Genomic DNA, 57671 nt, shown 5'->3' on the forward strand with positions numbered 1-57671 from the left:
GTCTAACTGCTTGGGTTCTTCCATTTGCAGCCATTGGTGGCGCTGGTACTGGCATCTTCTTCATTATTCGTAAATGGGTAAAGAAAAATGGTAATAGTGAAGAAATGGTAGCAGACGACCAAGAGAAGGATGAAATCGAAGAAGAGATTTTATCAAGCATAATTGAAGAAGAACGAAAAAAGTATTTGTAGGATGTGAACAGTATGGAGATTTCGATCATCTCAATGGTTTTAACGGCCATTCTTGCATTAAGCTGCTTCTTTCTTGTATTGGCCCCGTTTTTTAATTGGAACCTATTTTCAATTAACGAAGGCTATAAGCTAGAAAAAACATCAGATAAAGAAGCCTTATTAACAACGCTGAATGAAATAGAATTTGAGCATAAGATGGGTAAATTATCTGAGTCTGATTATAAAAATTTAAAAAAGCAATATGAAACAGAAGTATCTAAAATTTTGAAATCGGAAGAAACAAATTTCAAAACGAATGTGAACGCAAGTGTAATGGCAGACGTAGAGCGCGAAATAGAAGCAGCGCTTAACCGTAATCGTCAAAAGAAGGAGGAAGGGAAATGATGAAAAAAATCATTATCCCTCTCCTAGGGTTATTATTGATTCCGTTTTTTACCGTTTATGCTGCTACTGATGCTAAGATCCAAATCGACATGGAGTATATTGTCATATCGCCAAGTCAAGACGGTTCCACTCAAGTAATGGATATGGTTAACTATAAAAACCTAACGGATGAAGAATACAAGGGAGACGGACAGTCAGAAGGTGTTATTTCAGTACCATTACCAGAAGGTGCCACCAATCTGCAAATGCTTGAGGAAACCGTAAAGTATAAAGAGACGGAAACTGGATTTGTTACGACTGACCCTATTCCTGCAAGTGGTTCGGTAACATTGCCATATACTTATCAGGTGAAGTCAGGACAAGATATAGCGATTAAATTTAATCTTCCAATTGCAATGTATCAGGTATTGGTTCCTGAAGGATCTGGGAGTATTGAATTTAAAGATGCAAAGGTTGCAAGCCAAGAGTCTCTTAGCATCGATGAGAAAAATTATACAACCTATACAATCCAGAATATCCAAGCAAATCAAACTGTTACACTTACTTATAATAAAGACAAACAACCAAGTGCAAGTGGTACAACTCAATCGCAAACTGGTGGAACAGATACAACTAGTGATACGGGTGTAGGGAATGTAACGAAATCGGCTCCAGATTTCCATAACCCTGGTCATCTTCGTATGTGGAATCAGTCGGCTCTGAATAAATTCAATCCCCATTATTTAATGATTGTTTTAGGTGCGATCTTACTTGCTGGAATTGGTTACGTCTCTTATTTTTCTTGGAAAAATAAGGTGAAGAATCAGAACAGAAACGCAGATAAGGAAGAACAGGCATTTAAACATCTTATGGCCAAGCAAAAGGCCATTTTGGATAAAATTTTAGAATTAGAAGAAGCACTAGATAAAGGGCAAATATCTGAAAGTGACTATCATGCCAAGTTGGAGGCCTACAAACAGCATCTTGTCCAGGTGAAGTTAAGTCTGAATCAATTTGTTGAATAACAACTGGTGTGGGGAGGGCCTCTAAGTGATTCAAATAAAGAAACTAATAAAACAAGCAGATACGAAATTGATTTTAAGAGGCATTAATTTGTCTATTGAAAAAGGTGAAACAGTTGCCATATTAGGTCCTAATGGAGCTGGGAAAAGTACCTTGTTAAAGGTCATTGCAACCCTTATTAAACCTTCTAGCGGAGAAGTGAAAATTAACGGGCTTGACTTAAAGAAAAACGGAAATGATATAAAAAAGCTAATGGGGTATCTACCCCATTCTAGCCTATTATATGAACACTATTCTCCGCTTGATAATCTTGTTTTCTTTGGGAATCTATACGGGGTAAAAGATGTAGAGGAAAAAGCGGTAAAACTTATAAAAGATGTTGGTCTATCTTTCTTTTTAAAAGAGCCAGTAAAAAATTTCTCCCGTGGGATGATTCAGCGGACTGCCATTGCAAGAGCCATTATCCATGAACCAGAATTATTGCTGTTAGATGAACCGCATACAGGTTTAGATCAAGGTGCAATTAGCATTTTGAATGATGTAATTATTTCGATGAAACAAAAGGGCGCCACCACTTTAATGGTCACCCATGATTTTAAACAAGCAGCAGAAATTTGTGATCGGATTATCATAATTAAAGATGGAAAAGTAGCCGATGATTTTAAAATTAGCGAAAATCAAATTGATTTTGTCACAGAAAAATATTTACAACATACGGAGGGAGTATAATGAACTTCTTTAAAACTGCCCTCTTGATTGCTCAAAAAGATTTGTATTCAGAACTGAAGACAAAGCAAGTGTTAGCGACGATGATCATTTTTGCAGGGCTAGTCATTTTAGTTTTTAGTTTTGCGTTTGATCCATCCAATAACATGACGAAAGCGGTAATTCCAGGTGTGATTTGGGTTATCATCGTGTTCTCAGGAATACTAGGCTTAAACCGCTCATTTCTCTCAGAACAAAAAAATGATACAATGCAAGGTCTTCTCATCGCACCGATGGAACCGGCAAGTATTTATTTAGGAAAACTGATAGCTAATTTTACGATGATGATCATTGTGGAGTTAGTTGCAATCCCATTTTTGTTCTTACTATTTGATTTTAGACTACTCGGAAGTTTGCCATACTTTATTCTTGTTCTTTTTATTGGAAGTTTTGGCTTTGTCAGTATCGGAACCTTCTTGGCATCGCTTGCTTCAAACTCGAAGAGCAGTGAAATGCTGTTACCGTTACTATTATTTCCGATTACGGCTCCTATCTTAATCGGTGCTGTACAAGCTACAAGAAATATCCTTACTAATCTAGAGAAGCTCCAGATGCGATTGCTTGGATGCAGTTAATTGCTGCATATGATGTTATCTTCTTTGTTCTTTGCTTCTTGTTAATTGAATACGTTCTGGAGGTATAAATATGAGTGTAAGTGTAAAAAAGGAGCGAAACGCTTCAATGCCTGCTCCCCCAACCATTGAAAAAGCATCAATGCTTCAAAAAATACTAGGATGGGCATCACTGATTCTGGCTATTGTCGGTCTATCTTTAGTCTTTTTCTATGCACCAATTGAAAAGACAATGGGGGTTGTGTATCAGATATTCTACGTGCATGTTCCAATTGCGTGGATCGGTTTCGCAGCTTTCTTTGTTACTTTTGTCTTTAGTATTCTTTTTCTAGTAAAAAGAAAGCGGATTTATGATACGTATGCCTATGTTTCAGCAGAAATTGGAGTTGTATTTTTAACACTTACGTTAATTACTGGATCCATTTGGGCAAGATCATCTTGGAACACTTGGTGGTCATGGGAACCACGTTTAACTACGGCTCTTATACTTTGGTTTATCTATGTTGCATACTTAATGGTTCGTCAAATGGATGGAGTTTGGGAGAAGAAAGCCAGATTAGCAGCTGTTTTTGGAATTATTGGATTCGTCGATGTTCCGATCGTATTTATGGCTATTCGTTGGTGGAATACAAAATTCCATCCTGTTGTGTTTGGAGAAGGGAAGAACCAATCAGGCGGAGGAATTGAGCCTGAAATGCTGACAGCTTTACTTACGATGATTGCCTTTACAACAGTTTTATATATTTTCCTTCTTGTTCGAGGAGTAGGTTTTGAGAAATTGAAACATAAGTTTGAGCAATATAAAGAGCAAGTAAGAGAAGCGATTAAATAAGGAGGCTAAAAAGATGAATTACGTGATAGCTGCCTACGCAATTTCGAGTGTAACGATTATAGCATATGTATTTCTTCATGGTTTACGTCAAGCAAAACTCCAGAAAGAAATCGAATTTCTAAAGCAATTAGATTAATAATATGAAATATAAGAGTTCTGTTGGTAACAGGCTCTGTCCTGGTAAAAACCTAACTTTTGATTGGGAATTATAAAGAAAGATCCAGGGAGAAATACTGATGAAAAAACCTAGTATCAAAATCCTCGTTTTAGCTGGTGTAATTGGCCTGTTTGTTTATTTTGGGATCTCCCTTGCGACAAAAGGTGAACATACAGATGTTGGTGAGGCTGCATACAACTTTGAATTAGAGGACATTAACGGAAAAGTAACGAAGCTGTCTGATTACAAGGGGCAGATGGTCGTTGTTAACTATTTTGCCACCTGGTGCGGACCCTGTGTGGATGAGGCTCCAGAGCTTCAAGCGTTTGAAACGGAATACGGTGATAAGTATAAATTGCTTATTTTGGATCTTGGGGAAACACAAGACCGAGTGAAAAAATTTGTAAAAAAGCATAAAACGACTTCTACCTATTTATTTGACTTCAACAGAAAAGTTTCTAAGCAATACAATGTTACTGGTCAACCTGAAACCTTCATCATCGATAAGCAAGGGATTATCCGGGAACACTATATCGGACCCATTACAAAAGATGAACTATATGATTTAACGACAAAATATGAATAAGCAAGTGGGCACAATGCGATGAGCATTGTGCCTTTTTTTTGCCTATCTAACATGAAATGAAAGTTCTAGTTTGGTCAAGCAGGCATACATTTTAAATAATGAGAGGTAGACCATGAGGAGGAGAGATTGTGGAAACCGTTCTAGCCTTTTTACCGAAAAACATTTCAGACCTTTTTTCTTCTGTTCCTCCAACGATTAAAAGCAGGATTGAGGAAATAAGAGTTCGCATTAATCGACCAATCGAAATAACAAGTGGCGGAATGCCTCATTTTTTATCCTATAATGCCACAGCCGAGGATGCTGTTCAACTGCTAAGCAAAATTAGTCATTTTTCCATTTATACAATAGAAGAAGAGCTAAAACGTGGATATGTAACGATAGCAGGTGGACACGGGTTGGGCTTGCGGGCAAAGTTATTTTAGAAAATGGCCAAGTTAAAGCGATCCAGAATATTTCATCCTTTAATATTCGTATTGCTAAGGAGAAAATTGGGATCGCTGAACCGTTGATCCCATATTTGTGTGAAGAGCAATGGCTTCATACCATGATCATTGGTCCGCCGCAAACGGGGAAAACCACCCTCCTTCGGGATATTGCCAGAATCGTTTCGACAGGTAATCCTTCACGTGGGATCGTTCCAAAAAAAATTGGAATCGTCGATGAGCGTTCAGAAATAGCTGGATCCGTAAATGGAATCCCACAACTCACCTTTGGACCTCGTGTTGATGTGCTTGATGCCTGTCCAAAGGCTGAAGGAATGATGATGATGATTAGGTCGATGAGTCCTGATGTATTAATTGTTGATGAAATTGGGCGCAAGGAGGATACCGAAGCGATATTAGAGGCTGTCCATGCAGGTATCATTTTAATCATGACGACTCATGGAAACACTCTGGCCGAAATTCAACAGCGTCCATCGCTTCAGGCCATTCTCAAGCAAGGGGTATTTCAGCGCTTTATTGAACTTAATCGGAACAGTGGACCTGGAACGATAGCCTATATAAAAAATGGTTCAGGAAAAGAGATTTTTCAAAAAGCGAGAGTGAACTAGCATGATGAAACTAATTGGTGCGGTGTTCATCATAGTAGCAACGACTTGGACAGGTTTTGAGGCGTCGAGACATTTAAGTGAGAGGCCACGCCAGCTGCGAATGTTAAAATCAGCACTACAATCCTTGGATGCAGAAATTATGTATGGACATACACCGTTACATGAAGCTGCCAGAAGATTAACAACCCAAATAGCAAAACCGCTTTCATGGTTTTTTGAAAGCTTTGCAGCAAGATTAACTAGTGCTGAGACAACTGTTAAGATCGCCTGGGAGGAGAGTCTTAATGAAATCTGGAAGCTAACGGCATTAAAACAGGGAGAATATGAAATCATGAAGCAGTTTGGAGAAACGCTTGGACGGCATGATCGTGTTTCACAGCAGAAACAAATTTTACTGGCGTTGGCACATTTAGAAAGAGAAGAGCATGATGCCTATGAAAGGCAAGCAAAATACGAAAAAATGGTGAAGAGCTTGGGGTTCCTATCAGGGTTATTATTAATCATCCTTCTATTGTAGGAGGCTGTCTGTATGAATTGTAATTCTGTACATTAGTAAATCACGTTAAGCAGATTGTTGTACTTAGGAGGAGAAACGATGGGGTTAGAAGTGGATGTGATTTTTAAAATTGCTGGAGTCGGAATCGTTGTAGCCTTCTTGCATACGATACTGGATCAAGTAGGGAAGAAGGAATATGCACAATGGGTTACCCTATTTGGATTTATTTATATTCTGTTTATGGTTGCATCCATTGTTGATGATTTGTTTCAAAAAATCAAATCGGTGTTTCTATTTCAGGGATAGGGGGGATGAACGATTGAAATTCTACAAATTGTTGGAATTGCCTTAGTTTCTACCTTCCTTGCGTTGATTTTAAAAGAACAAAAACCAAACTTCGCGTTCCTGTTAATCGTTTTTGTTGGCTGCGCCATATTTTTATTTCTTGTTGATCAAATCTATGGAATCATCCAAATGATTGAAAAAATAGCGATTAATGCGAATGTAAACATCATCTATGTTGAGACCATTTTGAAAATAATTGGAATTGCGTATATTGCAGAATTTGCTGCACAGATCACAAAGGATGCAGGCCAGGGGGCGATTGCCTCGAAAATTGAGTTGGCAGGGAAAATCTTAATTTTAGCAATGGCGATCCCGATTTTAACGGTGATGATTGAAACCATTATTAAGCTGATTCCTAATTAATCCAGGCTAATCCCTTTGTTAAAAGAGGTGAAATGATGAAGCAACGGTTGCAGAAAATATCGATCTCGCTCCTGCCAATGATTTTAGTCTTTTGCCTTTTTTCGCTAAATGTACAAGCTGTTGAAGGCAATGAACCACTAGCAGAAGAAACCGTCACGACAGAAGATATAGTTGATTCGCAATTGAAGGGCTTAGAAATGGATGAGCTAAAACACTTTTGGGATGATATTGTTCATCAATATGGAGGATTTTTGCCAGAGAGCCAAAAGGGTAGCCTGTACGATTTTATCAAGGGAAGCAAGGATTTTTCGTTAAAGGAATGGTCAGCAGGACTATTTAAATTTGCGTTCCACGAATTAATTTCAAATGGAAAGCTGCTAGGGTCACTTATCATGTTAACTGTTTTTAGTATGTTTTTACAGTCGCTACAAAATGCTTTTGAAAAAGGAACAGTCAGCAAAGTCGCTTATGCCATCGTGTTTATGGTGTTGATGATCATCGCCTTAAACAGCTTCCATATAGCGATGAATTATACGAATCAAGCTATTGGTTCCATGGTTGATTTTATCTTAGCCTTAATCCCCTTACTACTTGCCTTAATCGCTTCCTCTGGAGGGGTCATTTCAGCAGCCTTCTTTCATCCAGTTATTCTGTTCTTAATGAATGTTAGCGGAGTATTCATCCAAAATGTTATCCTACCAATGCTGTTTTTAGCGACCTTATTAAGTATTGTCAGCATATTAACTGAGCATTATAAAGTAACTCAATTGGCTGCGTTATTACGAAATTGGAGCATTGGATTACTAGGGATGTTTTTAACCATTTTTCTTGGGGTTATATCAGTACAGGGAGCATCGACCGCTGTAACAGATGGTGTGGCGCTGAAAACAGCAAAATTTATTACGGGTAACTTTATACCTGTTATTGGAAGAATGTTTTCTGATGCTACAGATACGGTAATTAGCGCGTCAGTGGTGCTAAAGAATACGGTAGGGATTGCAGGGGTTGGAATCCTCCTTTTAATTGTCGCCTTTCCTGCACTCAAAATCTTAATTATTGCTTTTATATATAAGTTTGCTGCAGCGATTCTACAACCTTTAGGTGGGGGACCGATTATATCGTGTCTCGACATCATCTCAAAAAGTGTGATTTATGTGTTTGCTGCGTTAGCAATTGTATCATTGATGTTTTTTTTAAGCATAACAGTCATTATCGCAGCTGGAAATTTAACGATGATGGTTAGGTAGGTGGGGAGTTAATGGAATTTATTAAAGAATGGATAACCAATATTATCTTGTTTGTATTATTGGCTACTGTCATCGATATGCTACTTCCAAACTCTAACCTGCAAAAATACACAAAAATGGTAACGGGCTTATTACTAATAGCCGTCATACTAACCCCAATCTTTAAATTAATTTCCAATGATTTTGAGGAAAGTATGGCAAAAATTTCGATTTGGGACAGTAACAAATCTGGAAACATAGAAAATTTAATAGAAAACAAGAAAACAGAAATACAATCAACACAACAAGCATATATTTTAGAAACAATGGCTGTCCAACTAGAAAAGGATGCAAAAGAGGAGTTGATGGATCAATACGGACTAACGATTGCTAAAATAGATTTTCTTTTGAATGAAGACGACCAGCAAGCTTTCCCGGAAAACTTAAAGAAAGTCATTGTGAAACTGGAGCAGCCTGAAAGCACAGCTGAAGCTGTAGCGGTAGTAGAACCAGTTGATATTAGTACAAGCAATCCTCTTCCATCGAAGCGAGCAAATGAAAATGAATATGCGGACATCGCTTCACTTCTCTCGCAAAAATGGGATATAAAAGAGCAAACCATTGAGATAGAAATGGTAGAAGGGGGAAAACAGAGCAGAATGGATAATGATAAAGGGCCGATATCAAGGTTAAAAAAGCTCCTTTCAAATAATCATGATCCCACTGGGAAAAAACCAGGGAAATATCAATATTTAGTCCTTGTATTAATCATTGGAGCTGCGATTATGTTGATAAGTAATCTATTTATGAATAATACAGCTAGTAATGAGTTACCCGTCTTCAACAATGAAAAAGATAAACAGGTCAGTGAAGATGTACCAGCATTTGGCCAAAAAAGCACGAAACAAAATGATATTATCAAGACTTATGAGGATGCTTACGAAAATCAACTAAAAGAAGCACTTGAAGGAATACAAGGAGTGGGGGATGTAACTGTTGTCGTTAATGTCGATGCAACAGAAAAACAGGTATTGGAGAAAAATTCCAAAACACAAACACAAACAACAGATGAAACAGATCGCGAGGGTGGGAAGAGAAATGTAGAAGATTCCTCAAAGGAAGATTCCCTCGTTATCATTCGTGAAGGTGAAAATGAAGTACCAATCGTTGTAGAAACGAAGAAACCGGAAATACGCGGTGTTCTCATTGTGGCAAAGGGTGCAGACAATATCCAGGTGAAAAAATGGATTGTAGAAGCCGTCACACGTGCTTTAGATGTACCAAGTCATCGGGTGGCAGTCATGCCTAAAAAAGGTTAAGGGGGAGTTATAAAATGTTATTGAAAAAGCAAACTGTATGGCTATTAACAATGCTTAGCTTAGTGGTTGTATTATCTGTCTATTACATTACATCGCCTGAACAAAAAGTGACCAACATGGCTAATGTTCAAGAAAAAACTTCAGAAAAAAAATCAGCATCTGAATCTACCACAAAATCCGAGGATGGTAAAACAGTTATCTCTGGAGTGGCAAGTGATGAGGTGTTTGAGGCATTACGCCTAGAAGTAGAGGATCAACGAAATGAAGTCAAGGAACAATTAAATGAAATCATTGCGTCAACAGATCTTCCTGCAGAAAAACGAAGCGAAGCTTATGATCAAATGAAACAGCTTGATGAATTAGCAACAAAGGAAAATGTGTTGGAGACCTTAATCAAAACAATGGGATATGATGATGCACTCGTTCGTGCCGATGGGGAAAAGGTACGAATTACAGTGAAAGCAAAGGATCATTCTCCTGCAGCAGCAAATGACATAATTCAACTTGTTCGGACAGAAATCGGGGAAATGCAAAATGTTGTTGTTGATTTTCAACCAACTAAGTAATGTCGAAAAATAATCAAGTAGGTAAATAATAATTTTTTGAACAATAATAGCCAAAAAAATCGGGATAATGATTGGGATGTTAATTAAAATGGGAAAAGCCAGGGCCGGCTTTTTCCTTTTATTATGGGGTTTTTTAACATGATTAGAAATTTTTTTATAAATTTGGAATAAAATAAATTCACTTTCTTTTCAGAAAAGTTTATTATATTATTGTAATTTGATTAGCGACAAATACTCGAAGATGAATCCTATATTGTGCTTTTATGGAGAAATATCGTATGATATTAGTAGCTAGTCATAATAAAAATAATATAATTAGTGGGACAAGGAGTGTCAAAAAATGTTGAAAGTACAAGAAATTCGCGAATTAATTAAGTTGGTGGACCAGTCTAGCATCAATGAGTTTGTTTATGAGCACGATGACTACAAAATCAAAATGAAAAAAAATGCTGAGAAGATTGTTGTAGCTGAAGCAGTACCAGCACCAGCACCAGCACCAGTTGTAGCTGCAGTAGCACCTGCTGCACAACCAGTTGCACCAAAAGTAGTTGAAACAGCTGCTGTTAGTCAGCCAGTAGTTGAAGCACCAAAAGCTGCACCTGCAGATGTAGAAAATCTACATAAGATTACTTCACCAATGGTTGGAACATTCTACGCAGCTCCATCACCAGACTCTGATGCATATGTAAAAGTAGGTCAAAAGGTTTCTAACGATTCAATCGTTTGTATCGTTGAGGCTATGAAACTATTCAATGAAATCGAAGCGGAAATTAACGGAGAGATCGTTGAAGTATTAGCTAAAGATGGACAACTTGTAGAATATGGCCAACCTTTATTCTTGGTTAAGCCTGAATAAGGAGCGTTTCTAAAAATGATAAAAAAATTACTTGTTGCAAACCGAGGAGAAATTGCTGTCCGTGTCATTCGGGCATGTCGTGAGCTTGGAATCGAATCCGTCGCAGTTTATTCTGAAGCGGATAAAGATGCGCTTCATGTTCAAATTGCTGATGAAGCATATTGTATCGGACCTACACTTTCAAAAGATAGTTATTTAAATTTCACAAACATTATTAGCGTAGCGAAAAAAGCTGAGTGTGACGCGATTCACCCAGGTTATGGTTTCTTAGCTGAAAATGCTGACTTTGCTGAACTTTGCCGTGACGTGAACGTGATCTGGGTTGGTCCATCTCCAGAGGCCATTAACCAAATGGGAACAAAAGACGTTGCTCGTCGTACAATGGAAGCAGCTGGTGTACCAATCGTTCCTGGTTCAAAAGGAATCATTAAAGATGCAGAAGAAGCGATTGCTTTAGCAAATGATATGGGCTATCCAGTTATTATTAAAGCTACTGCCGGTGGTGGTGGTAAGGGAATCCGCGTGGCGCGTGACGAAGAGGAGCTTGTGAAGGGGATTAATATGACCCAACAAGAAGCTGCCGCTGCTTTCGGCAATCCAGGCGTATACATTGAAAAGTACATTGAAGATTTCCGTCATGTTGAAATCCAAGTGCTTGGGGATTCTCATGGTAAAGTACTTCACCTTGGAGAACGCGATTGCACGATCCAAAGACGCTTGCAAAAGCTTCTAGAAGAGTCTCCATCACCAGCTTTAGATGGCGAACTTCGCAAAGAAATGGGTGAAGCTGCAGTAAAAGCTGCAAAAGCAGTTGATTATACAGGTGCAGGCACGATAGAATTTATATATGATTATCGCAATCGTAAATTCTATTTCATGGAAATGAATACTCGTATTCAAGTTGAGCATCCTGTTACTGAAATGGTAACTGGAATCGACTTAATTAAAGAGCAAATTAAAGTTGCTAACGGGGAACATCTCCAATATGAACAAGAAGACATTACATTTAACGGTTGGGCTATTGAGTGCCGGATTAATGCTGAAAACCCTGCGAAGAACTTTATGCCTTCACCAGGGAAAATCAATATGTACCTAGCGCCAGGTGGTTATGGTGTACGTATGGATTCAGCTGCTTATCCAGGTTATTCAATTCCGCCATTTTATGATTCCATGATTGCGAAGGTCATAACACACGGTAATACTCGTGAAGAAGCCATTGCAAAAATGAAACGAGCGTTGAGTGAATTTGTAATTGAAGGTGTTCACACAACGATTCCATTCCATTTGAAGCTTCTTAACAACGAAACATTTGTGGAAGGGCAATTCAATACGAAATTTTTAGAATTGCATGATGTGATGAAGGAAGATTAATTTGGAGGTGCTTTTTTGATGAGTGAAAATATCTTGGAGATGAATCAAGAAAACAATGGGCATGGGAAGGTTGAGATTGCTCCTGAGGTGATTGAAGTAATTGCTGGAATCGCCGCAAGCGAAGTTGAAGGCGTATCACAAATGCGTGGGAATTTCGCTACTGGCGTAGTAGAACGATTAGGGAAAAAAAATCATGGTAAAGGGGTAAAGGTCGAACTTTCGGAAGAAGGTATAAAGGTCGATGTTTATTGTATCCTGAAATTTGGTGTCTCGATTCCGACTGTTGCCCAAAAAATCCAAGACAATATTCGCCAAGCACTTCTGAATATGACGGCGTTAGAGCCAGTTGAAGTCAATATTCACATTGTCGGTATCCAATTCGAAAACCAAAAGGTTGAAAACGATTTCGAGCAAGAGATTTAATCCAAAACCAAAGACACTGCACTTGTGTCTTTGGTTTTTTTCTCTTTTATCTTCTTTTGTGCTATTATCTTAATAGGAAATTGGATATTAAGCCGCAAAGGAGTATTATTTTTATGAAAAGAAGAACAGCGAGAGAAAAGGCCCTGCAAGCATTATTTCAAATTGATATGAGTCAGTCTGAACCCAATGCTGCAATTGAACACGTTTTAGAAGACCAACCAAACGATGATTACTTAACGACACTAGTGACCGGCGTTGTCTTACATAAACAGGAAATAGACGAACTGATTAAAATGCACTTAGAAAAGTGGACGTTAGAACGATTAGCACCAGTTGACCGCAACCTGTTGAGATTGGCTATTTTTGAATTGCTCCATTGCAAGGAAAATGTACCGGCAAATGTTGTTCTTGACGAAGCAATTGAAATTGCTAAATTGTACGGAGACGATCAATCAAGTCGCTTTATTAACGGAGTATTATCTAAAGTAAAAGAACAAATGTTATAGTCAGGAAAACAATTCAGAACAGAGGGGGAGATGGAATGAGTGCAAAACTCATTAGTGGGAAAGAAATTGCCACAAAGAAAAAGAATGAGATAGCCCAAGAGGTCGAAAACTTAAAAAAAGCTGGCATTACCCCAGGCTTAGCGGTCATCCTTGTAGGGAATAATCCAGCATCAAGAACATATGTAACGAGTAAAGAAAAGACTTGTAAAGAATTAGGAATGCATTCTGTATTAATCGAGCTTCCAGAGACAATTTCTGAGCAGGAGTTATTACAAAAAATTGATGAATTAAATCATGATGACAAAATTCATGGTATTCTTGTCCAGCTACCTGTTCCTGACCATATTAATGAAACAAGCATTATCGAAGCTATTTCGCCTGAAAAGGATGTAGATGGGTTTCATCCAATTAATATCGGCAGAATGATGACTGGACAAGATGCATTTTTACCTTGTACGCCTTATGGTGTCATGGTTATGCTGAAAGAAACTGGAATTGAGATTGCTGGTAAGCATGTTGTGGTTGTCGGTCGTAGCAACATTGTAGGAAAACCACAGGGACAATTATTTTTAAATGAACATGCAACAGTAACTTATTGTCACTCTAAAACGGTTGATATTAAATCGATAACGAATCAGGCGGATATACTTGTGGCAGCAGTTGGAAAACCATATTTTATTACGGAAGATTTTGTAAAACCAGGTGCAGTTGTCATTGATGTTGGGATTAATCGGAATAGTGAAGGCAAGTTGTGCGGCGATGTAGATTTTGCTGGAGTGAAAGAAAAAGCTGGATACATTACCCCTGTTCCTGGTGGAGTAGGGCCAATGACGATTACCATGTTGATGTTCAATACATTAAAATCTGCTAAAAAAATTCAACAAAAACTACAAAGTTTTAACGAAGTGCGATAATGTAACAGGCCTGTTTCATTTTTAAAAATTGATTATCGATGATTGTAACGATAATCAATTTTTTATAGAAATGGAATGGGTTTTGTTTGTTTGGTGTGTAAATTTCTAAATGACAGATTGGACGTCAGTTACCTCCTACTTCTGGAAAGGAGTACGATTAATGGAACATCGTTATTTAACCGTGACGGCTTTAACAAAATACATAAAAAGAAAATTTGATGCAGACCCACATTTGCAAGATTGTTATGTAAAGGGTGAAATTTCTAATTTCAAACAACATTCCAGTGGGCATATGTATTTTACTCTAAAAGACGATAAAGCAAGACTTCTTGCCGTCATGTTTGCTAGAGATAATCGAGGGATGAAGTTTAAACCAGAGAACGGGATGCAGGTTTTAATTCGGGGAGATTTGTCCGTTTATGAGCAAAGTGGACAATACCAAATTTATATCAAGGAAATGTCTCCAGATGGTGTAGGCGAGCTTTATCTTGCATTTGAACAGCTAAAAGAGAAATTAAATAAAGAGGGTTTATTTAACCCGCAATTTAAAAAAGTTCTACCAAAATATCCGAAAACAATTGGAGTGATTACTTCACCTACTGGTGCGGCGATTCGTGATATTGTTTCGACGATTAAAAGACGTTATCCGGTCGCTAATATCTTGCTGTTGCCTGCCCTCGTTCAGGGTGACCAAGCTGCCTCGTCTGTCGCAAAGGCAATTGCACAGGCCAACACAATCGATCAAATCGATGTGCTAATTGTTGGTCGAGGCGGAGGATCAATTGAGGAGCTTTGGGCCTTTAACGAAGAAATCGTGGCACGTGCCATCTTTGCTTCCCAAATTCCAATTATTTCTGCTGTTGGGCATGAAACGGACTTTACGATTGCTGACTTTGTAGCGGATTTACGGGCACCGACACCAACTGCTGCAGCCGAATTAGCCGTTCCACATATAGATGAGGTAGTCGAAAGAATAATGAATCGAAAAATGCGTATGCTCCGAGCAATGAAAGAAAAGATCAACTCTCATCAGCTTCGCTTAAATCGCTTAAGTCGTTCATATGCATTCCGCTACCCTCACAAGCTCTATGAGCAAAAGCTTGAACAACTTGACCGGCGAACAGAACAGCTTGTACGAAATAGCAAAAAAATGCTTGAGTTGAAAACGATTCACCATCAGAACTTACATAATCGCCTTATCCGAAATGATCCAAATAAAAAAATCAGTGAAGCGAAAGAGTCACAGTTACGATTGAAAAAATCCTTGAACCGAGCTATGCAAATCCTTTTGGACAAAAAACAAAAAGATTTCGGTCATCAAATTGCAAAACTCGAAGCATTAAGTCCACTAAAGATCATGGAGCGGGGCTATAGTCTTACGTTTAATCAAGAACAAAAATTAATTAGTAAAATATCACAAATTTCGCAAGATGAGCAATTAACTGTAAGGTTGTCTGATGGAAGCCTACAATGTCAGGTCATAGAGATAAAAGGAGAGTAGAAAATGCCAGAACAACAATCCGTATCGTTTGAAGAAGCGATGGAAAAGCTCGAGGTCCTTGTTGAAAAGCTTGAAGAAGGGGATGTACCTCTTGAAGAAGCCATCTCAATTTACAAAGAAGGGATGGAGCTTTCAAAGCTTTGTCATGATAAATTAAAAACGGTCGAAGAACAGCTTACGCAAATTTTAACGGATGATGGTCAAATCGAAAGTTTCACCATCAATGAGGAGGAATAATTGTGACAAATCTATCCTTATCCTCTTTTTCGAACGAACATAAACTCCTGCTAGAGGAGCAAATGGAGTCTTTCATCAATTGTATTCAGGCTCCAGCAAATTTAAAACAATCGATGCTGTATTCCTTAAAGGCTGGCGGAAAAGAATTCGACCTTTGCTTCTTTTCGCAACCCTTAAGGCCTTTGGTTTAGATACAAAATCAGGACTTTATCCTGCAGCAGCGATAGAAATGATCCATACGTACTCTTTGATTCATGATGATCTACCCAGCATGGATGATGACGATTTGCGCCGAGGAAAGCCAACCAATCATAAGGTGTTTGGTGAGGCAATGGCGATTTTGGCTGGGGATGGATTGTTGACCTATAGTTTTCAAGTTTTAGCTCAAATGCCCGAAGGAGATGCTGATCCTGAAACCAAGCTTGCCCTGATTCAATTGTTGGCGCAGTCTGCGGGTGCTGAAGGAATGGTTGGCGGGCAGGTTGCAGATATCGAGGGCGAAGGGAAACAATTATCGCTTGAGGAGCTTGAATACATTCATTTACATAAAACAGGAAAGCTGTTAGTTTGCAGCGTGATGTCTGCTGTGAAAATCGCGAAAGCAAATGAACAACAAGCAGAACACTTTGAGTCATTTGCCAAGCATTTAGGAATGGCTTTTCAAATTCGTGATGATATCCTCGATGTAGAAGGGGATCAGGAATTAATCGGTAAGCCACTTGGAAGTGACACGGAAAATTCAAAAAGCACTTATCCTTCATTGCTAACAATGGCAGGTGCAAAAGAAGCGATGCGGAAGCATTACGAGGCGGCAAAATATCATCTAAACCGTACTAATTTAGAGATTGATTTATTAGCAGAAATCACGGATCTTGTGGTCGTAAGAGAATTTTAATATTTGGTCAATTTAGAAGAAGGTTTGAGAGGCCTATTTATTTATGATATAATACAGCCGAAGTGTGTATTATTCATTGTATTAATACATATGAACCAATATATTGTAGGCGATAGTTACGATTTTTTTGTTCTGTTAGTGGACATTACGGATGCCGTTATCACATTTGTGTTAGCGGCTCTTTTTTCAAAATAAACGATTATGTACTAATAATTTCATTGTCTCTTTCGTAACACCATTAATCTATCGTCAGAACTTAGAAACGAAAGTGAGTGATCCGTTTTATGGATCTATTATCGATTAAAGACCCTTCATTTCTTAAAACGCTTAAGAATGATGAATTGGAAGTCCTAAGCCAAGAGATTCGTAAATTTTTGATTGAAAAGCTTTCCAAAACTGGTGGTCATATTGGTCCGAATTTAGGTGTAGTAGAATTAACCATTGCACTCCATAAATGCTTTGACAGTCCGAAGGATAAAATCATCTGGGATGTCGGACATCAGGCTTATGTTCATAAAATTTTAACCTGGGCGTGCCAGTGAGTTTGATAGCTTGCGTCAATTTCATGGATTAAGCGGCTTTCCTAAACGAATGGAAAGTGAGCATGATGTGTGGGAAACTGGGCACAGTTCAACATCATTATCAGCGGCAATGGGAATGGCGATTGCAAGAGATTTAAAGGGAGAAGAATCCTATATTCTTCCTGTTATCGGTGATGGCGCCTTAACTGGTGGGATGGCATTAGAAGCATTAAACCATATCGGTCATGAAAAAAAGAATATGATTGTTATCTTAAATGATAATGAAATGTCTATAGCTCCAAATGTAGGTGCGCTGCATAGTGTACTCGGTAGATTACGAACAGCAGGAAAGTATAATATGGTAAAAGATGAGCTTGAATACCTGCTTAAAAAAGTACCAGCTGTTGGAGGGAAACTTGCAGCAACCGCGGAGAGAATTAAAGACAGTCTTAAATATTTATTTGTTTCAGGCATGTTTTTTGAAGAGCTCGGTTTTACGTATTTAGGCCCAGTTGATGGGCATAATTACGAAGAGCTATTTGAAAATTTTAGCTATGCTAAAAAGACTGAAGGGCCAGTTTTATTACATGTTATCACGAAAAAGGGAAGGGCTATCAACCAGCTGAATCGGACAAAACCGGAACATGGCATGGAACAGGCCCTTATAAAATTGAAACAGGTGCCTTTGTCAAACCTGAGCATGCTCCACCTGCATGGAGCTCGTTAGTAAGTGAAACGGTTAGAAAATTAGCACGAACGGACTCCCGTATTGTTGCGATTACACCAGCCATGCCGGTAGGATCGAAGCTTGAAGGATTTGCGAGTGAGTTTCCTGAACGAATGTATGATGTCGGGATTGCTGAACAACATGCCGCAACCGTTGCAGCAGGTCTTGCAACACAGGAGATGAAACCGTTCTTAGCAATTTATTCAACCTTCCTACAAAGAGCTTATGACCAGGTTGTGCATGATATATGTCGCCAAAATCTAAATGTTTTTATTGGCATTGATCGAGCAGGTCTAGTAGGGGCAGATGGAGAAACGCATCAAGGTGTATTCGATATTGCCTTCCTACGTCATATACCAAACTTAGTCTTAATGATGCCTAAGGATGAAAACGAAGGACAGCATATGGTTAATACCGCTATTCAATATAATGACGGTCCAATTGCCATGCGTTATCCACGTGGAAATGGACTCGGAGTTTCAATGGATCAAGAATTAAAGATCATTGACATTGGTACGTGGGAGGTTCTTAAAGAAGGTACGGACGCGGTCATCTTAACCTTTGGAACAACCATACCAATGGCACTCGAAGCAGCCATTATATTAGAGGAAATTGGATATTCAGTTAAAGTGGTAAATGCGCGATTCATTAAACCTTTTGATGAAAATATGTTGAATGCTATTTTATCCGAAGGTATTCCTATTTTAACCATCGAAGAAGCCATTCTTCAAGGAGGGTTTGGGAGTGCGGTGCTTGAATATGCACACAATCGCGGATATTATCAGGCTAAGATCGATCGTATCGGTATCCCAGATCAGTTTATTGAACATGGGGATGTGGATAAATTATTAACTGAAATCGACTTTACCACTGAAAGTGTTGTTATGAAGCTACAGTTGCTGGTCGGAAAAAATAGTAAAGGGCATGCGTTGTAAATGAAAATAAAAAAAGAACGTATTGATGTTTTGCTTGTCGAAAGAGGTCTTTGCGAGACAAGAGAAAAAGCAAAGCGCGCCATCATGGCAGGGCTAGTATATAGCAATGAAACAAGATTAGACAAACCAGGTGAAAAAGTTGGGGAAGATATTCCGTTAACGGTTAAAGGGAATGTTTCACCTTATGTTAGCCGAGGTGGATATAAACTGGAGAAGGCTCTTAGTGAATTTTCGATCGAGGTAGCCGATAAAATTCTCCTTGATATTGGTTCCTCAACGGGTGGTTTTACTGACTGTGCCTTGCAAAATGGTGCCAAAATGTCATATGCCGTTGATGTGGGCTATAATCAACTCGCTTGGAAGCTTCGTCAGGATGAACGTGTTGTAGTCATGGAAAGAACGAATTTTCGTTATATGACTCCAAGTGACCTTGAAAACGGAATGCCAAACCTGGCTTCGATTGATGTTTCATTTATTTCGTTAAAGCTTATCCTCCCGGTGCTCAAAACTCTTCTTGTTCCAGGAAGTGATGTGGTTGCTTTAGTAAAGCCGCAATTTGAAGCAGGCCGTGAGCAAGTCGGTAAAAAAGGAATTGTCCGTGACCCATCGGTACATGAAAGTGTATTAGAGCAAATTATTGATTTTTCAAAAGGCATTGGTTATAAAGTGAAAAACTTATCCTATTCACCGATCACAGGTGGTGATGGGAACATCGAATTCTTACTCCATCTTCGTTGGAATGGTGAACAAGACAACATTGGTGAAGTAGAACTTCCGCAATCGCCTGCGGCAATTGTTACTGAAGCACACCGCGCATTAAAATCAAAGAAAACAAACGAGGAATAAGCAGCTACTGCTTATTCCTTTTTGGGTTGAATGGGGTATACATCTAAGCTGAAATCGGCTACCATATGTATATAAAATAATACATAAAACGTGAAAAAAAGAGAAATTTCGAGGTGGAAATTGAATGAATAAAGGGCAACGCCATATAAAAATACGCGATATTATTGTAAATAATGACATTGAAACACAAGACGAGCTTGTCGACCGGTTAAAGCGTGACGGATATAACGTAACACAAGCAACTGTATCAAGAGATATTAAAGAACTCCACTTAGTAAAGGTTCCTCTATTAGATGGGAGATATAAATATAGTCTACCAGCGGATCAGCGGTTTAACCCACTTCAAAAATTAAAACGCGCATTATTAGATGCTTTTGTTAAAATCGATTCAGCCAGTCATTTGATTGTTATGAAAACATTACCAGGGAATGCAATGGCGATTGGTGCTTTAATTGATAACTTGGATTGGGATGAAATAATGGGCACGATATGTGGTGATGATACAATCTTAATCATTTGCCGAACATCAGAAAATACAGAGGTTATATCAAAACGCTTTCTAGATATGCTTTAAGGTTGAGGTGAAATTTTATGCTAAGTGAATTATCGATTCAAAATTTCGCAATTATTGATGCTATATCGATTTCGTTTGAAAAGGGATTAACAGTTCTCACCGGTGAAACTGGGGCAGGAAAATCGATTATTATCGATGCCATCCATTTACTTGCTGGTGGCAGAGGCTCATCTGAATTTATTCGTCATGGAGAAGATAAAGCAGAAATAGAAGGATTATTTCTTATCGATGATTCTGAGCATCGTATTTTTGATAAAGCGAAAGAATTTGGGATTGAGATTGAAGAAGGAATGGTTGTTTTACGACGTGAAATGACGAAAAGTGGAAAAAGTGTCTGCCGTGTAAATGGTAAACTTGTAACCATTGCTGTGTTACGGGAATTTGGTTCAACACTAATCGATATTCATGGTCAGCATGAGCATCAAGAACTAATGAATGAAACGAAGCATTTATCTTTACTGGATCAATTTAGCGCAGATCAGTTGACGGTGGCACTTTCAGAATATCAGCGCGTGTATAAGCGTTATGATGAGACACTTAATCGTTTAAAGGCGTTAAATGAAAATGAACAGAAAATGGCTCATCGCCTTGATTTAATCCAATTTCAATTAGATGAAATTCAAAATGCAAATTTAAAAATAAATGAAGATGAAGAGCTATTAGAAGAAAAGGGAAAGCTGGCTAATTTTGAACGGATTTTTGCTGCCTTACAGTCAAGTTATACCGCGCTCCAAGGTGAACAGGCTGGCTTGGACTGGATTGGGATGGCAATGGGTCACCTAGAGGATGCAGCGGAGTTAGATTCAGAATACAAAGAGCTGAGTGAGCACGTTACCAACAGCTTCTATTTGTTAGAGGATACAGTTCGTTCCTTGCGAAATAAGCTTGAAGTTATGGAATATGACCCTGGCAGAATCAATGAAATTGAGGAAAGATTAACAGAAATCAATCAACTTAAGCGAAAATATGGGAAAACAATTCCTGATATTCTTGAGTATGCAGCGAAAATTGAAGAGGAAATCGAAACCATCCAAAACAAAGAAACACATATCCACCAATTGGAGCTAGAGCTTGCTTCACTTACAAAGGATTTAACTCTAGAGGCAAAGCAGGTTAGTGACTTGCGAAAAAAATCAGCCAAACATCTTTCAAAATTAATCCATCGTGAGCTTAAAGAGCTTTATATGGAGAAGACAGTTTTTGAAGTGGTCTTTAAAAAATTAGATCATTTTCAACGAAACGGGATTGATTTCGTTGAGTTTTTCCTTTCGACTAATCCTGGAGAGCCGTTAAAGCCTTTAGCGAAAATAGCTTCCGGTGGAGAAATGTCGCGTATCATGTTAGCGATTAAAAGTATTTTTTCATCCCACCAAGGTGTAACTTCCATTATTTTTGATGAAGTTGATACAGGAGTTAGTGGCCGAGTTGCCCAGGCGATTGGTGAGAAAATCCATAAAATATCCATTAATTCTCAGGTATTATGTATCTCTCATCTTCCTCAGGTTGCTGCAATGGCTGATACCCATTTGTATATTGCCAAAAAAATAAAGGACGGCAGAACAACGACATCTGTTACGCCACTGTCTGAAAAAGAAAAAATTAGTGAAATTGGCAGAATGATTTCTGGAGCGGAAATGACTGACTTAACAAAGAGACATGCAGAGGAATTACTGCAATTAGCAGACAAATTAAAGCCGGTAACTTGAAAAGCTATCCAACTCGGGTAGCTTTTTTATATTGTTGGCAGTTATAAATGATTCTAATGGAGGCAAAATTAAAGATGTAGCCAATCTTAGTGTGTAGACTAGAAGCGAGGAGAGTGAAGGATTTGAATTTTGAACAACTTAGAAAATTAATTGGTGGAATTCTCCTTGTTTCATTAATTGCTCTAGGGTTTAATAAACCCTTTCAAGAATATATTTCAGTCCCTAATAAGATAACCCTATTTGAGGGTCAACATTATGACATTCCAAAGGCTGCGCGAGTTTCGGCAACGTTAACTGAAAATGCTCAAGCAGTAATGAAAATGGATGAAGATCAGAATGTCTTATCCCTTCGTGCTAATCATGAAGGACATGAAGAAATGGTCTTAAACCTCGCAGGAATCCCAATAAAGAAAGTGGATGTAAATGTTCTAAAAAATTTCAGGGTGATCCCTGGTGGACAATCAATTGGTGTAAAATTAAACACAGTTGGGGTCCTAGTGGTTGGGCATCATCAAGTGGACACAGAAACGGGAAAAGTTTCACCAGGTGAATTGGCCGGTATAAAAATTGGAGATATTATTACAAAAATTAACGGTAAATCGATTGAAAAAATGACAGATGTTGCACCATTCGTTCAGGATTCTGGAAAGACAGGTGTGCCACTTGATATTGTCGTGAGTCGCGAAAATGAAAAAATTAAAGCCCAGCTTAAGCCGATGAAGGATAAAGATGAACAAACCTATAAATTAGGCTTATATATTCGTGATTCTGCAGCAGGAATCGGAACGATGACCTTTTACCATCCAGAATCAAGCAAGTATGGAGCGCTGGGTCATGTTATTTCTGATATGGATACAAAAAAACCAATCGTCGTTGAGGATGGACAAATTGTTCGATCGACAGTTACATCGATTGAAAAAGGAAGCAATGGTGATCCAGGAGAAAAACTGGCTCGATTTTCGACTGATCGGGAAGTGATTGGCGATATTAAGCGGAATAGTCCATTCGGAATATTCGGTGTGTTAAATAAAGAAATAAAAAATGGTTTGATGGATAAACCATTGCCGATCGCCTTATCGCATCAAGTAAAAGAAGGGCCTGCAAAAATTTTGACAGTCGTTGAGGATGACAAAGTAGATTTGTTTGATATAGAGATAGTCAGTACGATTCCCCAAAAGTTTCCGGCCACAAAAGGGATGGTCATTAAGGTAACAGATCCAAAATTATTAGAAAAAACCAGGTGGAATTGTTCAAGGGATGAGCGGAAGCCCAATTATTCAAGATGGCAAGGTGATTGGTGCCGTTACCCATGTTTTTGTGAATGATCCGACGAGCGGATATGGAGTTCATATTGAGTGGATGCTAAATGAAGCGGGCATCGATATTTATGAAAAAGGAAAAGGAAAAGCTTCCTAGAAAAACGAAGCGTGAATATAGATAAAAAATAGGCGTTTTGGCGCCTATTTTTTATGGGTAAAATATGTTAAAATCAAAAAAAAAGAGATTTTTCGACATAACTACACATCAGTTTTTGTCAACTGCCGAAATCAGTCGAATCAATGAGAAAAAGAAAGAAAAACTTAGATATCGTGGATTTTTTAGAAAATTTTAAAAAAATAAAAGGAATTTTTGTTGCATTGTCGAATTTCTCCATTAGAATAGAATTAGGTGGAATGGACTTATAAAGGGACTGAGGAGGAAAACAATTGGTGAAAAAGATAAAAGTGTGTGTGGTTGATGACAATAGAGAATTAGTTGGACTTCTCGAAGAGTACATATCTTCACAAGAGGATATGGAGATTGTTGGGGTAGCTCATAATGGTCAAGAATGTCTTGATATTTTAGCGGAAACAACTCCAGACGTTCTTGTTTTAGATATCATTATGCCGCATTTAGATGGCCTTGCGGTATTAGAAAAGTTGCGGGAAACAAGCAGAAGCACGTTTCCAAATGTTATTATGCTCACTGCTTTTGGACAGGAAGATGTTACGAAGAAAGCAGTGGATCTTGGAGCATCCTACTTTATTTTAAAACCATTTGATATGGAAAATTTAGCAAATCATATTCGTCAGGTTAGCGGAAAAAGCAATTCCGTTTTACGAAAACCAACTCAATCGAGTTATCGACCTGCACAAGCAGAACAAAAACCTAAGAACCTTGATGCAAGCATTACAAGCATTATTCATGAAATTGGTGTTCCAGCCCACATTAAAGGGTATATGTATTTAAGAGAAGCCATTTCAATGGTGTATAATGACATTGAACTTTTAGGCTCTATTACAAAGGTTCTATATCCAGACATTGCGAAGAAATACAATACGACTGCTAGCCGAGTCGAGCGGGCAATCCGCCATGCAATTGAAGTGGCTTGGAGCCGCGGCAATATCGATTCAATTTCATCTTTATTTGGCTACACTGTCAGCATGACAAAAGCAAAGCCAACAAATTCGGAATTTATTGCGATGGTCGCGGATAAACTTAGATTAGAGCATAAAGCATCATAATATAAATTGAACCTTAGGAGCCCACTCCTGTAATCAACTATATTTAGACACCCAATGTTAAATTTGGTTTCGGATATTGATTGCAGCGGGGCTCTTTTTATTTTAGGCTGTGTTTAAGCTCAATGTTGTTTCGGAACATGTTGATTGGAGCGGAAATCAACACTCTAATTTAACACAGCCTTATTTTTAACGAAGGGGGAGAGTGCGCTATGACCTTAATCTTTGCACATCGTGGATATTCTGCCTTAAACCCTGAAAATACGATGCAAGCGTTTATGGAAGCAGAACGCGTAGGTGCCGATGGCATAGAATTAGATGTCCAAATGACAAGGGACGGGGTATTAGTCGTTATCCATGATGAAAAACTTGACCGTACGACGGATGGCTCAGGGTATATTAAAAATTTAACCTACAAAGAAATCTCAAAATTCAATGCCAATTATAAATTTAAAAAATGGTTTCAAAAAACACCTGTACCTCGTCTTGAAGAAGTGTTTGAATGGATGCGTTCGAATCAAATCATTTGTAACATCGAACTTAAAAACAATGTATTTCCCTATCCAGGGATGGAAGAGAAAGTGATTGCATTGATCAATCAGTATCAGCTTAATAATCGCATCATTATTTCGTCCTTTAATCACTATAGCGTTGTGTATTCCTATCGCCTTGCACCTGGATATTGAAACAGCACCATTGCTATCGGTGTCACTATATATGCCATGGATTTATGCAAAATCAATTGGAGCACGAGGAATTCATCCAAAATATTATCGAGGCTTAGAGGACGTGTTTCAAAACTCAATTGATAATGGCATCGCTGTTAGGCCCTATACCGTCAATAAAGTTACTTCGTTAAGACGGTTGTTTGCAATGGGGTGCAGCGCAGTTATAACAGATGATCCTGCCAAAGCAGTTGAACTTAAAAAACAATACTAAAAAAGAAAGACCATTAAGGTCTTTCTTTTTTTTGAAATCTGACCTGCACTTTGTTTCGTTTGCGGTCACGGTGAAGAACAAAGCCGGCAATAAATCCTAACCCCACTACAAAGAATAATGCTCCGACTAAAAATTGTAACCATAACCACGGCAAGGGTGGTTGTAAAATCCCAAACACCATATCACGCATAAGCTTTACCCCTAAGGCAGCAATAAAACCAGGTATAACCATAATGATTAATGCAATAATTCGATCCATAACCTGTATCCCTTCACAAGTTTTCCTTTACAGAAATCATAATTCATATTGAATATTTGTCAAGGATTCTGCATCTTGTATAATGAGAACTATACTATGAAAAAAATTGCACAATAAATATGAAAATCATTTCAAGTGTTGAGGAGGATTCAAATGCAATCAGAAATACAGAGCATGCTTGAAGCCATTATTCAGTGTAGTGAGGAAGCGATTTCCGTTGTAGATGAGCATGGCAGAGGGCTGATTATTAATCCTGCTTATACGAAAATTACCGGCTTAACAGAGGATAAGGTCATAGGCCAACCAGCAACGGCGGATATATCCGAGGGTGAAAGCGTTCATATGAAGGTGTTAAAGACGAGAAGGCCTGTCCGCGGAGTGAGCATGCGCGTAGGCCCGAAAAATCGAGAGGTTATTGTCAATGTTGCACCCATTATTGTTAACGGAATTCTAAAAGGTAGTGTGGGAATTATTCATGATGTTTCGGAAATACGTAGTTTAACACAAGAGCTAAATCGTGCACGCCAAATTATACGAACGTTAGAAGCAAAGTATACGTTTGAGGATATTGTTGCCCAATCTGATGAAATGAATCTAGCGATTGAGCAGGCAAAATTAGGCGCAAAAACACCGGCAACTGTCCTTTTACGGGGGAATCTGGAACTGGAAAAGAGCTGTTTGCCCATGCAATACATAATGCGAGTGATCGAAAATATAATAAATTCTTACGAGTAAATTGTGCGGCTCTTGCAGAATCCTTACTTGAAAGCGAACTATTTGGTTACGATGAGGGTGCGTTTTCTGGTGCGAGGCGTGGCGGGAAAAGAGGATTATTTGAGGAAGCGAACAATGGTAGCATTTTTTTAGATGAAATCGGTGAATTAACACTTAGCACACAAGCAAAGCTGTTGAGAGTTTTACAAGAGAAGGAAATCGTAAGAGTTGGTGGTACAAAACCGATTTCCATTAATGTTCGAATCATTGCGGCCACTAATGTTAATTTGGAAAAAGGCATTGCCACTGGGACTTTTAGGGAAGACTTATATTACCGCTTAAATCGAATGCCAATTCACATTCCTCCGTTACGGAAACGGAAAGAGGATATACCTGCATTATGCAGCTTATTGATTTCAAAGAACCAGGATTATGGGCGTCATATCGAAGGTGTATCAGATACGGTACTAAAGAGATTATACCAATACGATTGGCCAGGTAATGTGCGTGAACTTGAAAATGTTTTGGGCAGAGCAATAATTTTTATGAAAAAAAATGAGACGTTGATTGATGTCAATCATTTACCGGATATTGATGGCATTGCACTGGCAAAGGAAAGTGGGAAGAATGTCATTGGCCAAGAGATAAAACCATTATCGGAAATGATAGATTCCTATGAGGAAGCTGTCATTAAACAATCCTTAGAACTTTACAATGGAAATAAAACGCACACAGCCAAAGCGTTAGGTGTTTCAGTTCGGAATTTGTATTATAAGCTTAAAAAATACAACCTTGAATAATATTGCGTGCAATAAATTTCAGGGTATGCAAAAAAATGCGCGTTTTGCAAACGAGATGTTCATGATATCGCCACATTTTAATTTGGCATAATTATTGCAAATAAAAGAATAGAACGATGATGAATGATTTTGGGCAGCGATTTTATTCACACAGTTAAACAAAGGAATTTCTTTTCAAGGAGGAACTTATGAAACACGAGAAAGAATATCGAATTCTGGTAATCAATCCGGGCTATACTTCAACCAAAATTGGCGTTTTCGATAATGAAATCCCTTTGTTTGAAAAATCGATCCAACATCATTCAGATTTTATTCAATCCTTTGGATCTGTCTTTAATCATCAGTATGAATTCCGAAAACAGACGATCCTTGAAACTTTAGATTATGAGGGAATCAATCTTTCGAAGCTAGATGGTGTATGTGGACGTGGCGGTTTGCTTCGACCGATTGAAGGCGGAACCTATCATGTTAATGCAGCGATGCTTGACGATTTGAAAAATGGCTATGCTGGGCAGCACGCTTCGAATCTTGGTGGAATCCTTGCATATGAAATTGCATCAGGTCTTAATATTCCATCGTTCATTGTCGATCCTGTTGTAGTTGATGAGTTGGAGCCGATCTCGCGAATTTCAGGCCTACCCTTCATCCAACGAAAAAGCATCTTTCATGCTTTGAATCAAAAAGCCGTCGCCCGAAGGATTGCTAAAAGCTTAAATAGAAAATATGAGGACTTAAACCTTATTGTTGCTCATTTAGGTAGTGGGATTACGGTAGGAGCACACAAAAAGGGCCGCGTTGTTGATGTAAACAATGGTCTTCATGGTGATGGACCATTTAGTCCGGAGCGTGCAGGGACGATTCCCATTGGTGATTTAGTAGCGTTATGTTATTCTGGTCAATTCCAATACAATGAACTAATGAATAAAATTGTGAACGAAAGTGGTTTAACAGGATATTTAGGAACGAATGATGCATTAAAAGTTGAAAAAATGATTATGAATGGTAATGAACAAGCTAAAATCATTTACTCTGCGATGGCCTACCAAGTCGCGAAGGAAATTGGAGCGGCAAGTGTGGCATTGTCAGGAAAGGTCGATGGTATTATCCTAACTGGCGGTTTAGCCTATGGGAACATCCTTGTTGCCGAAATAATGGAACGAATTAATTGGATTGCAGATGTGATGGTTGAACCAGGAGAAAATGAACTTCAATCCCTTGCAGAAGGTGCATTACGCATTTTGCGTGGGGAAGAAGAAGCGAAGAAGTATCCTCAAGAAAGAATAGATAACGTTCAGTTCCAATAGAGGAGGAAGAATTTTGGCTCAAGAATATGATTTGGTGATCCTTGGTGGAGGGACTGGCGGATATGTTGCTGCTATTCGTGCCTCTCAACTTGGATTAAAAACAGCCATTGTTGAAAAAGCGAAACTTGGTGGAACCTGCCTCCACTTAGGCTGTATCCCAAGCAAGGCTCTGCTACGGAGTGCTGAAGTTTTCGCAACAATGAAACAGAGCGAAGAGTATGGGATAACGGCAAACGATATTAGATTAGATTTTTCAAGGGTACAACATAGAAAAAATTCGATTGTTGAGCGATTATTCAAAGGCGTCCAACAATTAATGAAACAAGGGAAAATCGATGTGTATGAGGGGACAGGTCGAATCTTAGGTCCATCGATTTTCTCACCAATGCCCGGAACGGTTTCAGTAGAAATGAATAATGGTAGCGAAAATGAGATGCTGATCCCTAAAAATGTATTGATTGCAACAGGGTCACGGCCTCGAACCCTACCGGGACTTCAAATTGATGGAACGTTTGTGCTATCCTCTGACGAAGCATTAGGACTAGCACATTTGCCGCAATCGATGATCATTGTTGGCGGTGGGGTAATTGGAATTGAATGGGCATCTATGCTTTCTGATTTTGGTGTCGAGGTAACGGTTATCGAGTATGCAGATACGATTATCCCAACAGAAGATTTGGAAATTTCCAAGGAAATGCAGCGCCTGCTGAAGAAAAAAGGCATCAAACTGATTACAAAGGCCAAAGTACTTCCAGAAACCTTGCAAAAGAACGAAGGAGTTACGATTTCTGCGGAAGTAAATGATCAAATTAAGACCTTTACTGCTGAGAAGCTCCTTGTTTCTGTTGGCAGACAAGCAAATGTCGAAGGGATTGGTCTAGAAAATACCGATATTCAAATTGAAAATGGTACGATTGCTACCAATCAATTTTATCAAACGAAGGAATCACATATTTATGCAATCGGTGATGTAATTGGCGGACTTCAGCTTGCCCATGTTGCATCACATGAAGGAATCATTGCCGTTGAGCACATCGCAGCCGAAAATCCAGACCCATTAGATTACAAGCTTGTTGCTAAATGTATTTATAGTAAGCCGGAGGTTGCAAGTGTTGGGATAACAGAATCAGAAGCAAGAAAACAAGGATACGACGTAAAGGTTGGAAAATTCTCTTTTCGGGCAATTGGTAAAGCGCTCGTTTTTGGGGAATATGATGGTTTCATTAAAATTGTTGCTGATAAACTTACAAATGATATTTTAGGAATTCATATGATTGGACCTCACGTTACGGAATTAATATCTGAAGCTGGACTTGCAATGGTATTAGATGCAACACCTTGGGAAATCTCGAAAACGATTCACCCGCACCCAAGCCTTTCTGAAGCAATGGCAGAAGCGGCATTAGCGGTCGATGGAAATTCTCTTCATTCCTAGTCAGTTACAGAGACAAGATTAAGTAAGAAAATATAGACATGAGTCGTGAAGCGAGGGTATCAAAAGCCTCTCATATTATCGATTTTTGGAGGGTTGAAAATGGTAGAAAATCGCCATAAAGAGTTAGGACTGAGTAATGCTCAAGTTTTGGAAATGTACAAAACGATGCTGCTAGCCCGACGCATCGATGAGCGGATGTGGCTATTAAATCGTGCTGGGAAAATCCCATTTGTCATCTCTTGCCAAGGGCAGGAAGCGGCACAGGTTGGTGCTGCTTTTGCTCTAGATAGAGAGAAGGATTATATACTACCTTACTATCGTGATTTAGGTGTAGTCTTAACGTTCGGGATGACAGCTACAGAAATTATGCTATCTGGTTTTGCAAAGTTAGAGGATCCGAATTCCGGTGGTCGGCAAATGCCTGGACATTTTGGACAAAAGAAAAACAGGATAGTAACAGGTTCTTCTCCTGTTACTACTCAAGTCCCACATGCAGTAGGAGTTGCTTTAGCTGGAAAAATGGAGAAGAAGGATCTGGTCACCTTCGTTACCTTTGGAGAGGGCTCCTCCAATCAAGGTGATTTCCATGAAGGGGCAAACTTTGCAGGTGTGCATAAACTGCCTGTTATTTTTATGTGTGAAAATAATAAATATGCCATCTCAGTCCCATTATCAAAACAACTTGGCTGTGAAAAGGTATCCGATCGAGCAATCGGTTATGGTATGCCTGGGGTTACAGTTGATGGGAATGATCCACTAGAAGTGTATCGAGTAGTGAAAGAAGCTGCTGATCGTGGCCGCCGTGGTGAAGGACCGACCTTGATCGAAGCGATCTCCTATCGCCTAACACCACATTCTTCAGATGACGACGATCGGACCTATCGTACTCAGGATGAAGTGGCCGAAGCAAAAACAAAGGATCCAATCCTTACTTTTAGTGCGTATTTAAAAGGAACCGGAATCCTAACTGACGAGCTTGAAACCCAAATCAATCAACAGATTATGACTTTGGTTAATGAGGCAACAGAATATGCTGAGTCTGCGCCTTATGCTGAACCGGAGCACGCTATGAAATATGTATATGGTAATGAGTAAGGGGGAGCGATAAATGGCAGTCATTTCTTATATTGATGCGGTCACTATGGCTATTCGAGAAGAGATGGAACGTGATTCAAAGGTTTTTGTTCTCGGTGAGGATGTTGGCTTAAAGGGAGGAGTATTCAAGGCAACGCAAGGGCTATATGAGAAGTTCGGTGAAGAACGGGTCATTGATACTCCGCTTGCAGAATCAGCGATTGCGGGAGTGGGAATTGGTGCAGCAATGTACGGGATGCGTCCAATTGCGGAAATGCAATTTGCTGATTTTATCATGCCTGCTGTGAATCAAATTATTTCGGAAGCAGCCAAAATCCGTTATCGTTCCAATAATGATTGGAATTGTCCAATCGTGATTCGAGCTCCTTATGGTGGTGGAATTCATGGTGCACTCTACCATTCCCAATCTGTCGAAGCGGTATTTGCTAATCAGCCTGGTTTGAAAATTGTCATGCCGTCTACACCATATGATGTGAAGGGTTTGCTTAAAGCGGCTATTCGTGATGATGATCCTGTCCTTTTCTTTGAGCACAAACGAGCTTATCGGATGATTAAAGGAGAAGTTCCGATGGATGACTACACATTGCCAATCGGAAAAGCTGATGTGAAGCGCGAGGGAGAGGATATTACCGTTATTACCTATGGATTATGCGTTCACTTTGCATTACAGGCTGCTGAACGACTTGCATCCGATGGAATATCAGCTCATATTTTGGATCTAAGGACCGTTTACCCATTAGACAAAGAAGCGATTATTGAAGCAGCATCTAAAACAGGGAAGGTCTTGCTTGTTACAGAAGATAATAAGGAAGGCAGCATTATTAGTGAGGTGGCAGCGATCATCGCTGAGCATTGCTTATTTGATTTAGATGCGCCAATTAAGCGTTTGGCTGGTCCAGATGTTCCGGCTATGCCATATGCCCCGACAATGGAAAAATTCTTCATGGTTAACCCGGATAAGGTTGAAGCGGCAATGCGGGAACTAGCGGAGTTTTAAAATAGAGCAAGCATTATGGAGAGTAAATTTGTTAAGCTGGCAAGTAAATTCGTTGAGCCGGCAAGTAAATTCGTTGAGCGGGCAAGTAAAATACCGAATCTGGCAAGTAAATTCGTTGAACGGGCAAGTAAAATGCGAAACCGGCAAGTAAATTTACAAAACCGGCAAGAAAACCAACTCGGTTAAAGGTAAAGGAGGGTTAATCCTTGACAATAGAACAAATAAAAATGCCTCAGCTTGGAGAAAGTGTAACGGAAGGCACGATTAGTCGCTGGCTAGTATCAGTTGGCGATACCGTAAATAAATATGACCCATTAGCTGAAGTGATGACGGATAAAGTGAATGCAGAAATTCCATCCTCGTTTGCAGGTGTTATTAAGGAGTTAATTGCTGAGGAAGGTGATACGCTTGCAGTCGGTGAAATTATTTGTACAATCGAAGTAGGGGGTGAAGCTTCTGCACCTGTTGTTCATCATGAACCGAAAGTTGACCCTGTCGTTTCCGCTGCCAAAAATATTGCAGCACGATTAGCAGCAACTCCGTCTAATACTCAATCAGTAGCGGCTCCTGCTGCAAAAGTAGTCAAAGCAGAGGGGAAGGTCCGCTTTTCACCGGCTGTTTTGAAGCTTTCACAAGAGCATGGAATTGACCTTACGCAAGTTCAAGGAACTGGAGCAGAAGGTCGAATCACGCGAAAAGATTTATTAAAGCTAATTGAAGAAGGGACAATTCCAGCACCAGGTATTCATACTGCAGAGGGGGTTCCTTCGGTAAACATAAACGAGATTGAACGTCCTGCGCAGCCTGAACTTCTTACACAAAAACCTGTATCTACCAAACAACCAGTTGCGTCCTCACCAATTAGTAACGCTACGGGAGATATTGAAATTCCTGTAACAGGTGTTCGCAAAGCAATTGCGGCCAATATGGTACGAAGTAAGCAGGAAGTACCACATGCATGGATGATGATTGAAGTAGATGTCACCAACCTAGTACAATACCGTAACGCCATCAAAAACGAATTCAAACAAAAGGAAGGCTATAATCTTACTTTCTTTGCCTTTTTTGTTAAGGCTGTTGCCCAGGCATTAAAAGCTTATCCGCAAATTAATTCGACATGGGCTGGCGATAAAATCATTCAGAAGAAAGATATCAATTTGTCGATTGCAGTGGCAACGGATACTTCATTATTTGTTCCTGTCATTAAAAATGCAGACGAAAAAACAATCAAAGGTATTGCTCGTGAAATTTCCGAATATGCAGCGAAAACCCGTTCTGGAAAATTAACGTCAGAGGATATGAGTGGTGGAACGTTTACCGTTAACAATACAGGCTCCTTCGGTTCGATTCAGTCGATGGGAATCATTAACTATCCACAAGCAGCGATTCTGCAAGTGGAATCGATTGTGAAGCGACCTGTAATTTTAAACGATAACATGATTGCGATTCGGGATATGGTTAATCTTTGCCTATCGCTTGACCATCGTGTTTTAGACGGCCTCGTTTGTGGACGATTCCTGCAGCATTTAAAAGAAACACTTGAAAACATTTCAAAAGATAATACTTCAATTTATTAAAATATAACCGTTGCGCAAAGGCGTAACGGTCTTTTACTGTTCTAAGTAAAGAAAGTATATAATTTTGATGGGTGACTAGCTCCAGCGGCTAGGGGCTCGGGGTCATAAGTTAACCACTTGCGATTTTCTTATAGGCTATGTTAAAGAACGGTGTTGATTTTTGAGCACTCTGTTGATTGGAGCGGAAGGTGCGAGACTCCTGCGGGAGCAGCGGGACAGGTGAGACCCCACAGGCGCAAGTCGCGCCGAGGAGGCTCACTGCCCGCCCCGCGGAAAGGGAGCACCTGTAGCGGAAATCAACAGACAAATTTAACACAGCCTTCTTATAAAAAGAGGCTGACTTTTCCGATAGAAAAGTCAGCCTTCCAAAATGTACCATGAAAGTAATCCTTACCAATGGTGGGCTTTCGCATTACTTCTCGCAATAATCGTGCTTTGAGTTCGCTTCGTTTGTCCGTTTACTTGAGAATTCAAATGTTTTGGCCGGGTCCATGTGTGGTGAAAAAGCTTAGAGTGCGGATCCAAATGATCTTTGTAACTCATACTATCACCTCGTAGGTAGGATACTTGTACATTGATGATATTCAAAAACGAATATCAATTTTAGAATTTGTAAAAAAAATCAAAAGTATTCATTGGAATACTTTTCGGTGAAAATTCCCAGTTATATCTATAGTATCGATATTTAAACTCTACCAATTATTTTACAAGTATAAATAAAATTATCTCTTTCTGAGATTCTCACATTGCCAGTTTTGTCAGGATATACTAAAATAATAAGGGATGCCCGAATAATTAGAATTTTAATACTATTTCGTAACAAGTAATTAATTGGAGGGAGGGGAGGTTGTCCTTGAGACAGCCGGCTTATGAGTATGAATGAAATGTTAAGCGTTGTTTTTCCACCTGGCAACAACGGAAAGCTGGAAACAAAAAGCCGAAGAAACCTTAAAAGGAAAGCCTGTCGATACACTATCTAAGAATACATACGAAGAGATTAGGTTAAAACCGCTTTATACAAAAGAAGATGTTGAAAGCAAAATCGTATCAGAAATACCAGGATTTGAAGATTACCGCCGTGGTATCAATCCATTAGGTTATGCGACAAATGACTGGAAGGTTGCACAAACAATCCCTGCAGAAAATGTCGAGGAAATGAAAGAACTACTCGTGACTTCATTTCAAAAAGGGCAAACAGCTATTTCTTTTGAATTATCCGAAAAGGTATTAGTTGAAATTCCATCTATCTTAGCTGATGTTTTTGCATCACATCCATTTAGTGTAAACGCAAAGCAATATCAAGCAGACCTTTTGACCCTTGTGCAGCAATTGGCAGAGGAAAACGGAAAGTCAGCAGAAGTAACTGGCTATATTGGGTTTGACCCGGTTGCTACCGCTGTTGAAACTGGTGTTGAAATGGATGCTGCCTATGATCAATGGGCTAAAACAATTGGTTATCATGCCGAAAAGCTACCAAATGTAAAAACGATTCTTGTGGACACTACACCTTATCACAATGGTGGAGCGAATGCTATTCAAGAATTAGCAATTAGCTTAGCAACAGGCGTTGAACATATTCAAAGATTGACTGAACGTGGAATAAGTTTGGAAACAGTTCTTGAAAAAATGGTATTTAAATTTGCAATCGGTTCCAACTTCTTTATGGAAATGTCCAAATTACGTGCAGCAAGACTTCTATGGAGCAAGTTAACAGAAGCTTATCAAGTTGTGCCTAGTTTGCGAAAATTGGTGATTTCTGCTGAAACTTCGCAGTTCACGAAAACAAAATATGATCCGTATGTTAACTTATTAAGAGCAGGGAATGAGGCATTTGCTGCCATTCTTGGAGGAATCCAATTCCTGCATGTAAGCCCATTCAATGAACCAGAAGGTCATGTTACGGCGTTCTCTGATCGAATTGCACGTAATACTCAGCTTATTTTAAAAGAAGAAGCACATTTGAAAAATGTTGTTGACCCAGCTGGCGGATCTTGGTATATCGAATCATTAACAAATGAACTTGCTGAAAAAGCATGGGCGTTATTTTTGGAAATAGACGAAAAAGGTGGCCTAGTTTCAACTTTATGTTCGAACTGGCTCCAGGAACAAATTTTAGCAGTGAAAGAAAAGCGTCAAAAAGATATTTTCACTCGTAAACAAAGTATTATTGGAACAAATATTTATGCGAACCTTCAAGACCAACCACTTCAAGTTTCAAAAACGGACGAAGTGACAGGAGAAGGTTCCATTCAAACCATTACACAAGAACGATTAGCACAGCCGTATGAAAGCTTACGTGGCCGTGCAGAAGCATTAAAAGCGGAAGCTTGTGTTGGCTTAATTTGTCTTGGTGAATTAAAACAACATAAAGCCCGTGCTGACTTTATTACTGGTTTCGTTGCACCTGGTGGAATTAAAACAGTAAAAAGTGAAGGTGTTAACTCAATTGAGTCTGCCATGGCTTTTGTTGAAAGCAATTCATTAAGTCATTATTGTGTTTGCGGAAGCAATGATCAATACAACGAATTAGGTTCAGAATTTGTTTCGAAAATCAAAGCTCAGTACCCGAGTTTAACACTCTATATTGCTGGTGCTCCTGAAAATGAATCAGAATGGCGTGAAGCGGGTATTTCTGAGTTTATTACGGTAAAAAGCAATTGCTACCAAACACTAGCACAGCTTTTAGATGAAATGGAGGTGGAATCAAAATGAGTAAACCAGATTTTAAGAAAATAGAAATTTTAAAGGACCAAGAAGTAACGAAGCAAGAATGGCAGGCGAAAGCGGAAGAAGAAGTTTCTAAATCGATTGATGACCTTCTATTCGAAACGAACGAATACATTAAAGTCAAACCTCTTTATACGAATGATGATCTTGCAGGCATGACACATCTTGACGATAAGCCAGGGATTGCTCCGTATACACGTGGACCTTATCCAACTATGTACGTGAACCGTCCATGGACAGTTCGTCAATATGCAGGCTTCTCAACAGCTGAAGAAAGTAATGCATTCTATCGTCGAAACCTCGCAATGGGTCAAAAAGGTTTATCCGTAGCATTTGACCTTGCAACGCACCGTGGCTATGATTCCGACCACCCTCGTGTTGTTGGGGATGTAGGGAAAGCTGGAGTTGCTATCGACTCTATTCTTGATATGAAAATATTATTTGATGGGATTCCACTTGATCAAATGTCAGTATCGATGACGATGAACGGTGCAGTATTACCGGTTTTGGCATTTTATATCGTAACGGCAGAAGAGCAGGGAGTAAGCCAGGAAAAGCTTTCTGGTACCATTCAAAATGATATTTTAAAGGAATACATGGTTCGTAACACATATATTTACCCTCCAGAAATGTCAATGAAAATCATCGCTGACATTTTTGAATATACGTCCAAGTATATGCCTAAATTCAATAGCATTAGTATCTCAGGCTACCATATGCAAGAAGCAGGAGCACCTGCAGATATCGAGCTTGCCTATACATTAGCAGATGGACTTGAATACGTAAGAACAGGCTTAAAAGCTGGTATCCCTATCGATAAGTTTGCTCCGAGACTTTCGTTCTTCTGGGCAATCGGGATGAACTATTTCATGGAAGTGGCAAAAATGCGTGCTGCCCGGATTATTTGGGCAAAAATGATTAAAACATTCTTGCCAGAAAATGAAAAATCACTGGCTTTGCGTACACACTCACAGACTTCAGGCTGGAGTTTAACGGAACAAGACCCATTTAATAACGTTACACGTACGCTAATTGAAGCACATGCTGCAACGATGGGTCATACGCAATCTCTTCACACCAATGCATTGGATGAAGCGATTGCCCTTCCAACTGATTTCTCTGCAAGGATTGCTCGTAATACTCAGCTCTTCCTACAAGAAGAAGCAGGTGTAACGAATGTTATTGATCCATGGGGTGGTTCTTACTATGTAGAGGCACTTACCAATCAATTAGTAGAGCGTGCATGGATGCATATCGAAGAAATCGAAAATCTTGGTGGTATGGCCAAGGCGATTGAAACTGGGCTTCCAAAAATGAGAATCGAAGAAGCTGCTGCTCGTAGACAAGCGAAAATTGACTCTGGTGAAGAAACCATCATTGGTGTGAACAAATATCGCCTTGAAAAAGAAGAAGCAATCGACATTTTAGAAGTTGATAATACAGCAGTTAGAAAATCTCAAATCGAAAGATTAGAGCAATTAAGATCAACTCGTGATGAAAAAGCTGTTAAAGATGCACTTGCAGCTCTTACACGTGCGGCAGAAGCAGGAGAAGGAAATCTTTTAGATCTTGCAGTAAAAGCAGCACGAGCTCGTGCTTCACTTGGAGAAATCTCCGATGCAATTGAAGTGGTGTCTGGTCGTCATAAAGCTGTTATTCGCTCAATAAGCGGAGTTTACAGCACCGCCTTCTCAAATGAGGAAGAGATTGCTACGGTTAAACAAATGTGTGAAGAATTCCTTGAAAACGAAGGAAGAAGACCGCGTATCCTAGTTGCAAAGCTTGGTCAGGATGGACATGACCGAGGAGCTAAAGTTATTTCTACTGCTTTTGCGGATTTAGGCTATGATGTTGATATCGGTCCTTTATTCCAAACACCAGAGGAAACAGCACGCCAAGCGGTTGAGAACGACGTTCATGTTGTTGGTTTTAGTTCACTTGCTGCTGGTCATAAGACATTGTTACCAGCACTTGTTGAGGAATTAAAGAAGCTTGGCCGTGAAGATATTCTTGTCGTGATTGGCGGGGTTATTCCAGCTCAGGACTATGATTATTTATATGAGCATGGTGCTGCTGCTATCTTTGGTCCTGGAACCGTCATTCCTGTTGCAGCTCAAAAGGTAATCGAAACAATCTATCAGCGTTTGGGATACGAGGAAGTGGTTCGATAATGAACGAGAATAAAAATTCGGATAGGCAAGAGCCTTCATTTGCGGAGGGGATACAGTCTAGTTCCATTCCTCCCAAAAAAAGGTTCAAGAAAAAGTCAGCTGGTCAAGATTTAAGTGTTGATGATCTGGCAAAAGGAGTTAAGAGTGGGGATCGAGGGCTGCTCGCCCGAGCCATTACCCTGATAGAAAGTAATGCCGAACACCATTTTCAAAAAGGACAGGAGCTTTTGCAAAAGCTCCTGCCAGAGTCAGGTAAGTCTATCCGTATCGGTATTACCGGTGTTCCTGGGGCTGGAAAAAGTACCTTTATTGAGGCGTTTGGTACGTACTTGTGTGAACAAGGATTTCGTGTTGCAGTATTGGCTGTTGACCCAAGCTCAAGCATTAGCGGTGGGAGTATTCTCGGGGATAAAACGAGAATGGGTGAATTAGCCAATAACCCACGTGCATTTATCCGCCCTTCTCCGTCTGAAGGAAAGCTTGGCGGGGTGCATCGGAAAACACGGGAAACGATGCTAATTTGTGAAGCAGCAGGCTTTGATGTGATCTTGATCGAAACGGTCGGGGTTGGTCAAAGTGAAGTGGTTGTTCGCAACATGGTTGACTTTTTCATGCTTGTTGTTTTAACAGGCGCAGGTGATGAGTTACAAGGAATGAAAAAGGGAATTATGGAGCTTGCGGATGCGATCGTTGTCAATAAGGCAGATGGTGAAAATAAACCATTAGCCGAAAAAACACGTGAAGAATACAAGCGAATTGTCCATTTCCTTCAGCCGTATACAAAAGGGTGGCCAACTCAAGTCACTACTTGTTCTGCTTTGTATTATGAGGGAATCGATGGAGTTTGGAAAATCATTAATGATTTTGAGCAAAAAACGAAGCAAACGGGTGTTTTTGAAGCGAGACGCCGTGTTCAAACGAAAGAATGGATGTATTCGATGATTGTAGACCAGCTCCAAGCTAGCTTTTTCCATCATCCGGACGTGAAATTTTTACTACCAAAGCTTGAAAATGAAGTCATTACGGGTGATCGAACTGTAACTTCGGCAGTTGAAAGCTTATTCAAGGCCTATTTAGGCTAAGCAAAAGCGCGGTTCCAACAGGAATCGCGCTTTTTGTGAAGTCGATTGTTTGAATCATATCGATTGTATTGGTATCATATAAGTATAGTTGTTAACTTACTAATTACAATTCAAGGAGCGATACGATGAATATCGATTTTAACCTTTTCATGAATGATGTTGTTCGCCAAGCACGGCAAGAAATTACAGCTGCTGGTTATAAGGAATTGACATCCTCTGCTGAAGTTGAGGAAGCATTAGCACAAAAAGGAACAACACTTGTTATGATTAATTCTGTATGCGGTTGTGCTGGTGGCGTTGCCCGTCCTGCAGCAGCGCATGCCCTGCATTATGATAAACGCCCGGATCATTTAGTTACTGTTTTCGCAGGTCAAGATAAGGAAGCAACAGAAAAGGCTCGAAGCTATTTTACTGGGTTTCCACCTTCGTCCCCTTCATTTGCTTTGTTAAAGGATGGCAAAATTTGCACGATGGTTGAGCGACATGATATTGAAGGCTTTGCACCAACAGAAGTGGTTCAAAAACTTCAAAGTGTGTTTGAACAATATTGCGAGGAAGTATAAAGATGGGATCTCCCATCTTTTTTTCTGTCTATGGACTGAAATTAAGATTGAATTTTGATAAAATTAGGAAAAAGGGTAGTTTTATAGAGCATTAATAAAAAAATCATTGTTACGGAGAAAAGTATGAAATTTAAAATTGGTTATCGAACCTTAAAAACGGCGATAGGAACGGCACTTTCAATTATGCTCGCTCAAAGCATTGGTCTTGAAAGCTATGTTTCTGCAGGAATTTTAACGATTTTATGTATTCAAGTGACGAGAAAAAAATCATTACGTGCGTCCTGGAATCGATTTTTAGCCTGCTTACTAGCCATGTTGTTTGCCACTATTTTTTTCGAGGGAATTGCCTACCATCCACTCGTAATCGGTTTACTTCTTATTTTCTTTATTCCTGTTGTTGTAAGTTTAAAAGCACAGGAAGGAATTGTCTCAAGCTCAGTTATTCTCCTTCACATCTTCGCAGCTGGTAATGTTTCATTGGCAATTATTACAAATGAATTAGGACTTATTATTATTGGGATTGGTGTCGCATTAATCATGAATCTATATATGCCAAGTGTGGAACCAAAATTGGATGTGTACCAACAGCAAATCGAAATTCGATTTAGAAAAATTTTTATGGAAATTGCTCGTTATTTACGGACAAACGAGCTGGATTGGGATGGAAAGGAATTGACTGAGGTTGCGAAATTGATCGACGACGCAAAAATTTTAGCGTTTCGTGTTGTCGAAAACCAATTGCTAAAACAGGAAAATATTTACTATCATTATTTTAGGATAAGGGAAAAGCAATTTGAAATTATTGAGCGTGTATTGCCTACCATTACCACCATTCAACCAATGGTTATGCAGCGTGAGATCATTGCTCATTTTATCGAGGAATTGGCTGAAGGGATTAACCCAGGTAACCGTGCATATGTGTATTTAGAGAAATTAATGAGTATGAAACAGGAATTTGAAAACATGGATATGCCAAAGACCCGAGAGGAGTTTGAAGCAAGAGCTGCATTATTGCATTTCACCAATGAGATGGAGCGATATTTAATTATTAAAAGTACATTTAAAGGACTTCCTACTAATAAAAGGGAGAATCGAAAGAAGGCTGCTGATACAAACTAAGAAAAAACAAAGATGGTGTTACGATGTTATCTTTCCTATCAGCTTTTATTCTCTCTTTTTCCCTTTCTCCAATATGGCCATTGGGACCGAACCCAATGCCGGGTGATCCCTTTCTAATTGTGAATAAACACAGTAATCAAGTTGCATTTATAGACGATAATCGCATCAGAATCATTGATGATGTAGCAACAGGCATGACGAGTGAACTTACGCCTGAGGGACTTTTTACCGTAACCGTTAAAGCGGTTAACCCCTACTATCGCAGGAAAAATATTAATGGTGGGGATCCTAATAATCCGTTAGGAACAAGATGGATTGGCTTTGATGCGGTAGGAACTGATGGGCGGATATATGGTTTACATGGAACGAATCAGCCGGAATCGATTGGTAAATATGTTTCACAAGGCTGCATACGCATGAAAAAAGAAACGATTGAATTCGTTTATGACATGATTCCACTTGGGTCAAAAATTTGTATTGTGTCCTCAACAAAAACTTTTCGACAATTAGCAATTGAATATGGTGCGATTCAATAAAAAAAGGCTGATTCCTAATATAAAGGGATCAGCCTTTTTAATCGTTTTTATAGAAATTGTGAAATTCCTAATAGGAGGGTAGAAGCAAGCATCGCAAAGAGCATAAGCATGACTATGAATTTTCTAGTTTTTTTATTTTGCATAATTGGATCCTCCTTAAACGTAACTATTCTAGCCCTTCCATTTTAATAAAAAAAACAATTTTCAACAACTGAAAATTTTATGAAGGAATTCTGAAAATTTTGTAGAATATTATAATTATTATACTATTCTGAAGAAGGTATGGTGGGAGAAAATGGTGAAAAAAGTCGATCACATTGGGATCGCAGTCAGATCATTAGAGGAAAGCTTGTCATTTTATACTGATGTTCTTCGGTTGCCTTTAGAAAGCATTGAAGAAGTTGCAAGCCAAAAAGTTAAGGTAGCCTTTATACAAGTTGGGGAGACAAAAATAGAGCTACTAGAACCGACATCTGCTGACAGCCCAATAGCTAAATTTATTGAAAAGCGGGGGGAAGGAATCCATCACGTTGCTCTTGGTGTGGGGTCAATCAAAGAGCGAATTGAGGAAATGAAAGAAAAGGGTATAAAAATGATTGATGATGAACCAAGGCCTGGGGCACACGGTACAAAAGTTGCATTTATGCATCCAAAATCAACTGGAGGGGTATTATATGAGTTCTGTGAAAAGTAAAGAGGCAGTTACGACGCCTGATATGTTTGAAAAAATTTATGAATTGTATGATTTAAAACGCGAAATCGAATTAGGTGGTGGTGATGCCCGGATCGCGAAGCAACATGAAAAGGGAAAGCTAACCGCTAGAGAAAGAATCGAATTATTAGTAGATCCAGGAACATTTGTAGAATTAAACGCATTTATCGAACACCGTAGCAGTGACTTTGGTCTTGAAAATGTTAAGGGGCCTGGTGATGGTGTTGTAACTGGATATGGTAAAGTGAATGGCCGTCCAATCTACTTATTCTCTCAAGATTTTACTGTTTTTGGTGGAGCATTAGGGGAAATGCATGCCATGAAAATTGCGAATGTTATGGATTTGGCTGCGAAAAATGGTGCGCCATTTATTGGTTTAAATGATTCCGGCGGTGCGCGAATTCAGGAAGGCGTAGTTTCTCTAGATGGTTATGGTCAAATTTTCTACCGTAACTCTATTTATTCTGGGGTAATTCCACAAATTTCTGTTATTTTAGGACCTTGTGCTGGTGGTGCGGTGTATTCACCTGCCATTACGGATTTTGTCTTCATGGTTGAAAAAACAAGCCAAATGTTTATCACTGGTCCGAAGGTTATTGAAACCGTTACCGGAGAAAAAATTTCGTCTGAAAACCTTGGTGGTGCGAAAGTACATAGTACGATTAGCGGTAACTGCCACTATCGTGCTGAAACAGAAGAAGAAATTATTCAAGCGGTTCGCGATGTATTAAGCTATCTTCCAAACAATTGTAACGAAATGCCTCCTCGTTTAGAAGCGACTGATGAGGATGATTACCGTCCAGAATTAGCGGAGGTTGTTCCTATCACGGCGACGAAGTCTTATGACGTACATGTTGTTATAGAACAGGTTGTCGATTCCGGATCTTTTATGGAAATACACAAAGACTTCGCGAAAAACGTAGTAGTTGGTTTTGCTAGAATTAAAGGTGAGCCAGTTGGGTTAGTATGTAACCAACCAAAATTCATGGCTGGTGGCCTTGATATCGATTCATCTGATAAAGCTGCACGCTTTATCCGTTTGTGTGATTCTTTTAATGTTCCGATTATTACGTTCGAAGATGTAACCGGATTCTTCCCTGGAATCAAACAAGAGCACGGCGGTATCATCCGTCACGGGGCGAAAATCCTTTATGCATATTCTGAAGCAACGGTTCCTAAACTTACCGTTATTACGAGAAAAGCTTACGGTGGTGCATATGTTGCATTAAATAGTAAATCAATCGGCGCAGACTTAGTATTTGCATGGCCAAATGCAGAAATTGCCGTTATGGGATCACAAGGTGCTGCAAACATTATTTTTGCGAAGGAAATTGCTAACAGCGCAGATCCTGAAGCAACTCGTGCAGCAAAAATTGAAGAATATCGTGAAAAGTTTGCTAATCCATATGTTGCAGCAAGCCGTGGTATGGTGGATGATGTTATTGATCCACGTGATACAAGAATTAAGCTCATTCAAGCGCTTGAAATGCTTCGCAATAAAGAAGAAAAAAGACCAAAGAAAAAACACGGAAACATCCCATTGTAATAATTCGTCTTATAAAATCCCAAACGGACTTCCAGTTTGGGATTTTGTTTATTTGATGATTAAAATTGATAAGAGTATACTAGGAGTGATTATACTTTGGAGGTTAACATATGGCTATTAATCAAGAGCGCTTATTAAACGAGTTTTTAGAGCTCGTTCAAATTGATTCTGAAACAAAATACGAAGCTGAAATTGCAAAGGTTTTAAAAGAAAAGTTTACCGGATTGGGTGTAGACGTTTTCGAAGATGATACAACTGCCATCACAGGACATGGTGCAGGAAACCTAATTTGTACCTTGAAAGGAACAAAGGAAGGAGTCGATACGATTTACTTCACTTCCCATATGGATACAGTTGTTCCGGGAAAAGGGGTTAAACCAAGCATTAAAGATGGATATGTTGTCACAGATGGAACAACGATTCTTGGTGCTGATGATAAAACGGGTCTTGCTGTAATGATTGAGACTGTACGGATGCTTAAAGAGCAAAACATCCCGCATGGCACGATTCAGTTTATCATTACTGTGGGTGAAGAATCTGGTTTACATGGTGCGAAAGCATTAGATCCGAAACTAGTAAATGCGAAATATGGCTATGCATTAGATAGTGATGGCAAGGTTGGAAACATTATCGTTGCCGCGCCAACTCAAGCGAAAATTACTGCTGTGATTCACGGCAAAACAGCACATGCAGGTGTAGCTCCAGAAAAGGGTGTATCTGCGATTACGATTGCCGCTAAAGCTGTTGCAAAAATGAGTTTAGGTCGAATTGATGATGAAACAACTGCGAATATTGGACGCTTCGAGGGTGGAAAGCAAACGAATATCGTGGCTGACCGTTGTGATATTTTAGCAGAAGCTCGCTCACTTATTCCGGAAAAAATGGAAAAACAAGCGCAAAGCATGAAAGAAGCGTTTGAATCCGTTGCAAAAGCAATGGGCGGAAGTGCAGAGGTAGAAATTGATGTTATGTATCCTGGCTTTAAGTTCGGAAGTGGCGACCATGTAGTTGAAATAGCACGTAAGGCTGCTGCAAAAATCGGTCGTAGCTCTGAATTACTGCACAGTGGTGGAGGCAGTGATGCGAACGTGATTGCAGGTTTTGGTATTCCTACCGTCAACCTTGCTGTTGGATATGAGGAAATACATACAACAAACGAAAGAATGCCAGTTGAGGAACTATATAAATTAGCGGAGATGGTCATCGCCATTATTGAAGAAGTTTCTGCGAATTAATTAACACTTTGATGGAGAGCGAATTTCGCTCTTCTTTTTGTTATACTTTAAATATTAATCATGCCAGCAGAGAGGTGACTTTGATGAAGGAAATGTACCCAAAGAATGGCAGAGTGATTTTGCATGTTGATATGAATAGCTTCTATGCTTCCGTTGAAATGGCACTTGACCCCTCATTAAAAGGAAAACCACTCGCGATCGCTGGAAATGTAGAAGAAAGACGAGGAATCATTGTTACTTGTAGCTATGAAGCACGCAAATTTGGTGTGAAAACAACGATGCCCTTGTGGGAAGCAAAGAAGCTTTGTCCACAGCTGATTGTCAGAAAACCGAATTTTGATCGCTATCGTGCAGCCTCGACGAAAATGTTTGAGCTTCTTCGCAGTTATTCTGAATTAGTGGAACCTGTTTCAATTGATGAAGGGTACATGGATATTACAGATTGCTATGAGCTTGGCTCTCCCATCCAAATTGCTGAATCCATTCAACAGACTTTGTTAAATGATCACGATTTGCCATGTAGCATCGGGATCGCACCCAATAAATTTTTAGCAAAAATGGCCTCAGACATGAAAAAACCATTAGGAATTACCGTGTTGCGCAAGCGCGATATTCCTACTGTCCTCTGGCCAATGCCAGTCGGGGAAATGCATGGTGTTGGTAAAAAAACAGCAGAAAAACTGGCCCCATTCAATATTCTTTCCATTGGCGATTTAGCGAAAGGCAATGAAATTCAATTAAAAGCCCTACTCGGAATCAACGGGGTTCGGCTAAAAAATCGCGCAAATGGAATCGACAATCGCCCTGTCGATCCAGAGTCTGTTTATGATTTTAAAAGCATCGGAAATTCAACAACGCTCTCAAAGGATGTTACAAATCAGCATCAGCTTCTACAAGTTCTTGAAGGCTTAGTTAGTAAAGTTGCACAGCGGCTAAAAAACAAAAAAGTGCTTGCGCAAACGATTGGCGTAACCATTCGCTATAAAGATCGAAAAACGATTACACGCAGTCGAAAACTAATCAATCCAATAAGATCCGTTGAGGAAATTTTTGAGGAAGCAAAAGGCTTATTTTTAAAAAATTGGAACGGCGAAGGTATTCGATTACTTGGTGTAACAGGAACGGATTTACAGGAGCAGGAGGATGCAGTTAAACAGCTTGACCTGTTTTCGTACGAAAATGACGCAAAAAAGGCGCCATTGTATGAAACGATGGAAAAGTTACGTGAGAAATTTGGCAAGCATATCATTGAAAAAGCTGTCGATGTCGCATCGGAGCAGCCGAACACGACCACAATTGGGACAGATACTAGCTTTAATAAAGATTTCTTGTTACAAGCTGAAAAACAGAAGAAGAACAAAAAAGAGTGAGAATAGGTGGTCAATAGTTTAGTCAAAATAAGAGTGAGAAGGTAAATAGTTGAATCTCCTGTCGAATCTTGTTAAAGTATTAAAGGTAAATTTGTTTACGGAATATAGTGCTAGAAGGGACGTTAAATCATGAGTACACAACAAATTGGCGTAATTGGTTTAGCTGTAATGGGCAAAAACCTTGCAATGAATATTGAAAGCAGAGGATACACGGTTTCTGTTTATAATCGTTCACGCGAAAAAACAGACGAAATGTTAAGTGAAACGACAGGGAAAAACATTGTCGGTACATATACACTTGAAGAATTCGTAAACTCATTAGAAATACCTCGCAAAATTCTTTTAATGGTAAAAGCAGGGGCGGCTACTGATGCAACAATTGAACAGTTAAAGCCATTGCTAGACAAAGGTGATATCGTCATTGATGGTGGAAACACATTCTTTGTTGATACACAGCGTCGTAATAAAGAATTAAGTGAACTAGGAATTCACTTTATTGGAACAGGGGTTTCTGGTGGTGAAGAAGGTGCTCTTCGCGGACCTTCAATCATGCCTGGTGGTCAAAAGGAAGCACACGCACTTGTTGCTCCAATCTTTGAAGCCATTTCTGCAAAAGTAAATGGTGAGCCTTGTACAACTTATATCGGTCCAGATGGTGCCGGACATTACGTAAAAATGGTGCACAACGGTATTGAGTACGGCGATATGCAATTAATTTGCGAAGCGTACTTCTTAATGAAACACACATTAGGTTTGAGTGCTCAGGAGTTCCATGAGGTGTTCTCTGAGTGGAACAAAGGTGAGCTTGATAGCTACTTAATCGAGATTACCGCTGATATTTTCACAAAAATGGATGAAGAGACTGGTAAGCCACTAGTCGATCTTATCCTTGATACAGCAGGCCAAAAAGGTACAGGTAAATGGACGAGCCAAAGTGCTCTAGACTTAGGTGTGCCGCTTCCAATCATCACGGAATCTGTATTTGCACGATTTATTTCGGCGATGAAGGATGAGCGCGTTGCAGCAAGCAAGCTATTAAATGGCCCAGAAGCAAAACCGTTTACTGGTGACAAAGCAGCCTTTATTGAAGCGGTTCGTAAAGCGTTATACATGAGTAAAATTGTGTCCTATGCTCAAGGCTTCGCACAAATGCGTGCTGCGTCAGAAGAGTACAACTGGGATCTTCAATACGGCGATATTGCGATGATTTTCCGCGGTGGCTGTATCATCCGTGCCCAATTCTTACAAAAAATTAAAGATGCTTATGATCGCGACCCAGGCTTGAAAAATCTATTGCTTGATCCTTACTTCAAGGAGATTGTTGAGAGTTACCAAGCTGCTCTTCGTGAAATCATTGGCGTTTCTGTACAGAACGGTGTTCCGGTTCCATGTTTCTCTGCAGCATTGTCTTACTTCGACAGCTACAGATTAGAAACACTACCAGCGAATCTGCTTCAAGCACAACGTGATTATTTCGGTGCTCACACATACCAACGCACTGATAAAGAAGGAATTTTCCATACTGAGTGGATGGAAAAATAAAAATAATAAAAGGCGATTTCATTTGTGAGAATGAAGTCGCCTTTTTTTGAAGACCGATTGATTGGTGCCCGACAACAGGAGAGAAAGCGAGAACGGTAAATCGGTAATCAATAGGCACGGAATAGAAAAACCCCTACATCACGAATTAGATGCAGGGGTTTGATCGTTTATTTACATGTTTCAACATCTAGCATTGTTACAGGCCACCAGTGGAAGCCATCCTTCTCCAAAAGCTCATGAGCCGCTTTTGGCCCCATTGTATTGGATTCATAATTCGGGAAGCTAGTTTCCGTTGTTTTCTCCCAAACGTTCGAAATGTTGTCGACAAAGCTCCAGGATAGGGCTACTTCATCCCAATGGGTAAAGTTCGTGGCATCACCTCGCATACAGTCAAACAGTAGCTTCTCATAAGCCTCAGGCGTGTTAATTCCATCGATGCCTCTATTCGCATAGCTTAGCTTAACCGGCTTGGCTGCTAAACTCTGCCCGGACTTCTTGGCGTTTAAATGGAGTGTAATCCCTTCTTCTGGTTGAATGTGAATCACCAACAAGTTTGGCTGTAATTCCTGCTCAGTCTGGTAATACAGATTCATCGGAATATCTTTAAATTGAACCACAATTTTCGTTTGTTTTGTTAGCATTCTTTTTCCTGTACGAATATAGAATGGAACGCCTGCCCAGCGGAAGTTATCAATCATCAATTTCCCTGCAACAAATGTTTCCGTGTTTGATGCAGGATTGACCATATCCTCATTTCGATAAGCTGGGAGTTGTTGCCCATTTACCGTTCCTTCACCGTATTGTCCACGTACAAAATATTTTTCTACTTCAGTTTCACTAATGACTCTTAAACTTCTGAGGGCACGCACTTTTTCAGAACGAATTTCTTCATCAGTTAGACGAATCGGTGGCTCCATTGCTAGCAAGGCGACCATTTGTAGCATATGGTTTTGCACCATATCGCGCAGTGCTCCACTCTTTTCATAATAGCGACCACGTTCCTCAACACCGAGAACTTCACTAGAAGTGATTTGGATGTTGGAAATATAGCGGTTGTTCCAAAGAGGCTCAAACATGGCATTCGCAAAACGGATGACTTCGATATTTTGAACCATTTCTTTACCAAGATAATGGTCAATTCGGTAGATTTCATTCTCAGAAAAAGCTGTACGAATTTGCTTATTTAATTTTTTAGCGGATTCTAGGTCATGTCCGAAAGGTTTTTCAATCACAAGTCGTTTAAAGCCTTTTACGTTGGTCAATCCATCTTTTTTCAAATGCTCAGCAATCGTACCAAAGAACTCAGGTGCCATGGCTAAATAAAAGATGCGATTCCCATCAAGCTGATACGTAGTATCTAATTGTTCAGCTAGCCCATTTAGTGCAGCGTAGGAATTAGAATCAGTTACATCATGAGAGTGGTAAACAAAACGTGAAATGAAATCTTCAATATTCTCGCTGCTGTTATCTGCAGTTAAGATTGAATCCTTCACATTTTGCTTGAATTGTTCATTTGTAATCGAACGTCTTGCCACACCAATGACAGCGAAACGGTCTAGATTTCCCTTTTGGTATAGCTGATATAATGAAGGAAAGAGCTTACGGTTGGCTAAATCACCTGTTGCTCCAAATATCATAATTAATGCAGTCGGTTTTTCAGTTTGGTTCACGATGAAGTACCTCTCTTTGATTAAATTCTTAAAAATATGTAGAGAATTAATTGTCTTTACAAATATTAAATTTTAGCGTTAAGTGCTCCAATTAGCAAATAATTCGAGACGATTATCAATAGTTTTCTTCTAAATTCGACTCAATATCCTAATATTTTCAAGATAAATATCTGAGGCAAGGCTTGCTTGGTCAATCTGTGGTATAGTGTTGCTTAACATATAATGTATGAAGGAAGGAGCAAAATTTTCGTGGAGGTTTTCTTTTTAGGAACTGGGGCAGGGGTTCCCGCAAAGCTTCGAAATGTTACTTCGATTGCTTTGAAGCTGTTGGAGGAACGAGGCAGCATTTGGCTGTTTGATTGCGGTGAAGCAACCCAGCATCAAGTATTACATACATCCATTAAGCCGCGTAGAATCGAGAAGATATTTATTACTCATCTGCATGGAGATCATATTTATGGCTTGCCTGGCCTTTTATCAAGCCGTTCTTTTCAAGGGGGGAAACGGGGGTCACACTTTATGGACCAAAAGGTTTGAAGCAATATGTCCAGATTAGTTTAACTGTTAGTCAGACCTATTTAAAGTATCCGTTGGAAGTGGTTGAAATTGAGGAAGGCGTCGTCTTTGAAGATGAACAATTTCTCGTCGAAACGCTCCCGCTGCAACACGGTATTCCCTCATATGGCTATCGCATTGTTGAAAAAGACCGACCGGGAACTTTGCATGCCGATAAGCTAGCACAAGCAGGGGTCAAGCCAGGCCCGATTTATAAAAAAATTAAAAATGGGGAAGATGTGACGCTTGAGGACGGTACGGTCATTGAGGCGAAAAAGTTTCTAGGTTCGGCACAAAAAGGACGTGTTGTGACGATTCTTGGAGATACAAGAAAATGTGAAAATGCAGCTGTGTTGGCGCGGGGAGCAGATTTGCTTGTTCATGAAGCAACATTCGCCAAAGGGGAAGAGGGACTGGCTCATGATTATTTCCATTCCACGACCCATCAGGCAGCACAAATTGCGCTGGCTGCTTGTGTGAAGAAGCTTTGTCTCACTCATATCAGTTCGCGCTATGATCGAGAAGCCTCAAAAGAGCTGTTGTTGGAGGCAAAAGAACTCTTTGCTGAAACGGAGTTAGCCGAGGACTTTAAAGAACTAGAAATCCCACTTGTTAAGAGTTAATCTTGTGGTTTATTCGCCAGAATCAATATTTTACTCGCCTGATCCGAGATTTAATCGCCTGATTAATGTTTTATTCGCCTAATCCCATGTTTTATTCGCCAAAGCCACATCCATGTTACAATTTTCGGTATTTATAATCTAATCAAATCAAAAAGCAGGCATACCAAATGCCTGCTTTTTTAGATTCATATTTATTATTTATTACTCGGATCATTGTCTTTGTTAAACCAAAGCGGGTCATTATCATCGACATCACCATTATAATTGATGAGGATTTCCTCGCCAGCTTTAATATCCTTATAGGCATAGAAGTCAAATGTGTGGTTTGGAAAATTAATATCGTAGGTCGCATTAGGCTCATACGAATGGTTAAAGAGCATTCCATAACCTAATAGCAGGGCGCTATGGTTTTTCCCATATTCAAATGCATAATCTGCAAGTAATGTTTTCTCGATGTGAACATGCTCAGCGTTTGGATAAGGAATGACTGGAGCTTCATGAATCAGCTCACCTTTTGCAATATCACGTGTTGCGAACACTCCGCGATTTAATTCTCCATCGCTGAGCTTAGATGTTTTTATTTCAATCATAATAATCTCCTTTAGTTTCACATAGCTTATCCTACTAAGCTAACAGTTCGGAAAGGGGAAAGCAACTGTTTTATCTTTGCGTGCTACTTACCTTCGGATAATCTGGACCGAAAAAAGAGCTCGAAAGCTCTTCTTTAAAAATTCCAGCCCCGCTCATATTGGGTAGGGGATTCGATTGCTGTCTTCAGTTCTGCCGCTGCCGTTCTTGGCCAGTATGGGTTACGCAACAATTCTCGCGCAAGGATGACAAGGTCGGCTCGCTCACTTTGGACAATTTCTTCTGCATGTAAGCCTGAGGTAATCAGTCCCACCGCTCCAGTTGCTATTCCAGCCTGATGCTTAATCGTATCTGACAGCGGTACTTGATAGCCTGGATACACATTGATTTTGGCGTGTACAAGTCCACCGGAGCTGACATCGATTAAATCTACACCTTGAGCCTTCAGCCAGCTGGCAATCGTCACATAGTCTTGAACATTTAATCCTTCAGGATCGTAATCGGTAGCAGAGACGCGAACAAACAATGGACCGTCCCAAACGGTTTTCACTGCTTCCAAGACTTCTTTTAAAAATCGATAGCGATTTTCAGGTGTACCGCCGTATTCATCATTGCGATGGTTCGTTAACGGAGATAGAAATTGATTGATCAAATAACCGTGTGCTCCGTGAATTTCGATTACGTCAAAGCCGGCATTTTTGGCACGAATAACCGCTTGTTTAAACGCTTCAATACTTTCATGAATTTCCTGTTTGGTCATTTCCTTTGGTGTTTTTGAGTTTTCATCAAATGGAATCGCCGAAGGAGCAACGATCTCCCCATCCACTGTTGCTTTTCTTCCTGCATGGGCAATTTGTATGCCAATTTTCGCTCCATGCTCCTTCACTTGCTTGACGAGGGTTTTGAAGCCTTCCGCCTGTTCATCGTTCCAAATCCCTAAATCACGACTTGAAATTCGACCTTGTGGTGTAATGGCGGTTGCTTCAACAATAATCAAGCCAACCTGGCCAACGGCTCTGCTGACATAATGAGTCAAATGAAAGTTCGTAAGCGTACCGTCCTCTTTATCGCAAGAATACATGCACATCGGCGCCATGACAATTCGGTTCTTTAAGGTTAATTCCTTTATTGTAAAAGGCGAAAATAGTTTTGCAGTCAATGAAAAAAGCCTCCTTATACTTCGGTAATCTAAACACATACCTAGTATAGCAGAGGCTTTTTAAAAAGAAAATTTATCCAATTCGTAAAACGTCTTTTCTATTTCACTGGATAGAGCTCATCACTTAAGGCCAATCCTAGTCGTTTTGATTGGGCGGTTGCTTCTTTAATACATTGAATAAAGGCTTTTTGTACTTCGAAAGACTCTAATACTCGAAGTCCGGCTTCTGTTGTTCCACCTGGGCTAGTTACTTCTTGACGCAATTGCTTGGCTGGTTTTGAGGATGTTGCAACCATCTCGGCTGCCCCTTGCAACGTTTGAACGATAAGCTGTTTGGCCACTTGTTGATCCAGGCCAATTTCTTGGGCACCCTTTTCCATTGCTTCAATTAAATAATAAATATAAGCAGGGCCGCTTCCGGAAAGTCCTGTAATCGCATCAATTTGTTTTTCCTCGACAAAGGTTGTCAGTCCGACTGTTTCAAAAATGGTTTGCACAATTTCTTGCTGACGCTCGGTAACATATGAGTTGATCGCCAGTCCTGTTGCCGATTTCCCAACGGTTGCCGATGTATTTGGCATCGCGCGTACGACAGGCAGTTTTTTTTCAGCAAGCAATTCAATATTTTCAATCGAGACTCCGGCCAAAACACTTATCAGCATCGTCTTCTCGGTTAAATAAGAGCGAATTTGTGAGATTCCGATCGCTGCTTCCTTCGGTTTCATGGCTAAAATGACAGCATCGGCATCCTCCACTAGTTCTTTTAGATTATAAGTACCTTTTACGCCGTATTTTTGGTTCAGGTTGTCTAGTTTTTCTTGATTACTTCGATTTGTTACCCAGATTTGCTCACCTGTTAGGAGCTTGCTTTCGACAATGCCCGAAATCATCGCTTCGGCCATTGATCCAGCACCAATAAATGCTAATTTTTTCATGATTTTTTTGTTCCCCTTTAATTTTAAAAATTTATCAGTCTTAACAAAAAAGACCGTTCGCCCGTAAAAAGGACGAAAGGTCTTTGCTTCCGTGGTATCACCTTTTACTTATCGCTATTTTTTAAAAAGTAAATTTTAATTGTGATTATGCAAAAGAACATTGTATCTGTCAAGGGGATGATGAGAATTTATATTAAATTATGTGAAAATAATGACAATTTAGTAAATTTTGGTTTATACTTATTATATTATTAGAGGTTATGTTGGAATCGTTTGCTTGGTGCATAATGAATCTATCGAAAAATAATGTTAAAGGAGTTGATATGATGTCGCAATGGACAAATGGCATTGCCAGAATCACTTTGCCGACCCCGTTTCCCGTCGGTGATGTGAATGTTTTCCTCATTAAAGGAGAACGTTTAACGCTAGTTGATGCGGGAACGAATACAGATATTGCGTGGAATTCCTTTGTAAAGCAGCTCAATGAATTGCATTTATCCCCAAATGATATCGAGCAAATCATTATTACCCATCACCATCCCGATCATGTTGGTCTACTCGCTTATTTTCCTGAAACCGTTGAAGTATACGGACATCCGCTTAATCAGCCGTGGTTAACGATTAGCGAGTCCTTTATCAAGACGAACGAGGATTTTTTTGTGCGAACCTTAGCTGAATTTGGTGTGGTTGATTCTTTTCTAGCATTAAAGAACGAGTTTCGTAGAACCACGAAATACTCCTGTGAGCGGACGTTAACGGGCCATCTCCGTGAGGGGATACGCCACTTGGCTTACCAGAGTGGAAGGTAGTTGAAACGCCAGGTCACGCCACAAGTCATATTGGGTTATTCCGTGAAAGTGACAGAGCTTTTATTGGCGGGGATCTGCTGCTGCCTCATATATCGCCTAATCCACTGCTTGAACCGCCAGAATTAGGAATACAGGAACGTCCACGTCCACAACTGGACTTAAATGCTTCGTTGAAAAAAATCGCCAGTTTGGAGATTGATACCGTTTATCCAGGCCATGGTGAATATATTACCGAGGTGCAGCCATTAATCGAGAAGCGGCTCAGCCGTCAGCATGATCGGGCGATGCAGGTGAAAGAATGGCTTAAGCACGAGGAATTAACGGTATTTGAAGTGTGTCAACGTTTATTTCCGCATATTTATGAGCGGGAGCTAATTTTAACCTTATCAGAGACGGTTGCACAATTTGACTATTTGCTTTCATTGCAGGAAATTACTATGATAAGTAAGGAGTTTCCTTATCGATATAAAGCAAATTGAGGTGTCAGTATGGCGAATGACCGTCTTATTGGAAAAAATGTGTTAATAACAGGCGCATCTGGCGGGATTGGTGCTGAGATGGCCTATCTTTGTGCCGAAGCAGGAGCGCGCTTGATTTTAATGGCAAGAAGCATAGATAAGCTTGAACAGTTAAAACAAGATATTGGGACGCGCTTCGGTGTCGAAGTGCTTGTCTATCAGCTTGATGTGTCGGACACAAATGCGATCAAAGTGGTCTTTACAGATGTGCTCGAACGTTTAGGGCATATCGATATACTAGTTAATAATGCCGGATTTGGTATTTTCCGTGCCGCCCATGAATCAACAATCGAAGAAATCAAAAATATGTTTGAGGTCAATGTGATTGGCTTAATGGCCTGTACGAGCATGGTTCTGCCGACTATGCGCGAGCGGCGCTTCGGCCATATTATCAATGTAGCTTCACAAGCAGGGAAAATGGCAACGCCAAAATCAAGCGTTTATTCGGCGACAAAACATGCGGTGCTTGGTTATTCCAATAGTCTACGCATGGAGCTTGCCGACCTTGGGGTGTATGTTACGACCGTTAATCCCGGGCCGATTGCCACTAATTTTTTCAATATTGCCGATGAAAAGGGTACTTATTTAACAAATATCCAGCGCTGGGTATTGAAGCCGGAATATGTCGCGCGCCAGGTTGTTGAGCGGATGCTCACCAAAACGCGCGAAATCAATTTGCCACGCTGGATGAACACCGCCAGCATTTTTTACACACTCTTTCCCGGGTTGTGGAGCGGTTTGGAAAGCGAGCCTTTAATCAGAAATAATGAAAAAAGCTAAACAAATACAGGTTGAATAGTTATATCAAGGGACTGTTAGTGGTTTTTCGTGAACCATTGGCAGTTTTTTTGTTCTTAAGAAACTCTGTAAAAAATTATAAAGAAGGAATCCTACTGAAATCCTCCATAAAAATTTCCATTGAAATCGAACGTATATTCGCTTAAGATAATGAATAGAATAAAAAGGAACTAATGTTCGCATTTTGGATAAAGAAGGGATTGCGATGGTGGATTATAGCGAGATGCCAAAACAGCACGTTCTATGTGTTGACATGAAGAGTTTTTACGCAAGCTGCGCAGCCGTTATGCTTGGCCTCGACCCCCTTGAATGCTATTTAGCGGTAGTTGGAAACAAGGAGCGGCAAGGCAGTGTTGTGCTGGCCGCTTCGCCTCGGTTAAAGAAGGAATTTGGCATTAAAACGGGGTCGCGCATGTTTGAAATTCCAAATGATCCGCGGATTCGGATTGAGGAACCAAAGATGGCAACGTACTTGCGTATCTCCACGGAAATCACCCGTGTGTTTCATCGTTATGTTCCGAAAGAAGCAATTCACGTCTATAGCGTCGATGAAAGTTTTTTAAAGGTCGATGGAGCCGCAAACCTTTGGGGGGATGCCTGGACGATTGCGGAAAAAATAAAAAACGATATCGAACGGGAGTTTCAGCTGACCTGTACGATTGGAATTGGACCAAATATGCTGATGTCAAAGCTATGCCTTGATTTGGAGGCAAAAAAGGCTGGAATTGCCGAGTGGACATATGACGATGTGCAAACAAAGCTGTGGCCCGTCTCACCATTACGGGAAATGTGGGGGATTGGTCGACAAGTGGAAAAAACGTTAAATAGCATGGGCATTTTTACAGTAGGTCAGCTGGCACGCTATGATTTGAAGAAGTTAGAAAAGAAATTTGGGATTATGGGCAATCAGCTTTATTACCATGCCTGGGGTGTTGATTTTTCAGAAATTGGCGCACCGATTATCGAAGGGCAAATTAGCTTTGGCAAGAGTCAAATCCTGCTCCGCGATTATAAAGAGGAGCACGAAATCAAGAGCGTCATTCTTGAAATGTGCGAGGAGGTGGCGCGCAGAGCACGCAATCGCAAGAAAGCAGGGCGGACGATTAGCCTTAGCATCACGTACAGCAAGGATGAGTTTGGTGGCGGCTTTCATCGGTCGCGAACAATTGGAGAGCCGACCAACATCACGATGGAGCTCTATCGGGTTTGCCTTGAACTTTTCCATGAAAATTATCAAGGGAAAACCGTCCGGCAAATTGCGATTGCCTTGGGGAATATCGTTGACGATCAGCAAATGCAATTAAATTTGTTTGATATGAACCGCTGGAAAAAGCATGAGCTTGGCTACACCGTCGATCGAATTCGCAATCGGTTCGGCTCAGGTGCCTTGTTGCGCGCGGTTTCCTACACAGAAGCCGGAACATCCAGACATCGTGTGAAGCTCGTTGGCGGACATAAGCGTTAAGCATGATTTATTTTTAGAAAAAAGAGGTAGGTGAGCCGGGATGATTCGCGATCGCGGTAGAATAAAATGGACATCGATGATGCTACCGGAGCATGTAAAAATGCTGCGGGATTGGGTCAAAGAAGACACGTACGAATCGAGAAAACAATTGGATGAGCAGCAGCTTGAGCAAATGAATGAAACCATTGCAGGGGCGATGGAATTTGATCAATCCGTAACGATTACCCATTACCATCATCAACAATACGAGCTAGTAATGGGGAAAATTCATTATTGGGATACGTTTGAGGGAAGACTCCATATCGTCGATCGGTTTGACGAGATTCATCGGATTAAACTAAACGATATTTATGATGTCCGGCTTTTGGATTCGTGATTTGCGGTGTAATCGAAACCGCAAATTTTTTTATTGTAGAATTTGATAACCTTTTCACAGTTGCAAAAAGAGAAACTCGAAAGC

The 57671-nt window shown here is 39.8% G+C and carries 55 protein-coding genes and 9 pseudogenes (1 of these 64 cut by a window edge); 57 read left to right on the forward strand and 7 right to left on the reverse strand.

The annotated features are described in order from the left end of the window. The 32 genes and pseudogenes from RGF10_RS07395 to RGF10_RS07550 all read left to right on the forward strand — a co-directional run. Window positions 1-191: the end of a cytochrome c-type biogenesis protein gene (locus RGF10_RS07395; protein ID WP_318508450.1), read on the forward strand. It extends 319 nt beyond the left edge of the window; only the last 191 of its 510 coding nucleotides appear in the window; its start codon lies off the left edge, out of view; the stop codon is at window positions 189-191. Window positions 192-203: 12 nt separating this feature from the next. Continuing rightward, on the forward strand, window positions 204-575 hold the full coding sequence (locus tag RGF10_RS07400; RefSeq protein ID WP_318508451.1) for a hypothetical protein: 372 nt from the start codon (window positions 204-206) through the stop codon (window positions 573-575). Next, complete coding sequence (locus RGF10_RS07405) at window positions 572-1579, forward strand: hypothetical protein (RefSeq protein WP_318508452.1); 1008 nt, start codon at window positions 572-574, stop codon at window positions 1577-1579. Before RGF10_RS07400 ends, RGF10_RS07405 begins: the two co-directional genes overlap by 4 nt. Window positions 1580-1604: 25 nt before the next feature. Continuing rightward, entirely contained in the window at window positions 1605-2306 is a 702-nt protein-coding gene (locus tag RGF10_RS07410) for an ABC transporter ATP-binding protein (protein ID WP_318508453.1), read from the forward strand. Further along, window positions 2306-2917, forward strand: coding sequence for a heme exporter protein CcmB (locus tag RGF10_RS07415; protein WP_318508454.1), 612 nt, complete (start codon window positions 2306-2308; stop codon window positions 2915-2917). Before RGF10_RS07410 ends, RGF10_RS07415 begins: the two co-directional genes overlap by 1 nt. Window positions 2918-2987: 70 nt before the next feature. Then, entirely contained in the window at window positions 2988-3746 is a 759-nt protein-coding gene (locus RGF10_RS07420; protein ID WP_318508455.1) for a cytochrome c biogenesis protein, read from the forward strand. Window positions 3747-3759: 13 nt separating this feature from the next. Next, the gene (locus tag RGF10_RS07425; RefSeq protein ID WP_318508456.1) at window positions 3760-3882 is read left to right on the forward strand and encodes a CcmD family protein; all 123 of its coding nucleotides are present in this window, start codon (window positions 3760-3762) and stop codon (window positions 3880-3882) included. 100 nt (window positions 3883-3982) lie between these two features. Continuing rightward, window positions 3983-4489 (forward strand): TlpA family protein disulfide reductase, encoded by a 507-nt coding sequence (locus tag RGF10_RS07430; protein ID WP_318508457.1) that lies wholly within the window; start codon window positions 3983-3985, stop codon window positions 4487-4489. A 128-nt stretch (window positions 4490-4617) separates the two neighbouring features. Beyond that, window positions 4618-5540 (forward strand): annotated as a pseudogene (gene spoIIIAA / locus RGF10_RS07435) (stage III sporulation protein AA). A gap of 1 nt (window position 5541) precedes the next feature. Next, window positions 5542-6057: a stage III sporulation protein SpoIIIAB gene (gene spoIIIAB / locus RGF10_RS07440; RefSeq protein ID WP_318508458.1), complete on the forward strand. Its 516-nt coding sequence runs from the start codon at window positions 5542-5544 to the stop codon at window positions 6055-6057. A gap of 78 nt (window positions 6058-6135) precedes the next feature. Beyond that, complete coding sequence (spoIIIAC, locus tag RGF10_RS07445) at window positions 6136-6342, forward strand: stage III sporulation protein AC (protein WP_004435581.1); 207 nt, start codon at window positions 6136-6138, stop codon at window positions 6340-6342. Between the two features lie 12 nt (window positions 6343-6354). Continuing rightward, a complete protein-coding gene (gene spoIIIAD / locus RGF10_RS07450) occupies window positions 6355-6744 on the forward strand; it encodes a stage III sporulation protein AD (protein WP_318509359.1) in 390 nt (129 codons plus the stop codon). A 35-nt stretch (window positions 6745-6779) separates the two neighbouring features. Next, on the forward strand, window positions 6780-7991 hold the full coding sequence (gene spoIIIAE / locus RGF10_RS07455; protein WP_318509361.1) for a stage III sporulation protein AE: 1212 nt from the start codon (window positions 6780-6782) through the stop codon (window positions 7989-7991). Between the two features lie 11 nt (window positions 7992-8002). Then, a pseudogene (gene spoIIIAF, locus RGF10_RS07460) lies at window positions 8003-8587 on the forward strand (stage III sporulation protein AF); the annotation flags it as partial. A gap of 42 nt (window positions 8588-8629) precedes the next feature. Further along, window positions 8630-9289: a stage III sporulation protein AG gene (spoIIIAG, locus tag RGF10_RS07465; protein WP_318509363.1), complete on the forward strand. Its 660-nt coding sequence runs from the start codon at window positions 8630-8632 to the stop codon at window positions 9287-9289. A gap of 14 nt (window positions 9290-9303) precedes the next feature. Then, window positions 9304-9855, forward strand: a complete 552-nt coding sequence (locus tag RGF10_RS07470) for a SpoIIIAH-like family protein (protein WP_318508459.1) — start codon at window positions 9304-9306, stop codon at window positions 9853-9855. Between the two features lie 340 nt (window positions 9856-10195). Beyond that, the gene (gene accB, locus RGF10_RS07475; protein WP_318508460.1) at window positions 10196-10711 is read left to right on the forward strand and encodes an acetyl-CoA carboxylase biotin carboxyl carrier protein; all 516 of its coding nucleotides are present in this window, start codon (window positions 10196-10198) and stop codon (window positions 10709-10711) included. Between the two features lie 15 nt (window positions 10712-10726). Next, window positions 10727-12082 (forward strand): acetyl-CoA carboxylase biotin carboxylase subunit, encoded by a 1356-nt coding sequence (accC, locus tag RGF10_RS07480; RefSeq protein WP_318508461.1) that lies wholly within the window; start codon window positions 10727-10729, stop codon window positions 12080-12082. A gap of 18 nt (window positions 12083-12100) precedes the next feature. Continuing rightward, complete coding sequence (locus RGF10_RS07485) at window positions 12101-12505, forward strand: Asp23/Gls24 family envelope stress response protein (protein ID WP_318508462.1); 405 nt, start codon at window positions 12101-12103, stop codon at window positions 12503-12505. 113 nt (window positions 12506-12618) lie between these two features. Next, window positions 12619-13011, forward strand: a complete 393-nt coding sequence (gene nusB, locus RGF10_RS07490) for a transcription antitermination factor NusB (protein WP_318508463.1) — start codon at window positions 12619-12621, stop codon at window positions 13009-13011. A 35-nt stretch (window positions 13012-13046) separates the two neighbouring features. Beyond that, window positions 13047-13925 carry a bifunctional methylenetetrahydrofolate dehydrogenase/methenyltetrahydrofolate cyclohydrolase FolD gene (gene folD / locus RGF10_RS07495; protein ID WP_318508464.1) on the forward strand — a complete coding sequence of 293 codons (879 nt, stop codon included), beginning with the start codon at window positions 13047-13049 and terminating at the stop codon, window positions 13923-13925. Between the two features lie 160 nt (window positions 13926-14085). Continuing rightward, window positions 14086-15426 carry an exodeoxyribonuclease VII large subunit gene (gene xseA, locus RGF10_RS07500; protein WP_318508465.1) on the forward strand — a complete coding sequence of 447 codons (1341 nt, stop codon included), beginning with the start codon at window positions 14086-14088 and terminating at the stop codon, window positions 15424-15426. A 3-nt stretch (window positions 15427-15429) separates the two neighbouring features. After that, the gene (locus tag RGF10_RS07505) at window positions 15430-15663 is read left to right on the forward strand and encodes an exodeoxyribonuclease VII small subunit (protein WP_318508466.1); all 234 of its coding nucleotides are present in this window, start codon (window positions 15430-15432) and stop codon (window positions 15661-15663) included. 62 nt (window positions 15664-15725) lie between these two features. After that, a pseudogene (locus RGF10_RS07510) lies at window positions 15726-16558 on the forward strand (polyprenyl synthetase family protein). Window positions 16559-16842: 284 nt separating this feature from the next. Then, window positions 16843-18741 (forward strand): annotated as a pseudogene (dxs, locus tag RGF10_RS07515) (1-deoxy-D-xylulose-5-phosphate synthase). Then, window positions 18742-19587, forward strand: coding sequence for a TlyA family RNA methyltransferase (locus tag RGF10_RS07520; RefSeq protein WP_318508467.1), 846 nt, complete (start codon window positions 18742-18744; stop codon window positions 19585-19587). A 124-nt stretch (window positions 19588-19711) separates the two neighbouring features. After that, window positions 19712-20161, forward strand: a complete 450-nt coding sequence (gene ahrC / locus RGF10_RS07525) for a transcriptional regulator AhrC/ArgR (RefSeq protein WP_318508468.1) — start codon at window positions 19712-19714, stop codon at window positions 20159-20161. Window positions 20162-20178: 17 nt separating this feature from the next. Continuing rightward, complete coding sequence (gene recN / locus RGF10_RS07530) at window positions 20179-21867, forward strand: DNA repair protein RecN (protein ID WP_318508469.1); 1689 nt, start codon at window positions 20179-20181, stop codon at window positions 21865-21867. Between the two features lie 122 nt (window positions 21868-21989). Beyond that, window positions 21990-23283 (forward strand): annotated as a pseudogene (gene spoIVB / locus RGF10_RS07535) (SpoIVB peptidase). A 293-nt stretch (window positions 23284-23576) separates the two neighbouring features. Next, window positions 23577-24371 carry a sporulation transcription factor Spo0A gene (gene spo0A, locus RGF10_RS07540; protein ID WP_318509364.1) on the forward strand — a complete coding sequence of 265 codons (795 nt, stop codon included), beginning with the start codon at window positions 23577-23579 and terminating at the stop codon, window positions 24369-24371. A 209-nt stretch (window positions 24372-24580) separates the two neighbouring features. Next, a complete protein-coding gene (locus RGF10_RS07545; RefSeq protein ID WP_318508470.1) occupies window positions 24581-25054 on the forward strand; it encodes a glycerophosphodiester phosphodiesterase family protein in 474 nt (157 codons plus the stop codon). A 31-nt stretch (window positions 25055-25085) separates the two neighbouring features. Continuing rightward, complete coding sequence (locus RGF10_RS07550; RefSeq protein WP_318508471.1) at window positions 25086-25307, forward strand: glycerophosphodiester phosphodiesterase family protein; 222 nt, start codon at window positions 25086-25088, stop codon at window positions 25305-25307. A 13-nt stretch (window positions 25308-25320) separates the two neighbouring features. On the opposite strand, the gene RGF10_RS07555 is transcribed toward RGF10_RS07550, so the two are convergent. Further along, window positions 25321-25566 (reverse strand): DUF2627 domain-containing protein, encoded by a 246-nt coding sequence (locus tag RGF10_RS07555; RefSeq protein ID WP_318508472.1) that lies wholly within the window; start codon window positions 25564-25566, stop codon window positions 25321-25323. Between the two features lie 162 nt (window positions 25567-25728). Here RGF10_RS07555 and RGF10_RS07560 point away from each other — a divergent pair. From RGF10_RS07560 to RGF10_RS07590, 7 genes and pseudogenes are all read left to right on the forward strand, one after another. Further along, a pseudogene (locus tag RGF10_RS07560) lies at window positions 25729-27080 on the forward strand (sigma-54 interaction domain-containing protein); the annotation flags it as partial. A gap of 188 nt (window positions 27081-27268) precedes the next feature. Next, entirely contained in the window at window positions 27269-28384 is a 1116-nt protein-coding gene (gene buk, locus RGF10_RS07565; RefSeq protein WP_318508473.1) for a butyrate kinase, read from the forward strand. Between the two features lie 13 nt (window positions 28385-28397). Further along, window positions 28398-29819, forward strand: coding sequence for a dihydrolipoyl dehydrogenase (gene lpdA / locus RGF10_RS07570; RefSeq protein ID WP_318508474.1), 1422 nt, complete (start codon window positions 28398-28400; stop codon window positions 29817-29819). Between the two features lie 99 nt (window positions 29820-29918). Further along, on the forward strand, window positions 29919-30914 hold the full coding sequence (locus RGF10_RS07575) for a thiamine pyrophosphate-dependent dehydrogenase E1 component subunit alpha (RefSeq protein ID WP_318508475.1): 996 nt from the start codon (window positions 29919-29921) through the stop codon (window positions 30912-30914). Between the two features lie 13 nt (window positions 30915-30927). Continuing rightward, window positions 30928-31911, forward strand: coding sequence for an alpha-ketoacid dehydrogenase subunit beta (locus tag RGF10_RS07580; protein WP_318508476.1), 984 nt, complete (start codon window positions 30928-30930; stop codon window positions 31909-31911). Between the two features lie 15 nt (window positions 31912-31926). Continuing rightward, complete coding sequence (locus RGF10_RS07585) at window positions 31927-32097, forward strand: hypothetical protein (protein WP_318508477.1); 171 nt, start codon at window positions 31927-31929, stop codon at window positions 32095-32097. 20 nt (window positions 32098-32117) lie between these two features. Beyond that, window positions 32118-33488 (forward strand): dihydrolipoamide acetyltransferase family protein, encoded by a 1371-nt coding sequence (locus RGF10_RS07590; protein WP_318508478.1) that lies wholly within the window; start codon window positions 32118-32120, stop codon window positions 33486-33488. Window positions 33489-33878: 390 nt separating this feature from the next. Here the strand turns inward: RGF10_RS07590 and RGF10_RS07595 are convergent, their stop codons facing one another. Then, window positions 33879-34031: a YpzG family protein gene (locus RGF10_RS07595; protein WP_318508479.1), complete on the reverse strand. Its 153-nt coding sequence runs from the start codon at window positions 34029-34031 to the stop codon at window positions 33879-33881. 351 nt (window positions 34032-34382) lie between these two features. Here RGF10_RS07595 and RGF10_RS07600 point away from each other — a divergent pair, with 351 nt between their 5' ends. From RGF10_RS07600 to RGF10_RS07625, 6 genes are all read left to right on the forward strand, one after another. Then, complete coding sequence (locus RGF10_RS07600) at window positions 34383-36200, forward strand: methylmalonyl-CoA mutase subunit beta (RefSeq protein ID WP_318508480.1); 1818 nt, start codon at window positions 34383-34385, stop codon at window positions 36198-36200. Further along, entirely contained in the window at window positions 36197-38386 is a 2190-nt protein-coding gene (scpA, locus tag RGF10_RS07605) for a methylmalonyl-CoA mutase (protein WP_318508481.1), read from the forward strand. Before RGF10_RS07600 ends, scpA begins: the two co-directional genes overlap by 4 nt. Continuing rightward, window positions 38386-39468: a methylmalonyl Co-A mutase-associated GTPase MeaB gene (meaB, locus tag RGF10_RS07610; RefSeq protein ID WP_318508482.1), complete on the forward strand. Its 1083-nt coding sequence runs from the start codon at window positions 38386-38388 to the stop codon at window positions 39466-39468. The genes scpA and meaB overlap by 1 nt, the downstream gene beginning before the upstream one ends. Window positions 39469-39593: 125 nt before the next feature. After that, complete coding sequence (locus RGF10_RS07615) at window positions 39594-40031, forward strand: BrxA/BrxB family bacilliredoxin (protein ID WP_318508483.1); 438 nt, start codon at window positions 39594-39596, stop codon at window positions 40029-40031. A 123-nt stretch (window positions 40032-40154) separates the two neighbouring features. Beyond that, the gene (locus tag RGF10_RS07620) at window positions 40155-41150 is read left to right on the forward strand and encodes an aromatic acid exporter family protein (RefSeq protein ID WP_318508484.1); all 996 of its coding nucleotides are present in this window, start codon (window positions 40155-40157) and stop codon (window positions 41148-41150) included. 23 nt (window positions 41151-41173) lie between these two features. Beyond that, on the forward strand, window positions 41174-41686 hold the full coding sequence (locus RGF10_RS07625) for a L,D-transpeptidase (RefSeq protein ID WP_318508485.1): 513 nt from the start codon (window positions 41174-41176) through the stop codon (window positions 41684-41686). A 47-nt stretch (window positions 41687-41733) separates the two neighbouring features. On the opposite strand, the gene prli42 is transcribed toward RGF10_RS07625, so the two are convergent. Further along, window positions 41734-41829 (reverse strand): stressosome-associated protein Prli42, encoded by a 96-nt coding sequence (prli42, locus tag RGF10_RS07630; protein ID WP_318508486.1) that lies wholly within the window; start codon window positions 41827-41829, stop codon window positions 41734-41736. 152 nt (window positions 41830-41981) lie between these two features. Between prli42 and mce the strand changes: the two genes are divergently transcribed. The 5 genes from mce to gndA all read left to right on the forward strand — a co-directional run bounded on the left by mce (window position 41982) and on the right by gndA (window position 48091). Next, window positions 41982-42380 carry a methylmalonyl-CoA epimerase gene (mce, locus tag RGF10_RS07635; RefSeq protein ID WP_318508487.1) on the forward strand — a complete coding sequence of 133 codons (399 nt, stop codon included), beginning with the start codon at window positions 41982-41984 and terminating at the stop codon, window positions 42378-42380. Further along, window positions 42361-43944 carry an acyl-CoA carboxylase subunit beta gene (locus tag RGF10_RS07640; protein ID WP_318508488.1) on the forward strand — a complete coding sequence of 528 codons (1584 nt, stop codon included), beginning with the start codon at window positions 42361-42363 and terminating at the stop codon, window positions 43942-43944. Before mce ends, RGF10_RS07640 begins: the two co-directional genes overlap by 20 nt. A gap of 110 nt (window positions 43945-44054) precedes the next feature. After that, window positions 44055-45179 carry a M20/M25/M40 family metallo-hydrolase gene (locus RGF10_RS07645; RefSeq protein ID WP_318508489.1) on the forward strand — a complete coding sequence of 375 codons (1125 nt, stop codon included), beginning with the start codon at window positions 44055-44057 and terminating at the stop codon, window positions 45177-45179. An 83-nt stretch (window positions 45180-45262) separates the two neighbouring features. Further along, on the forward strand, window positions 45263-46549 hold the full coding sequence (locus tag RGF10_RS07650; protein WP_318508490.1) for a DNA polymerase IV: 1287 nt from the start codon (window positions 45263-45265) through the stop codon (window positions 46547-46549). Window positions 46550-46678: 129 nt separating this feature from the next. Next, window positions 46679-48091 (forward strand): NADP-dependent phosphogluconate dehydrogenase, encoded by a 1413-nt coding sequence (gndA, locus tag RGF10_RS07655; protein ID WP_318508491.1) that lies wholly within the window; start codon window positions 46679-46681, stop codon window positions 48089-48091. 167 nt (window positions 48092-48258) lie between these two features. Here the strand turns inward: gndA and zwf are convergent, their stop codons facing one another. Then, window positions 48259-49761 (reverse strand): glucose-6-phosphate dehydrogenase, encoded by a 1503-nt coding sequence (zwf, locus tag RGF10_RS07660; RefSeq protein WP_318508492.1) that lies wholly within the window; start codon window positions 49759-49761, stop codon window positions 48259-48261. A gap of 249 nt (window positions 49762-50010) precedes the next feature. Here zwf and rnz point away from each other — a divergent pair. Beyond that, window positions 50011-50939, forward strand: a pseudogene (gene rnz / locus RGF10_RS07665) (ribonuclease Z). Between the two features lie 194 nt (window positions 50940-51133). On the opposite strand, the gene RGF10_RS07670 reads toward rnz, so the two are convergent. The 3 genes from RGF10_RS07670 to proC form a co-directional block, all read right to left on the reverse strand. Further along, on the reverse strand, window positions 51134-51529 hold the full coding sequence (locus tag RGF10_RS07670) for an SET domain-containing protein (RefSeq protein WP_318508493.1): 396 nt from the start codon (window positions 51527-51529) through the stop codon (window positions 51134-51136). A 134-nt stretch (window positions 51530-51663) separates the two neighbouring features. Then, on the reverse strand, window positions 51664-52686 hold the full coding sequence (gene namA / locus RGF10_RS07675; protein ID WP_318508494.1) for an NADPH dehydrogenase NamA: 1023 nt from the start codon (window positions 52684-52686) through the stop codon (window positions 51664-51666). A 98-nt stretch (window positions 52687-52784) separates the two neighbouring features. Next, entirely contained in the window at window positions 52785-53621 is an 837-nt protein-coding gene (gene proC, locus RGF10_RS07680; protein ID WP_318508495.1) for a pyrroline-5-carboxylate reductase, read from the reverse strand. Between the two features lie 323 nt (window positions 53622-53944). Between proC and RGF10_RS07685 the strand changes: the two genes are divergently transcribed. From RGF10_RS07685 to RGF10_RS07710, 6 genes and pseudogenes are all read left to right on the forward strand, one after another. Further along, window positions 53945-54430, forward strand: a complete 486-nt coding sequence (locus RGF10_RS07685; protein WP_318508496.1) for an MBL fold metallo-hydrolase — start codon at window positions 53945-53947, stop codon at window positions 54428-54430. A 29-nt stretch (window positions 54431-54459) separates the two neighbouring features. Further along, a pseudogene (locus RGF10_RS07690) lies at window positions 54460-54588 on the forward strand (MBL fold metallo-hydrolase); the annotation flags it as partial. A 12-nt stretch (window positions 54589-54600) separates the two neighbouring features. Continuing rightward, complete coding sequence (locus tag RGF10_RS07695) at window positions 54601-54909, forward strand: hypothetical protein (protein ID WP_318508497.1); 309 nt, start codon at window positions 54601-54603, stop codon at window positions 54907-54909. Between the two features lie 9 nt (window positions 54910-54918). After that, window positions 54919-55715 (forward strand): annotated as a pseudogene (locus RGF10_RS07700) (SDR family NAD(P)-dependent oxidoreductase). 236 nt (window positions 55716-55951) lie between these two features. Then, window positions 55952-57211, forward strand: coding sequence for a Y-family DNA polymerase (locus RGF10_RS07705; RefSeq protein WP_318508498.1), 1260 nt, complete (start codon window positions 55952-55954; stop codon window positions 57209-57211). Between the two features lie 40 nt (window positions 57212-57251). Next, window positions 57252-57587, forward strand: a complete 336-nt coding sequence (locus RGF10_RS07710) for a YolD-like family protein (RefSeq protein ID WP_318508499.1) — start codon at window positions 57252-57254, stop codon at window positions 57585-57587. Window positions 57588-57671: the final 84 nt, after the last annotated feature.

The sequence above is a fragment of the Bacillus sp. T3 genome (genome assembly GCF_033449965.1).
Classification (GTDB): domain Bacteria; phylum Bacillota; class Bacilli; order Bacillales; family Cytobacillaceae; genus Bacillus_BU.

Coding starts and splice junctions, on each gene's coding strand:
- mce (WP_318508487.1), top strand. CDS start 41,982: ATGGTGAAAAAAGTCGATCACATTGGGATCGCAGTCAGATCATTAGAG.
- RGF10_RS07430 (WP_318508457.1), top strand. CDS start 3,983: ATGAAAAAACCTAGTATCAAAATCCTCGTTTTAGCTGGTGTAATTGGC.
- RGF10_RS07520 (WP_318508467.1), top strand. CDS start 18,742: ATGAAAATAAAAAAAGAACGTATTGATGTTTTGCTTGTCGAAAGAGGT.
- xseA (WP_318508465.1), top strand. CDS start 14,086: ATGGAACATCGTTATTTAACCGTGACGGCTTTAACAAAATACATAAAA.
- proC (WP_318508495.1), bottom strand. CDS start 53,621: ATGAAAAAATTAGCATTTATTGGTGCTGGATCAATGGCCGAAGCGATG.
- RGF10_RS07620 (WP_318508484.1), top strand. CDS start 40,155: ATGAAATTTAAAATTGGTTATCGAACCTTAAAAACGGCGATAGGAACG.
- folD (WP_318508464.1), top strand. CDS start 13,047: ATGAGTGCAAAACTCATTAGTGGGAAAGAAATTGCCACAAAGAAAAAG.
- spoIIIAC (WP_004435581.1), top strand. CDS start 6,136: ATGGGGTTAGAAGTGGATGTGATTTTTAAAATTGCTGGAGTCGGAATC.
- RGF10_RS07645 (WP_318508489.1), top strand. CDS start 44,055: ATGGCTATTAATCAAGAGCGCTTATTAAACGAGTTTTTAGAGCTCGTT.
- RGF10_RS07425 (WP_318508456.1), top strand. CDS start 3,760: ATGAATTACGTGATAGCTGCCTACGCAATTTCGAGTGTAACGATTATA.
- buk (WP_318508473.1), top strand. CDS start 27,269: ATGAAACACGAGAAAGAATATCGAATTCTGGTAATCAATCCGGGCTAT.
- nusB (WP_318508463.1), top strand. CDS start 12,619: ATGAAAAGAAGAACAGCGAGAGAAAAGGCCCTGCAAGCATTATTTCAA.
- recN (WP_318508469.1), top strand. CDS start 20,179: ATGCTAAGTGAATTATCGATTCAAAATTTCGCAATTATTGATGCTATA.
- RGF10_RS07405 (WP_318508452.1), top strand. CDS start 572: ATGATGAAAAAAATCATTATCCCTCTCCTAGGGTTATTATTGATTCCG.
- meaB (WP_318508482.1), top strand. CDS start 38,386: ATGAACGAGAATAAAAATTCGGATAGGCAAGAGCCTTCATTTGCGGAG.
- RGF10_RS07470 (WP_318508459.1), top strand. CDS start 9,304: ATGTTATTGAAAAAGCAAACTGTATGGCTATTAACAATGCTTAGCTTA.
- spoIIIAB (WP_318508458.1), top strand. CDS start 5,542: ATGATGAAACTAATTGGTGCGGTGTTCATCATAGTAGCAACGACTTGG.
- RGF10_RS07625 (WP_318508485.1), top strand. CDS start 41,174: ATGTTATCTTTCCTATCAGCTTTTATTCTCTCTTTTTCCCTTTCTCCA.
- RGF10_RS07710 (WP_318508499.1), top strand. CDS start 57,252: ATGATTCGCGATCGCGGTAGAATAAAATGGACATCGATGATGCTACCG.
- RGF10_RS07550 (WP_318508471.1), top strand. CDS start 25,086: ATGCCATGGATTTATGCAAAATCAATTGGAGCACGAGGAATTCATCCA.
- spoIIIAG (WP_318509363.1), top strand. CDS start 8,630: ATGGATAATGATAAAGGGCCGATATCAAGGTTAAAAAAGCTCCTTTCA.
- RGF10_RS07505 (WP_318508466.1), top strand. CDS start 15,430: ATGCCAGAACAACAATCCGTATCGTTTGAAGAAGCGATGGAAAAGCTC.
- RGF10_RS07705 (WP_318508498.1), top strand. CDS start 55,952: ATGGTGGATTATAGCGAGATGCCAAAACAGCACGTTCTATGTGTTGAC.
- RGF10_RS07615 (WP_318508483.1), top strand. CDS start 39,594: ATGAATATCGATTTTAACCTTTTCATGAATGATGTTGTTCGCCAAGCA.
- RGF10_RS07485 (WP_318508462.1), top strand. CDS start 12,101: ATGAGTGAAAATATCTTGGAGATGAATCAAGAAAACAATGGGCATGGG.
- accB (WP_318508460.1), top strand. CDS start 10,196: ATGTTGAAAGTACAAGAAATTCGCGAATTAATTAAGTTGGTGGACCAG.
- RGF10_RS07545 (WP_318508470.1), top strand. CDS start 24,581: ATGACCTTAATCTTTGCACATCGTGGATATTCTGCCTTAAACCCTGAA.
- prli42 (WP_318508486.1), bottom strand. CDS start 41,829: ATGCAAAATAAAAAAACTAGAAAATTCATAGTCATGCTTATGCTCTTT.
- gndA (WP_318508491.1), top strand. CDS start 46,679: ATGAGTACACAACAAATTGGCGTAATTGGTTTAGCTGTAATGGGCAAA.
- RGF10_RS07580 (WP_318508476.1), top strand. CDS start 30,928: ATGGCAGTCATTTCTTATATTGATGCGGTCACTATGGCTATTCGAGAA.
- RGF10_RS07400 (WP_318508451.1), top strand. CDS start 204: ATGGAGATTTCGATCATCTCAATGGTTTTAACGGCCATTCTTGCATTA.
- RGF10_RS07415 (WP_318508454.1), top strand. CDS start 2,306: ATGAACTTCTTTAAAACTGCCCTCTTGATTGCTCAAAAAGATTTGTAT.
- ahrC (WP_318508468.1), top strand. CDS start 19,712: ATGAATAAAGGGCAACGCCATATAAAAATACGCGATATTATTGTAAAT.
- accC (WP_318508461.1), top strand. CDS start 10,727: ATGATAAAAAAATTACTTGTTGCAAACCGAGGAGAAATTGCTGTCCGT.
- RGF10_RS07685 (WP_318508496.1), top strand. CDS start 53,945: ATGATGTCGCAATGGACAAATGGCATTGCCAGAATCACTTTGCCGACC.
- RGF10_RS07575 (WP_318508475.1), top strand. CDS start 29,919: ATGGTAGAAAATCGCCATAAAGAGTTAGGACTGAGTAATGCTCAAGTT.
- spoIIIAE (WP_318509361.1), top strand. CDS start 6,780: ATGAAGCAACGGTTGCAGAAAATATCGATCTCGCTCCTGCCAATGATT.
- RGF10_RS07650 (WP_318508490.1), top strand. CDS start 45,263: ATGAAGGAAATGTACCCAAAGAATGGCAGAGTGATTTTGCATGTTGAT.
- RGF10_RS07670 (WP_318508493.1), bottom strand. CDS start 51,529: ATGATTGAAATAAAAACATCTAAGCTCAGCGATGGAGAATTAAATCGC.
- scpA (WP_318508481.1), top strand. CDS start 36,197: ATGAGTAAACCAGATTTTAAGAAAATAGAAATTTTAAAGGACCAAGAA.
- RGF10_RS07640 (WP_318508488.1), top strand. CDS start 42,361: ATGAGTTCTGTGAAAAGTAAAGAGGCAGTTACGACGCCTGATATGTTT.
- RGF10_RS07585 (WP_318508477.1), top strand. CDS start 31,927: ATGGAGAGTAAATTTGTTAAGCTGGCAAGTAAATTCGTTGAGCCGGCA.
- RGF10_RS07555 (WP_318508472.1), bottom strand. CDS start 25,566: ATGGATCGAATTATTGCATTAATCATTATGGTTATACCTGGTTTTATT.
- RGF10_RS07595 (WP_318508479.1), bottom strand. CDS start 34,031: ATGAGTTACAAAGATCATTTGGATCCGCACTCTAAGCTTTTTCACCAC.
- RGF10_RS07420 (WP_318508455.1), top strand. CDS start 2,988: ATGAGTGTAAGTGTAAAAAAGGAGCGAAACGCTTCAATGCCTGCTCCC.